The sequence below is a fragment of the Micromonospora musae genome, from assembly GCF_003626545.1.
Lineage (GTDB): Bacteria > Actinomycetota > Actinomycetes > Mycobacteriales > Micromonosporaceae > Micromonospora > Micromonospora musae.
Genome location: NZ_RAZS01000006.1, coordinates 401,355 through 458,282 on the forward strand (window position 1 = coordinate 401,355; position 56,928 = coordinate 458,282).

Genomic DNA, 56,928 nt, shown 5'->3' on the forward strand with positions numbered 1-56,928 from the left:
GATGTCCAGCCGGGGTCACCTCGGCGGGCTGGCGGCGGCCACCCCGCAGGCGGTGCGGGTGCTGGAGGGCGCCGGCTGCGACGTGGTGCTGGTGGAGACGGTCGGTGTCGGGCAGGCCGAGGTGGAGGTCGCCTCGCTCGCCGACAGCACACTGGTGCTGCTCGCCCCCGGGATGGGGGACGCGATCCAGGCCGTGAAGGCGGGCATCCTGGAGATCGCCGACGTCTTCGTGGTGAACAAGGCCGACCGGGACGGCGCCGACGCGACGTACCGCGACATCCAGGGCATGATCGCCCTCGGCGAGCGAGCCGCGGGACAGTGGCGACCGGTGGTGACCCGCGCGGTCGCCGCGCGGGGCGAGGGGATCGACGACATCGCCGCCGCGATCGACAAGCACCGGGACTGGCTGGTCGAGCACGGCGAGCTGCGCCGCCGGCAGGAGGCGCGGGCCGCCGCCGAGGTCGAGGCGATCGCGCTCGGTGTGCTCCGCGCCCGGATCGGCTCGCTGCGCGACGGTACGGAGCTGCCGTCGCTCGCGGCGAAGGTGGCCGAGGGGGCGATCGACCCGTACGCGGCCGCCGACGAGCTGCTGGCGCAGCTCGGGGCCTGACCTCAGCCGCGGCGCCGGCCGTGTACCGGGCGACTCCGGGCCCGGCACGAGGTACTCAGGGCTGACGGCGCCCGCCGACGCGGGACCGGCGGCGATGACAGGCGCCGGTCCCGCGTCGACGGGTCGCTACGGCCGGTCTAGCCGCAGTGGTCCCACTTGCTGGTCCACGAGGTGCCGCGGCTGAGCCCGCCGAACTTGACGCACTGTCCACCGGCCTGACCCCGCACCGGCCCGGCGTAGTACAGGTAGGGGTCCTCGTCGAAGCCGCCCCGGCCGTCCTCGATGTGCAGGTAGGCGCCGACCTTGGTCGCCGTGCCCCGATCCGCGGTCTTGACGGTGACCACGCAGTTCCAGCCGCCGCTGGACTTGTAGAGCAGGTAGACGGTGGCGCCGGGCAGCCCGTGACTGTCGATGACGTAGTACCCGGAGCCGCAGAGGGCGCTGGGCGACTCGGCCGCCTGGGCCGGCACGGCCGTGCCGAGCAGCGCACCGAGCGACAGGGCGACAGTCGTGGCGAGACTCAACAACCTCTTGCGCATCAAACAGACCTCACTCGTGCAGCGGAGTGGCCGTCCATCTCGGACGCTCGGGACGGCAGCGTAGTGGCTCGATGTCCACAGTTGTGCGCGGGACTCCACGGGTACGTTCGGCCGGTCGTGGCCCGCCGCCTGGGCCTCGGCTCGCTCGGGCGAGCCTGACGAAACAGACCCTAGTAGGCTCGCAGCGCACGGCCGGGAGCGAGGCTCCCGCGGAGCGGGCCGCCGAGCCGGTCGGTCCACAATGCGTCGGGACCAGGGGAGATGTGATCATGACGGACGCGGTGGAGAACGCCGGTGGAGTGCAGCCCGATGCGGGCGCGGCCCGAGGCGGCACGTCGGTCTCCGACGAGGTCGTGGAGAAGATCGCGGCGGCCGCCGCTCGTTCGGTGACCGGAGTCGCCGATCTCGGCGGCGACGTGGCCCGGTTCTTCAACAGCGTCCTGGACAAGGTCGGCATGGACGAGGTGGGCGACGCCCGCCGGGGCGTCTCCGCCGACGTGAAGGGCACCTCGGCGGTCATCAACGTGGTCCTGGTGATCGACGCCGGGCAGGTCGTGGCCGACGTGACCGAGGCGGTGCGGGCCGCGGTGATCGAAGCGGTGGAGAAGTACGGCCTGACGGTCACCCAGGTCAACGTCACGGTGGACGACATCGAGCTCAACCAGCCGGGAGCGGCCGGCGCCTGAGGCACCGGGGCCCGGCGGCCGCGTTGGCCGCCGGGTTACCCGCTGGTTCGGGGCGACTTAGCGATCGTTCAGGCGTGACCTCTAGACTCGACGTGTAGGTCGAGGACCCGAGGAGGAGCCGCGGATGAACGCCGACGAGATCGCTGCTGGCCGGGCGCGCTGGCAGGCCCGATACGACGCCGCGCGCAAGCGGGACGCGGACTTCACCACCCTCTCCGGCATGACCGTCGACCCGGTCTACGGGCCCCCGGAGGGGGTCGACCAGCCGGGCTTCGAGCGGATCGGTTGGCCGGGGGAGTACCCGTACACCCGAGGGCTCCACCCGACCGGTTACCGGGGGCGGACCTGGACCATCCGGCAGTTCGCCGGCTTCGGCAACGCGCAGCAGACCAACGAGCGGTACAAGATGATCCTCGGCGCGGGCGGCGGCGGCCTCTCGGTCGCCTTCGACATGCCGACGCTGATGGGCCGCGACTCCGACGACCCGCAGGCGCTGGGCGAGGTCGGGCACTGCGGCGTGGCTGTCGACACCGCCGCCGACATGGAGGTCCTCTTCGGCGACATCGACCTGGCCGGCGTCACCACCTCGATGACCATCTCCGGCCCGGCCGTGCCGGTCTTCTGCATGTACCTGGTCGCCGCCGAGCGGCAGGGCGCCGACCTGTCCACGCTCGACGGCACGCTGCAGACCGACATCTTCAAGGAGTACATCGCGCAGAAGGAGTGGCTCTTCGACCCGGAGCCGCACCTGCGCCTGATCGGCGACCTGATGGAGTACTGCGCCCGGGAGATCCCGCGCTACAAGCCGCTCTCGGTCTCCGGCTACCACATCCGCGAGGCCGGGTCGACCGCCGCGCAGGAGCTGGCGTACACGCTCGCCGACGGCTTCGGCTACGTCGAGCTCGGGCTCTCCCGGGGGCTGGACGTGAACGTCTTCGCCCCGGGGCTGAGCTTCTTCTTCGACTCGCACGTCGACTTCTTCGAGGAGATCGCCAAGTTCCGGGCCGCCCGGCGGATCTGGGCCCGCTGGATGCGCGACGTGTACGGCGCCACCAGCGAGAAGGCCCTCTGGCTCCGCTTCCACACCCAGACCGCCGGGGTGTCGCTGACCGCCCAGCAGCCGGTGAACAACGTGGTACGCACCGCCGTGGAGGCCCTCGCCGCGGTGCTCGGCGGCACGAACTCGCTGCACACCAACGCGCTGGACGAGACCCTCGCGCTCCCGACCGACGAGTCCGCCGAGATCGCCCTGCGTACCCAGCAGGTGTTGATGGAGGAGACCGGGGTCACCAACGTGGCGGACCCGCTCGGCGGCTCCTGGTACGTCGAGGCGCTCACCGACAAGATCGAGGCCGAGGCGGAGGAGATCTTCGCCCGGATCCGCCAGCTCGGCGGTGAGGGCCCGCACCAGATCGGCCCGATGACCTCCGGCATCCTGCGCGGCATCGAGGACGGCTGGTTCACCGGCCACATCGCCGAGTCCGCCTTCGTCTACCAGCAGGCGCTGGAGAAGGGCGACAAGAAGATCGTCGGGGTCAACTGCCACACCAGCACGGTCGCCAAGGACCTGGAGATCCTGCGCATCTCGCACGAGGTCGAGCTGGAGCAGCGCCGGGTGCTGGCCGAGCGGAAGGCCGGCCGGGACGACGCCGCGGTCAAGGCCGCAGTGAACCGGATGGTCGAGGTCAGCCGCACCGGGGAGAACATGATCCCGGCGATGCTCGACGCGGTCCGGGCCGAGGCGACGCTCGGCGAGATCTGCGACGCCCTGCGCGCCGAGTGGGGCACCTACCGCGAGCCCGCCCGCTTCTGACCCGTCCGACGGACACGGCCTCACCCACACCGCGCCGCGGCTACCCGCGGCGCGGTGCGGTCTGTGCCCGTACGGGTGGGATGAGCAGGGTGAGAACTGCAACTGTCGCCGTCGCGGTTGATCTGAGTTCGGCGACGTCCGTGCCAAACTAGATAACCATGAGCGACCCACGGATCACCTCGTCGATCTTCACTCGCGGCGCGGTCGACCTCAGCGCCCTCCGCGCCCCCGCCCCCACCTCCGCGCCCGTCCAGGCGGGCCCGCCCGCCGGTGCCCCCGGTGGCGCCGTCGGCGGTGCCACCGTCATCGACGTCACGGAGGCGACATTCCAGTCCGAGGTGCTGGAGCGGTCGCTCACCACCCCCGTGGTGATCGACTTCTGGGCCGAGTGGTGTGAGCCGTGCAAGCAGCTCTCGCCGGTGCTCGAACGGCTGGCGGTCGAGGGCGGCGGCGCCTGGGTGCTCGCCAAGATCGACGTGGACGCCAACCCCCGCCTCGCCCAGATGTTCCGGGTGCAGGGCATCCCGATGGTCTACGCCGTGGTCGGCGGCCAACCGGTCGACGCCTTCTCCGGTGTGGTGCCGGAGGCGCAGCTCAAGCAGTGGATCCAGGCAGTTCTCAAGGCCGGCGGGGTAGCCCTCACCGAGCCGGCCGACCCGCGCCTCGACGAGGCCGACGACGCCCTGATGACCGGTGACCTGGACGCCGCCGAGCACGCGTACCGCAAGATCCTCGCCGACTTCCCGGCCGACGCCGCGGCCGAGGCCGGCCTGGCCCAGGTGGGCCTGGCCCGTCGGGTCGGCGGCGCCGACCCGCAGGGCGCGCTCGCGGCGGCCGCGGCGAACCCCGACGACGTCGACGCGCAGCTGCTCGCCGCCGACATCGAGGTGATCAGCGGCCTCGCCGAGCAGGCCTACAAGCGCCTGGTGGACACGGTCCGCCGCACCGCCGGTGACGACCGGGAGAAGGTACGCCAGCACCTGATCGGCCTGTTCAGCATCGCCGGCCCGGACGACCCGGCGGTCGCCACCGCCCGGCGCGCCCTGGCCAGCGCTCTGTTCTGAGCAGCGGAACGGTTCCGAGTACGTAGCAGAGCAGTGCGGGCCGGCAGACCGGCCGGCCCGCCCGACCTCCGAGGACGGGAGCCCATGATGCGCCGGATCGCCGTCCTCGACGCGCCGACAAACCTCGGCCTACGCCCGCCGACGCCCAGCTCGGTCCCGGGCTGCGCCAAGGCGCCCGGTGCACTGCGCGATCAGGGCCTGCTGGCCCGGCTACGGGCGCGGGACGCCGGTCACCTCACCCCACCCCGCTACGACCCGGGCGACTGGCGTCCCGGCGACGGCGTCTGCCACGCCCGGGAGATCTCCGCGTACTCGGTGGCGCTCGCCGACCGGATCGGCGCGATCATCGACCGCAGCGAGTTCCCGCTGGTGCTGGGCGGTGACTGCTCGGTGCTGCTCGGCTCCGCGCTGGCCATGCACCGTCTCGGTGAGGCGGTCGGCGGGCGGATCGGGCTGATCTTCGTCGACGGCCACTCGGACTTCCGGCACCCCGGCAACGCCTCGTACGTCGGCGCGGCGGCCGGCGAGGACCTCGCCCTGGTCACCGGCCGTGGACAGGCCGACCTGGCGGCGATCGAGGGGCGCCGGCCCTACTTCCGCGACATCGACGTGGTGGTGCTGGGCATCCGTGCGCAGGACGAGTACCGCCTCGACCTCCAGGCCGCAGGCATCCTGACCCGCCCCGTGCCGGCGCTGCGCGCCGAGGGCGCGGCGCGGACCGCCCAGTGGGCGCACGAGCAGCTCGCCGAGTGCGCCGGCTACTGGGTGCACATCGACGTGGACGTCCTCGACCCGGCGGTCATGCCGGCGGTCGACGCGCCCGACCCCGGCGGCATCGCCTTCGCGGAGCTGGAGATCCTGCTCGCCGGGCTGGTGGACACCCCGCACTGCCTGGGCGTGGAGCTGACCGTCTTCGACCCCGACTACGACCCCGACGGTGCGTACGCCGCCGAGATCGTGAACACGGTGGTGGCCGGGTTGACCCCGGTGACCTCCCCGGGGGCCGTACCGCCCCGGCTGCTGCCGGGCCCGCCGGACACCCCGGCACCCGCCCCGCGCCGCGGCACCCGGCGGCCGTCCGTCTCCGCGACGGCGTCCTCGGCCACGACGGCTGCCCGCGGTCCCGTCCCGTCCGGTCTGGCCTCTCCGGGCGCCCTGCCTCCCGCCGTCGCGGTCCGAGGTTCGGCGGAGGAGCCCGCCGGCCCGCTCGGCCCGGATTCGCTGGGCTCGGGTTCGCTGGGCTCGGGTTCGCTCGGGCCGGGTTCGCTGGGCTCGGGTTCGCTGGGCTCGGGTTCGCTCGGGCCGGGTTCGCTCGGCCCGGGGCTCGTCGCGCCGCCCGCCTCGGCCGGGCTGCTCACCTCGTCCGCGCCGGAGCCGACCGGGCCGCCCACCTCGTCCGGGCCGCAACCCGGCGCATCGCCCGCCTCGGCCGGGTTCGAGCCGGTCGGGCCGCCTGCCTCGGCCGGGCCCGGGCGGCTCCGCCGGCCGGAGGTCACGGCCGAGCGGAACGGGGCGGAGGACGACCGTCCGGCACCGGCCGAGGAGAGGCCGCGCCCAGCTGCCGGCCTCGCCTGACCGAGCGACTGACTGATCCACTCGGGTTCATTGAAGTCGGGCTGTCCGGCCCGGCCGGACACCCCGACTTCATGGATGTCGAGTCGATCACGCCCTGGCCCCGGCCTGGTCACCGGCCCTGGCCCCGGCCTGGTCACCGGCCCTGGCCCCGGCCTGGTCACCGGCCCCGGCCTGGTCACCGGCCCTGGCCCCGGCCTGGTCACCGGCCCTGGCCCCGGCCTGGTCACCGGCCCTGGCCACCGGCCCAGGCCCTGGCCTGGTCACCGGCCCAGGCCCTGGCCTGGTCACCGGCCCAGGCCCTGGCCTGGTCACCGGCCCAGGCCCTGGCCTGGTCACCGGCCCAGGCCCTGGCCTGGTCACCGGCCCAGGCCCTGGCCTGGCCACCGGCCCCGGCCCCGGCCCCGGCCCCGGCCTGGCCACCGGCCCCGGCCCCGGCCTGGCCACCGGTCTCGGCCTGGCCACCGGCCCTGGCTCGGCCCGGGCCCTGGCCCCGGCTTGGCCCTGGCCCCGGCTTGGCCCAGGCCCCGGCTTGGCCCAGGCCCCGGCCTGACCCCGGTCCCGGTCCCGGACTGACCCGGCCACCGGCCCCGGCCAACGGCCCGGCGGGCTCGGCGAGCCGGGTCGGTCGTCAGCGGGGTAGGGCGCGGAGGAAGCGTTCGGCGATCGGTACGGCGGAGGCGGTGCTCGCGCCGCCCTTCTCGACGAAGACGGCGAACGCCACGTCCCCCTGCCAGCCGACGAACCAGGCGTGGGTGTGCGCCGGGTTGTTGTCGTACTCGGCGGTGCCGGTCTTGCCGTGCACCGGCTGGCCCGGTACGTCCTTCAGCGTGCTCGCGGTGCCCACGGTGACGACTTCCCGCATCATGGCCCGTAGCGCCTGCACCGACTCGGGCTTCAGCGGCTGACCGAGCGGGGCCGCCTTGGCGGGGGCCGGATCCAGCAGCAGCTTGGGCTGGGCGAAGTGGCCGCGGGCGACGGCGGCGGTGGCGGCCGCCAGGGCCAGTGGGCTGACCAGCGTGGTGCCTTGGCCGAACGAGGCGGCGGCCTGTTCGGCGGGGGACCCGTTCGCCGAGACCTTGCCGGTGAACGCGTCGACCCCGAGGTCCCACTGCCCCTCCAGGCCCAACGACCGGCCGGCGACCGCCAGACCGTCGCCGCCCAGCTTCGGGGCCAACGCCGCGAACGCGGTGTTGCAGGACTTCGCGAAGTCGGTGCGGAAGGGCACCGCGCCCAACGCGAAGTTGTCCGAGTTCTTGAACGACCGGCCGTCCACCGTGAAGGTCTTGTCGCACTTCACGGTGGTCTCCGGCGTGACCGCGCCGCGGTCGAGCAGGCCCAGGGCGCTGACCATCTTGAAGGTCGAGCCGGGCGGGACCTGGGCGTCGAAGGCGAGGTTCTCTCCGGCCGGGCCGGGACCGTTCGCCGCCGCGAGCACCGCGCCGTCGCTGATCCGTACGGCCACCAGGGCGGAGCGTTGCGGCTGTGCGCGCAGCGCCCCGTCGGCCGCGTTCTGCACGGCCACGTCGAGGGTCGTCTTCAGCGGCTGGCCCGGCTGGGGCTCGTGGTGGAAGACCTCCTTGCCGGTCGGCACCAGCGTGCCGTCCTCGCCGGGACGCTTGATGATCACGGTGAAGCCGGGTCGCCCGCGCAGCCGGTCGTCGTACCGGCCCTGCAACCCGCCGTGCCCGACGAGGTCACCGGCGAGGTACTTCTCGGGGTGGGCGGCCAGGTCGTCGGCCTGTGCCGGGTCCACCGAGCCGAGCAGCGCCCGGGCGAACTCCCGGGTGGGGGCGAGGTCCGCCTTGTCGGACTGGAACTTCGTGCCGGGCAGGTCGTAGATGCGCGACTTGATCTGCCGGTACGCCTCGTCCCGCAGCGTCACCACCTCGACGAACGCGCCGGGATCGGCCTCGGAGAGGCGCTTGGGCAGGTCGGCGAGGTCGACCGCCGGCACGATCACCGGCCGGATGGCCCGGAACGCGCTGTCGAGCTTCTTGACCAGCCCCGGCACGTCGCTGACCTGGTTGGGCTGCACGCCGACCCGGACGATCGGTCGCGGTGCCACGATCGGTCGTCCGGCGGCGTCCAGCACGCCCGCGCGGGCGCCGGTGTCGCGGCGCAGCCCGAGCCGGTCGCCCTTGGTGAGCTGCTCCTGCACGAGCTGCGGCTCCCAGATCACCTGCCACTGGCCGTCGTCGCCGTGCGCCAGCCGCACCTGACGGTCGTACGCCCAGCGGGTGTCGCCCTGGAGCGTCCACTCGATCCGGATTCCGGCGGTGGCGGTGTCTGCGGTGATCTTGGCGTCGCCCTGCCGGCGCAGCGTGGGCGGGGTGGCGGCCAGCTCGCCGGAGAGCTCCTTGATCTCCTTGACCACCTCGTCGGCGGGGACCTTGGCGCCGGTCGCGTCGACGAAGCCCACGGTCTGCAGGTCGCCGGAGCGCCAACCGGACAGGAAGGCGTCGACGCTGCGTTCCGGGCCGTCCTCGCCGGAGCACGCGGTGAGCGCGCCGACGCCGATCAGGCTGGCGGCCACGGCGACGAGAAGCCGGTTGGGGCGGGTGCGACGGGTGTGACGTGGGTACGACAGGGGCATGCGTCAGGTCCCTCCGCGGTCGGGTCGCCCCACGCTAGTACGTGAACGGCGGACCCACTGTCCGGGACGGGCCGCGACGTGGGGAAAGACTGGGCGGGGGCAGTGTGATGAACATCGCGCGAAGGGGTACACGGCAGGCGGCCAACCTCGGACCCGCAAGGGGCGAATGGACAAAGTCCAGATCCGGACGTCCGGCCCGTGGTCCGCCCGCGAAGGGGTGAACCCGTAGGGCCTAGGCTGGGCGGCAGAGTGACCCACAATGCGGTGGGTCGTCGAGGGGAGTGGCACCGATGGACCGGCGTCCGGCGATCAAACCGGAATCCGACCTCCGGCTGAACGACACCGGCGGGAACGACGACAGCTTCGATTCGGCGACCGACGGGGACGGCTACGGCCGGCTCGACACGGGCGTCACCGGGCTGACCGGGTCGAGCATCGACACCATCTACGAGCTCGGCCTGCCGACGGAGGCGCTGGCCGACGACGTGGAGGACGCCGAGCTCGACGAACCCGTACCCAACGCGGAGCGTCTGGTGGCCCAGGCGGTCGCGCTCGCGGGGGACGACCAGGACGCGGCGACGCTGGTCAGCCGTTTCTGGCGGTTCGCGCCGGACGAGGAGCTGATCGGCTTCACCGCCGAGGAGATGCTCGACGCGGCGCGCGCGCACCGGGACCTGGCGCAGCAGCGGGTGCCCGGCGAGCTGAAGCTGCGCATCCACGAGCCGGACGCCGAGCAGCACCACACCGTGGTCGAGATCGTCGTCGACGACATGCCCTTCCTGGTCGACTCGGTGACGGCGCTGCTCAACTCGCACCATCTCGACGTCCACCTGCTGGTCCACCCGCTGGTCGTGGTGCGCCGGGAGCCACTGGGTCGGCTGGCTGAGGTCTCCGCGGACGTCGAGCCGGACGACGCGATCGCCGGCGACCTGGTCGAGAGCTGGATGCGGATCGAGATCGATCCGGTCCGGGACGCCGCCGAGCGGGACCGGATCCGCCGGGAGCTGCAGCGGGTCCTCACCGACGTCCGCGAGGCGGTGGAGGACTGGCCCAAGATGCGGCAGCGGGCCCTGGCGCTCGCCGACGAGTTGGCCGCCGCCCGCACCAGTGACAACCGGCCGCCGGTGCCGGAGAAGGACATCACCGACTCGGTCGAGCTGCTGCGGTGGCTCGCCCACGACCACTTCACCTTCCTCGGCTACCGCGAGTACCGGCTGGTCGACACCCCCCAGGGCGGTCAGGCGCTGGAGGCGGTGCTCGGCACCGGGCTCGGCATCCTGCGGCAGGACGCGCCGGAGGCGCGGGCGCTGTCGTCGATGACGCCCGAAGCCCACGAGAAGGTGCTGGAGAAGCGCCTCCTGATCATCACGAAGGCGAACTCGCGGGCCACCGTGCACCGGTCGGCGTACCTGGACTACATCGGCTTCAAGATCTTCGACGAGGCCGGCCAGGTGGTCGGGGAGCGGCGCTTCCTGGGCCTCTTCTCGACGGCCGCGTACCGCACCAGCGTGCGGGAGCTGCCGGTGGTCCGCCGCAAGGTCGCCGAGGTGCTCGAACGCTCGGGCCTCAGCCGGCGCAGCCACTCCGGCAAGGACCTGCTCCAGATCCTGGAGACCTACCCGCGCGACGAGCTCTTCCAGATCAAGACCGACGACCTCTACCACGCGGTGATCGGTGTCCTGCGGATGGCCGGACGCCGGCAGCTGCGGGTGTTCCTGCGCAAGGACGCCTACGGGCGGTTCATCTCCTGCCTGATCTACCTGCCGCGGGACCGGTTCACCACCCAGAACCGGCTGCGCATGCAGGACATCCTGCTGCGCGAGCTGAACGGCGTGGGGGTGGACTACACCACCCGGGTCACCGAGTCGATGCTCGCCCGGGTGCACTTCATCGTCCGCACCGACCCGACGAACCCGCCCGGCGACATCGACGCCGACCTGCTCGCCGAGGAACTCGCCGACGCGACCCGGCTCTGGGACGACGACTACCGGCTGGTGCTGGAGCGCAAGCTCGGCGACGAGCAGGCCAAGCACCTCTTCGCCCGGTACGCCGACGCGTTCCCGGAGGGCTACAAGGACGGCCACACGCCGTACGAGGCGATGAAGGACCTGGCCAAGCTGGAGCTGCTCGAGGAGCCCGGCCAGCTGGAGATGCACCTGTTCCGCAAGCAGTCCGCCCCGCGGGCGGGGGCGCGGGCCGGCGCGGACCAGGACGAGTCGATGGACGTCCGGTTCAAGGTCTACCGGTACGGCGAGCCGATGATGCTCTCCGCCGTGCTGCCGGTGTTGCACTCGCTCGGCGTACGGGTGATCGACGAGCATCCGTACGAGGTGGACCGGATCGACGGCCGGATCTGGCTGTACGACTTCGGGTTGCAGCTGCCCGAGGCCCACCAGGAGCTGGCCGAGGTGCGCCCTCACGTGGAGAACGCCTTCGCGGCGGCGTGGCGGGGCGAGGCCGAGGTGGACCGCTTCAACGAGCTGGTGCTGCGCGCCGGGTTGACCTGGCGGCAGGTGGTGGTGCTCCGGGCCTACGCGAAGTACCTGCGGCAGGCCGGCACGGTCTTCTCGCAGGACTACATGGAGCAGACCTTCATCGCGTACCCGCGCATCGCCGAGCTGCTGGTCCAGCTCTTCGAGACCCGTTTCGCGCCCGGCGAACCCGACACCGGGCAGCGCCAGGAGCGCAGCGCCGAGCTGGTGGAGAGCATCCGTACGGCGCTCGACGAGGTGGCCAGCCTCGACCAGGACCGGATCCTGCGCTCGTACCTGACGCTGATCCAGGCGACCCTGCGGACCAGCTTCTACCAGCGGCGCACCGACGGGCGGCCCAAGTCGTACGTGGCGTTCAAGCTCGACCCGCAGGCCCTTCCGGACCTGCCGGCGCCCCGGCCGAAGTTCGAGATCTTCGTGTACTCGCCCCGGTTCGAGGGTGTCCACCTGCGCTTCGGCTCGGTGGCCCGCGGTGGTCTGCGCTGGTCCGACCGGCGGGAGGACTTCCGCACCGAGGTGCTGGGCCTGGTCAAGGCGCAGATGGTGAAGAACACCGTCATCGTGCCGGTCGGCGCCAAGGGCGGCTTCGTGCTCAAGCAGAAGCCGGGGGACCGGGACGAGGCGGTCGCCTGCTACAAGGAGTTCATCTCCGGGCTGCTCGACGTGACCGACAACATCGTCGGCGGGCAGATCGTGCCGCCGGAGGACGTGGTCCGGCACGACGGCGACGACCCGTACATGGTGGTCGCGGCGGACAAGGGCACCGCCACCTTCTCCGACATCGCCAACGAGATCTCCACGGCGCACAACTTCTGGCTCGGTGACGCGTTCGCCTCCGGTGGCTCGGCCGGATACGACCACAAGAAGATGGGCATCACCGCCCGGGGCGCCTGGGAGTCCGTGAAGCGGCACTTCCGGGAGCTGGGGCACGACACCCAGAGCGAGGACTTCACCGTGGTCGGCGTCGGCGACATGTCCGGCGACGTCTTCGGTAACGGAATGCTCCTCTCGGAGCACATCCGGTTGGTGGCCGCCTTCGACCACCGGCACATCATCCTCGACCCGGAACCGGACGCGGCCACGTCGTACGCCGAGCGGAAGCGGCTCTTCGACCTGCCCCGCTCGTCGTGGGAGGACTACAACGCGGAGTTGATCTCGGCGGGGGGCGGCATCTACCCGCGTACCGCCAAGTCCATCCCGATCTCGCCGCAGATCCGGGTGCGGCTCGGCCTGGACGACGGCGTGAACCAGCTCTCGCCGCAGGAGCTGATGCGGGCGATCCTGACCGCGCCGGTGGACCTGCTCTGGAACGGCGGCATCGGCACGTACGTCAAGGCCTCCAGCCAGACCGACGCGGAGGTGGGCGACAAGTCCAACGACGCGATCCGGGTCGACGGCAGGAGCCTGCGCTGCCGGGTCGTCGGTGAGGGCGGCAACCTGGGCTTCACCCAGCTCGGCCGGATCGAGTACGCCTTGACCGGTGGTCGCATCTACACCGACTTCATCGACAACGCGGCCGGCGTGGACACCTCCGACCACGAGGTGAACATCAAGATCCTGCTCAACACCGCGGTCGCCGACGAGGAGCTGACCACGGCGGCGCGGGACGAGCTGCTCGCCGAGATGACCGACGAGGTCGCGGAGCTGGTGCTGCGGGACAACTACGACCAGGCCCGGGCGATCAACAACGCCCAGGCGCAGGCCGCGTCCCTGCTGCCGGTGCACCGGCGGATGATCAACGACCTGGAGCGCTCGGGTGCGCTCGACCGGTCGCTGGAGGCGTTGCCACCGGACGAGGAGCTCGCGGTCCGGGTGGAGTCCGGACTGACCGCTCCGGAGTTCGCGGTGCTGCTCGCGTACGTCAAGATCGTCCTCGAGCGGGACATCCTCGCCGACGGGCTCGCCGACGAGGAGTGGACGACCGACGTCCTGGTCAACTACTTCCCGACGCCGATGCGCGAGCGGTTCGCCGACCGGATGGCCCGGCACCGGCTCCGCCGGGACATCGTGACCACGGTGCTGGTGAACGAGGCGATCAACCGGGGCGGCATCTCGTTCGTGTTCCGGGTGACGGAGGAGACGGCGGCCTCGGCGGCCGACGTGATCCGGGCGTACGTGGTGGTCCGTGAGGTCTTCGGGCTGGGGGAGCTCTGGGACGCGGTCGAGGCCCTGGACAACAAGGTCTCGCCGGAGTTGCAGACCAGCGTCTACCTGGACACCCGCCGGCTGCTCGACCGGGCGGTGCGGTGGCTGGTCACCAACCGTCGCTCGCCGATCGACGTACCGGCGGAGATCCGCCGGCTCCGCGACGGCGTGGCGCGGCTGCTGCCCGGCCTGGAGAGCCTCTTCTACGGCAGCGAGCGGGAGGCCATCACGGCCCACATCGACTCGATGACGGAGCGGGGCCTGCCGCGCGAGCTGGCCGAGCAGGCGACCCGGCTGATGTACAGCTTCGGCCTGCTGGACGTGGTGGAGACGGCGGCGAACCGGCGACGGGACGTCGGCGAGGTGGCTCCGGTCTACTTCGTGCTCTCCGACCTCTTCCGGGTGGACTCGCTGCTGTCGAAGATCTCCCTGCTGCCGCGGGAGGACCGGTGGCAGACGCTGGCCCGGATGGCGCTGCGCTACGACCTGTACGCCGCGCTGGCCGCGCTCACCGCCGAGGTGCTCGACTCGACGCCGGACGACCTGTCGCCGCAGGAGCGGGTGCAGCAGTGGGAGAAGTCGAACTCGACCTCCATCCACCGGACCCGGCGGGCGATGGGCGAGTTCGACGAGTCCCGGGCGGATCTCGCCGCGCTGTCAGTGCTGCTGCGCCAGATCCGCACCCTGGTGCGGACCTCCGCCGCGGCCTGACCGGGGACCGCACGTGATCCGGCCGGTCGGGGCATCCCGACCGGCCGGATCCTGCCCTCTCCTCAGCCGACCAGGCTGGCGAAGACGATCACGTTGTTCAGGTAGCTGCGTGCGGTCTCGTCGAACTGGCCGCCGCAGGTGACCACCCGTAGTCCGGGCCGTTCGCTCGGCCCGTAGACCAACTCGGTCGGGAACTGGTCCTTCGGGTACGACTTGACCGAGTCGACGCGGAACGTGGCCGGCCGCCCGTCCGACCGGTTGACCGTGACCGTGTCACCGGGTTGCATCGCGCCCAGGTCGAAGAAGACCGCGGGGCCCATCGCGGCCGAGTCCACGTGACCGACGATGACCGCGTTGCCGACCTCGCCGGGGCTCGGCCCCGGCTCGTACCAGCCCGCGCGGTCGGCCTGCTCCAGCGGAGGCACCTGTACCGTTCCGTCCGGGTTGGTCCCGAGCGACATGATCTGTGCGTCCACCCCGATCCGGGGGATCGCGATGGTGGTGGGCGTCGCGCGGGGAAGTCCGGTGGGCGCTGGGTCCCCCTCGGCCGGCTGGTCCGCCTCGGCCAGTTGGCTCGGCTCGGGGCCGGCCTGGGCCAGGGGCTGGGGCGGGCGGGGCGCGGAGGCGGTCGTCATAGAGGCGCCGATCATGCCGACGCCGGCCATGGCGAGCAGGACGACGACAACGGTGCCGGCGGCACGCCACGGTTTCCCGTGACGGCCGCCGGCCCTTGTCGCCGTCGCGTCAGGCGACCGACTCATCGGTCCGCCGACGACGCATCAGCACGATCCCGCCCAGGGCGGCGGCGCCGAGCAGGCTCGCACCCCCGGCGGCCAGGTTCATGTCGGTGCCGCCGGCCACGCCGCCGTCACCACCGTCGACCCCACCGCGCGGCAGGACGACCAGCTCGCCCTCGCCGCAGGAGCCCTTCAGCTCGTAGCGGCCGGGCTTGGCGTCCTTGTCGACCTTGGCCTCGCCGTAGTAGACGAAGTCACGCTTGTGCTCCCAGCCCTTGTCGCCGCCTTCGCGGGACTCCTCGCCGTTCCAGCCGCTCTCGCTGCCGCCGTTCTCCCACGAGCGCTTCTCTTCGTGGTCGCGGGACTCCTCGTCCTTCTTCGAGTCCGAGCCGTACTCCGACCCGTTCTCCGAGCCGTACTCGCTGCCGCCGTTCTCCCACGAGCCGTTCTCCTCGTGGCTGCGGGACTCCTCGTCCTTCTTGTCGTCCTTCTTCTTGTCGTCCTTCTTGTCGCCGTGCTCCTCGCGGCCCGCGTCCTGGCCGTGCTCGTAGCCGTTCCAGTCCTTGCGGTCCTCGTTCTTGCGGTCTTCGTCCTTGCGGTCCTCGTGCTTGCGGTCCTCTTCCTTCTTGGGGTCGTCGGCGGCCGCGCCCTGACCACCGTTCGCCGAAGTCCGCTCGCCGTTCTGCCAGTCGCCGCCGTTCTCGCTGCCTTCGTAGTCACGACCCGAGTCGTCCCGAGCCTCGTGCTCACGACCCTTGTCGTCCTTGCCCTTGTCGTCCTTGCCGTGCTCGTCCTTGCCGTGCTCGTCCTTGCCGTGCTCGTCCTTGCCGTGCTCGTCCTTGCCGTGCTCGTCCTTGCCCTTGTCGTCCTTGCCGTGCTCGTCCTTGCCGTTCTGGTCCTTGCCGTGCTCGTCCTTGTCGTCCTTGCCGTGCTCGTCCTTGCGGTTGTCGTCCTTGCCGTGCTCGTCGCCCCGGTCCTCGCGCCGGTCGTCCTTCACGGGCTTGAGGTCGACCTTGCCGGTGACCTTCGACCACACGAAGGCGTGCTCCTGCTTCTCGGAGCAGATCTCGAGGAGCTTGACCTCTTCGCCGGCCTTCACGACGTGCGGCTTGGCCAGGACCTTCCCGTCCCGGTCCTTGCCGTCGTGGTGCCCGTCCGCGAGCGCGACTCCGGGGGTGAAAACCAGGAGGGACGCCCCACCGAGGGCGGCGCCCGCGACGATCTTCCCGAGCATCTTCTTAGCCATGACCTGCGTCACTCCATCCCTGTTGTCCTGAACTCGGCGCACCCGAGCTGAGACTGACGTTAGACCGTTTCATGACTTATGAAGGGAAAGATTCGTGTTTCTACGTTTATGCGGTGTAAGCACTTGGCGGGTGGTACGCGGCTTTCGCTCCCAGCGGTGTCACTCGGGAGGGTTGGTGCCGTGCTGTCCGCGCCTGCGCTCTCCCCACGGCTTGGGCGGGCCTGGGTGATTTGGCCAGGTCCGAATTCGGGCACGGCGCACGACAAGGCCCCTGCCCGACCGCATCTCGCGTCGGGCAGGGGCCTCCTGCTGTCTGCCGAAGGTCAGGGCACGGTGCGCTCCACGGCGGCCTGGCCCAGCTCGTCGAGGTCCCGGCGGGCCCGTTCGAGGTTCTCCGGGGTGAGGTCCTGCCCCCGGGCCATCACCAGGTCCTCCGGGTCCCAGGGCTGTTCCCCGCCGGTACGGATGTTGTCGCCGCCCGCGCCGGTGCCGGTCCCGGTCGCTCCGGTGCCCGCCGCGTACGGGTCGCCGAGCAGGTCCTCCGTCGAGGCCTCCGGCCCGGTGAGGTCACCCGGTTGGGCGAAGGACGGGTTGTCCCGATCCGCCCCGCCGCCCGTCCGGAGCTGCGGGACGGTGCTGTCGTCGTCCACCGCCGCGGCCATCTCCGGGCTCTCCTCCAGCGGCGGTTGGCGGTCACGATCGCTCATGCTGCTGCCCTCCTGTCCCGAGGCGCCTCTCACGCGTTGCCTGATCCGATCGCGTACCCCGCGGGCGGCCCGTCATGCCCGGTGCGCCGCGGGGTGTTCGCGCCGGCCCGCTGGAACGAACCCGAGCCAGGCCCGGACTCGGCTGGTCAGGACCGGGCCGTGGAGTCGGCCCCGGGGTCGTCCGGCTGGCCGGCCACCCGCTCCCGCTCCCCGGTGGCGGGCGGCTCGGCGGGGCGCAGCCACTGCCAGAGCAGCATGAGCAGGCCGAAGGCGAGCATCGCGAGACCCGCCCAGAGGTTGATCCGGACGCCCTCCGCCTTGTCGAGCTCGGCCCGGCCGTCGAAGACGCCCATCAGGGTGACGATCACTCCGTACACCGCGAAGAGACCACCGATCACCCGGCGGATGTCGAACAGGCGCGCGGCGGCCGAGCGGCGCGCCTCCGTCTCGTCCTCACCGGCCAGCGGATCGCGAGCCGGCTCGCTGCGGTTCTCCATGGCGCCAACACCTTTCCTAGAAGACCGGGATGTAGAGGACGACGGCCAGGGCCAGGGCGATCACGCCGAGCAGCAGCGGGGAGCGGTACCAGGCGGCGTCCCCGGCCAGCACGTCCCCCTTCAGGTCGACGCCGCCCGTGCCGTAGACCAGCCCGCGCAGGTCCTCGTCGCGCTTCGGCCTGGTCAGCGGAGTGAGGATCGCGGCGACCACGGCCACCGTGCCGAAGGCGAGGCCCGCCCCCCAGAAGCTCTCCTCCAGGTCCGAGTTGAAGTGGATCACTCCGGCCCGGTACAGCAGATAGGTCCCGACCGCCACCACGGTGCCGGAGAGCAGCGACCAGAAGCCGGCCAGCGCGGTCATCCGCTTCCAGAACATCCCGATGATGAAGGTGCCGAAGAGCGGGGCGTTGAAGACCGAGAAGAGGGCCTGGATGTAGTTCATGATGTTGCTGAACCCGGCCGCGATGAAGGCGGTGCCGATGCCGATCACGACGGCCCCGATGGTGGCGTACCGGCCGATCCGGAGGTAGTAGTCGTCCGGCCGGTCGCGGCGGACGTAGGCCTGCCAGATGTCGTACGTGAACACGGTGTTGAAGCCGCTCACGTTGGCCGCCATCCCGGCCATGAACGAGGCGAGCAAGCCGGTGACCGCCACCCCCAGCACGCCGTTGGGGAGCAGGTCCCGCATCAACAGCGGGATCGCGTTGTTGTACTGCAGGTCGCCGCTCGACGCGCCCAGGCCCTTCACGGTCACCAGGGCGATCAGACCGGGGATCACGGTGACGACCGGGATCAGCAGCTTCGGGTACGCGGCGATGATCGGCGTACGCCGGGCCGCGCTCATGTTCTTCGCCGACAGCGCGCGCTGCACCTCGGCGAAGTTGGTCGTCCAGTAGCCGAACGAGAGCACGAAACCGAGCCCGAAGACGATGCCGAGCCAGTGCGCCCCGAGCGGATTGGCCGAGCTGCCGGTCTCCTGCCAGGCGTGCAACCCCGCCGCACCGAGCTTCGAGTCGCGGACCGCGTCCATCAGGCCGGAGACGCCGCCGACCTTCACCAGACCGATCACGGTGACCGGGATGAGCCCGGCCAGGATCACGAAGAACTGGAGCACCTCGTTGTAGATCGCGCCGGAGAGGCCGCCGATGGTGATGTAGGCCAGCACGATCGCGGCGCCGACGATGACGGCCACCCAGAGCGGCCAGCCGAGCAGCGCCTGCATGACCAGCGCCAGCGCGTAGAGGTTCACCCCGGCGATCAGCACCTGGGCGACCGCGAAGCTGATCGCGTTCAGCAGGTGGGTCGGGCGGTTGAAGCGCAGCCGCAGGTACTCGGGCACGCTACGAACCCGGGAGCCGTAGTAGAAGGGCATCATCACGATGCCCAGGAAGACCATCGCCGGCACGGCACCGACCCAGTAGTAGTGGAGCGTCATCACGCCGTACTGAGCGCCGTTGGCGGCCATACCGATGATCTCCAAGGCCCCGAGGTTGGCGGAGACGAAGGCCAGGCCGGTCACCCAGGCGGGCAGTGACCGGCCGGAGAGGAAGAAGTCGACGCTCGTGCGGATCGCCCGGCGGGCGGCGAAGCCGACGCCGAGCACCGTGACGAAGTAGAGCGCCAGGAGGACGTAGTCCAAGGCGTTCATGTCGAGCCGAAGTCCGCCGCCGTCCATCCGCGTCACCTCTCGTCCCACCGGTCGCGTCTCGCGGGCGGCCTACTACCCGAGGCCACCGGAGTCCACGCCTGGATCGGAGGTTCACCGGCCGGGAAACACGAAAGCGCCCCGGCCGATGGCCGGGGCGCCCTCGTGGACGGTCAACGACCGAGCACGCGGTCCAGGAAGTCCCGGTAGCGACGGACCGCCATCCGTAGCTCCTCGGTGTCCGCGGAGCCGTCCCCCTGCCAACTGCCGAGGCTGCTCTTCTGCGCCGCCAGCGCCGCGGAGAGCGCCTCGATGGCCTCCTCGACGAGCGCCTCGGCGTGGCCGGCCGCGGCCCGTGGGTCGTCCACGAAGCGCAGCTGGACGTCCCGCCAGCGATCGCGGAACCCCTGCGCGGTCAGCGCGTCGAAGAGGCTCGCCGGCTCGGCGGCCACGGTGGAGCCGGCCGGTCGGGCGGTTCCCGCCGAGGCGAGGGTGCCGGACCGGCCGGCCGGGGCGGAGCCCGGCATCTCGTGCCCCGTGGAGCGGGTGGGATCGGCGTCGGGCGAGACCGCGTCCGGGTCGACCGCCCCGGGGACGGGGCTGCCGTAGCCGGCCGCGTCGACCGTTCCCGCGTCGGGGTCGCCGCCGGACGCGGTCAGGTCCGCCCGTCGCTCCGGACCGCCCTCGACCGCGCCGGGTGGCACGACGGTGCGCGTCGCCGACGGGTCCGTCCGGACCGCCCCGGACGCGGCCGACGCGGTGACCGAGGTGCCCCGGCGGTGCAGTTCGGCCGTCGGATCGGCCCGCGGGCCCTCGCGGGTGCCCTCCTCGGCGCCGTCGCCCGGTCGCGCCGTCCGCTCCTCCCGGGCGTCCGGCTCGTCCTCCGGACGTGGGCTGGCGAGTGCGGACGCGGCGACGGCGCCGGCCACCGTGGGGGCGCCGAGGGCGGTCGGCACCGGCCCCGGCTCGTGGAAGCCGCCCTCACCGGCGTCCCGCTGCGCCGTTCGGGCGACCCGGGTGTCGTCGTCGGCGTCGGTCCGCCCGGTCCGGGCGTCGTCGCCGGTCACCGACGGATCGTCGAACGTGCCCCGGTCGTCCAGCGCGTCCTCCGGCACCTCCGTCCGCCCACCACCGTCGCCGCCGGGCGGCACGGGTACCGGGGCGGACCGGACGGCCTCGGGCTGGTCGTTGCTCACCTGCTGCTTGTCCTGGCGCATCGCGGTGCCTCCTCAGCGGTTGGTGGCGTCGTGGGCCTGCTCCGGGCGGCGCTGCGCCGGGGGCTCCGCCTCTGACGCGCGGGGCTCGGGGTGCTCCTCCGGCCGGCGCTGCTCCGGTGGCCGGGGATGCACCGGCTCCTCGCCGAGCAGGTCGGCGAAGAGCGAGCGGTAGTGCACGACGGCCTGCCGCAGCTCCTCGGTGTCGGCCTCGCCCCGGCTGTTGCGCAGGTGGATCTCGTGCGCGTCCCGGTAGTGGGTGAGCGTGCGGGCGTGCTCGACGGAGAGATGGGCGATCTGGTCGGAGAAGTCACCGGTGGGGTACCCGGGCTCGGCGATCAGCCGGGTGACCAGTTCGTCCGCGTCGCCGACGGCGTCGGCCGGGGAGTCGACGAAGCGGACCTGGAGCTCCTCCCAGGCGGCGGTGTAGCGGGCCCGGGACTCCGGGGTGAGCGGGGTGAGCGCCAACTCCGAGTGCCGGCGTTCCCGCTCGCGCAACTCCCGCTCGGCGGCCGCGCGGCTGTCCCGTTCGGCGACCACCCGGTCGTACTCCGGGCCGAACCGGTTGCGCAACGACCGCCGGCGCGCCGACGAGCGAGCGGCGACGGCGATCGCCACGAGCACCAGTACGGCGACGAGGATGACGATTATCTGCGTGGGCGACATGGCTCCTCCTTCGTCACCCGGTATTCCCTCGCCTCACCGATCGCCAATCCCGATCCGCCGTACTTTCCTGGGCGATCCCTGCGCTCCGCCGCGCCGGTACGCCCTCGCTGCGCGGCTTGTCCGGTTTCCGACCTGGAAGTTGCCGATTCCACGGCGACTCCCGGACCGGGGCGGCGGCCGGTGGGGCCGCTCGCCGCACCCGACCTCGTCGAGACCGTGGAGTCGCCGGATCGCGGAGCGCCGGGGGAGCAGCCCTGGGCCAGCGGCGAACCGGGGTCGACGAGGCGGGGTCGACGAGGACCCGGTCCTGGCGTGGCCGGCGTCCGGTCGTGCGGCTCCGACGATCGCCGGTCACCACCGGTCGACCCGCGCCCGCCCGGCTCCACATCGGAGCGTTGTGGTGACCGCAACGGGCGGTAGTGCATCTTGCCGCGATTACGTATCCTGCCCAAGGCGCCCGTGCCGGTGCCCGGCGCCAGGTGCCGGGAGGCTGCCCGGTGGGAGCGCTGCCCGGCCGTCGCCGGCGCTCCTCCTGCCACACCGCCCGGGCGAGGTCCGATGAGAACGCGCGACTGGCCGATCCGCTCGAAGCTGACGGCGCTGGTCGTCGTGCCGGTGACGGCACTGCTGGCACTTTGGATCTTCGCGACCACGCTGACCTTCGGGCCGGCGCTCGACCTGCTCTCCGCCCGTACGTTCCGCTACGACCTGGGCCGCCCCGGCGACGCAGCCGTCGCCGAGCTGCAACGGGAGCGCCGCCTCACCGTCGAGCAGCTCGCCGGCACCAGGCCGCTGCCCGCCCTCGCCGAGCAGCGGGAACGCACCGACCGGGCGCTCGCCGAGCTGCGCCGCCGGGTCACGGGCGAGGAGCTGCGGGACGCCGCGGACGCGTCTCTCCAGGCCCGGATCGACCAACTCGTCACCGCCCTGGACGCGCTCCCCGCCGGCCGGGGCTTCATCGACCAGCGGAGACTGGACCGGGCCGGCGCCTTCGGGCTCTACAACGGGATGATCGGATCGGCCTTCCAGGCGTTCGCCGCCACCGCGACGCTGCCCGAGCCGGAACTCAACCGGGAGTCCCGCGCGTTGACCGAGCTCGGCCGGTCCCGGGAACTGCTCGCGCAGGCCGACGCCCTGCTCAGCGGGGTGGTGACCGCCGGGCGGTACGCCGAGGGGGAGCACGCCCGGCTGGTGCAGATCATCGGCAACCACCGCTTCCTCACCGAGGACGCGGTGGCCGACCTGCCCGCCGCGGAGCGGGCCGCCTACCAACGGCTGACCGAGCAGCCGGCCTTCGCGCGACTACGGGTGATGCAGGACCGCCTGGTCGCCGGAGATTCCCGGACGGTGCCGTCGGTCGACCCGGCCGGCTGGCAGGCCAGCTACGACGAGGTGCAGCAGCAGCTGCGGGAGTACGAGCTGGACGCCGCCGACGGGCTCGCCGACCGCTCGGTGCCGAACGCGATCCGGATCCTCGTCCGGCTCGCCGTCGCCGGGGTGCTCGGGCTGGTCGCCGTCGTCGCCTCGGTGCTGGTCGCGGTGCGGGTCGGCCGGACGCTGGCCCGCCGGCTCAGCGGCGTACGGACCGCGGCCCTGGAGTTGGCCGAAGCGCGACTGCCGGAGGTGGTGACCCGGCTACGGCGGGGCGAACAGGTCGACGTGGCCCGCGAGGCACCCCCGTTGGAGTACGGCGACGACGAGATCGGCCAGGTCGGCCGGGCGTTCAACGAGGTGCAACGCACCGCCATCCGGGCGGCTGTCGACGAGGTCACCCTGCGACGTGGACTCAACGAGGTCTTCCTGAACATCGCCCGGCGCAGCCAGAGCCTGGTGCACCGGCAGCTCGCCCTGCTCGACCGGATGGAGCGGGGCACCGAGGACCCGGACGAGCTGGCCGAGCTCTTCCAGGTGGACCACATCGCCACCCGACTGCGCCGGCACGCCGAGGACCTGGTCATCCTGGCCGGGGCCGCCCCCGGCCGGGGCTGGCGCAATCCGGTCGCGGTCGTGGACCTCGTCCGTGGCGCGATCTCCGAGGTCGAGGCGTACGACCGGGTGGACATCGTGGACGTGCAGCCGGCCGGAGTGCTCGGGCGGGCGGTCGGCGACGTGATCCACCTGCTCGCCGAGCTGATCGAGAACGCCACCGCCTTCTCCCCGCCGGCCACCCGGGTCAGCGTCAACGGTCAGCGGGTGGCCAACGGGTACGCCCTGGAGGTCACCGACCGCGGTCTGGGTATGTCCGACGCCGCGCTGGAGGACGCGGGCCGGCGGCTCGCCCGCTCGCCCGAGTTCGACCCCGCCGAGAGCGCCCGGCTCGGCCTCTTCGTGGTGGCGCGGCTGGCCGCCCGGCACGCCGTACGGGTCAACCTGCGCCGGTCGGAGGCGGGCGGGATCACGGCCGTCGTGCTCATCCCGGCGGAGCTGGTCACCGACGAACCGGCCCCGGGCGTGGGGGACGTCGTCGGCCGGGTGCCCGAGCGTCGCCTGACCGCCGCCCGAAGTGGCGCGGCGCCCCGGCCACGGGTGGCCACGAGCCGCCGCGCCTCCACACCGGTGCCGACGACCGCCGGCTCCGATGCGGTGGCCGAGCAGCTCGCGCCGCCATTGCCCGTCGAGGCGCCGCCCTCGACGGAAGCAGGGGAGACCTCCCCGAGCGACCTGGACGGCCTGCCCCGACGGGTCCGCCGACGGCCCCCGCCCGCCCCCTCGGCGCACCCGGCCGACGACACACCGACGCCGCGTCCGCCCGAGGAGGTGCGCCGGGTGATGGCGGCGTTGCAGGCGGGCACCGCCCGTGGACGCGCCGCGGCGTCGACCGGCCCGGCGCCTGGCATCGGCCCCGACGTGGCCCGTGGGCGCGTGGTGGCGTCGACCGGCCCGGCGCCCGGCACCAGCCCCGACCCGGCCCCGCCGTCCGGCACTCCGATGGCCGGCGGAGAACCGACCGATCCTGAGAGGGACGCCTAGTGCAGCAACCGACGAAGCAGAGCGCCGATCTCGACTGGCTGCTCGACGAGCTGGTGCAACGGGTACCGGCCGCCCGCGAGGCGGTGGTGCTGTCGGCGGACGGGCTGCTCCTCGGCTCCACCGCCGATCTGGACCGGGCCGATGCCGAGCACCTGTGCGCCCTGGCCGCCGGATTCGCCAGCCTGGCCCGCGGCGCGAGCCGGCACGTCGACGGCGGGCCGGTGCGGCAGACCGTGGTGGAGATGGAGTCGGCGTACCTCTTCGTCACCGCCGCCGGGCAGGGCGCCTGCCTCGCCGTCGTCAGCGACGCCGATGCGGACATGGGTCTGGTGGCGTACGAGATGGCGATGCTGGTGATCCGGGTGGGTGAGTACCTCACCGCCCCGGCCCGGCCGTCCGCGGGTGCCGTCGATGCTGGCTGAGCCGCCGCGGCCGCACCACGAGTGGCTGGACGACGCCGCAGGCCCGGTCGTCCGCCCCTACACGCTCACCGGCGGCCGGGTCCGTTCCGCCGCCGACGGGTTCGACCTGGTCGCGTTCATTTTGGCGGGGCCGCAGGCGAACGCGGCCGACCCGCAGCTCGCGCCGGAGCACCGACGACTCGTCGAGCTGACCCACCGGCCGGTGCCGGTGGCGGAGCTGGCGGCCGAGTTGGATCTCGCGGTCGGCGTCGTCCGGGTGCTCCTCGGCGACCTGCTCGCGCGCGGCCTGATCGCGGTGCACGAGCCGCTCACCGCCTCCTCCATTCCCGACGACGACATTCTCAAGGCGGTGGTCAGTGGACTCCGTGCGCTTTGACCGGACGGGCGCCGGTACCCGGGTGCCCCTGGCGCTGAAGATCCTCATCGCCGGTGGGTTCGGCGCCGGCAAGACGACGCTGGTGAGCGCGTTGAGCGAGGTCCGGCCCCTGCAGACCGAGGAGATCCTGACCGGCGCCGGGGCCGACACCGACGACATCTCCGGCGTGGAGGGGAAATCCACCACCACTGTCGCGATGGACTTCGGCCGGATCACCATCAACGAGGACCTCCAGCTCTACCTGTTCGGCACCCCGGGACAGGACCGCTTCTGGTTCCTCTGGGACGAGCTGGCCTTCGGGGCGCTCGGCGCGGTGGTGCTGGCCGACACCCGTCGGCTGTCCGACTGCTTCCCCTCGATCGACTACTTCGAGCAGCGGGGCATCCCGTTCGTCGTGGGGGTGAACTGCTTCGACGGCGCTCGCCAGTACGACCTGGCGACCGTACGTCGCGCACTGGACCTCGACCCGGAGGTGCCCGTGCTGCTCTGCGACGCGCGGGATCGGCAGTCCGGCAAGCTGGTGCTGATCGGCCTGGTCGAGCACGTCGCCCGGCAGCGGGGCGAGCCGGTGCCGGTGGCCTGAGCCTCGCCATTCGCACCGCCGGACGTCGGCCGTCGAAAGCCCGCGGCCGCCCGGCGGCCGTCGAAAGCCCGCGGCCGGAGGTCGGCCGTCGAAGCCTGCTGTTCGGCTGTCCATCGGGAAAGAAATCACGCACCGATGGCTGACCGGGCGGCGACGGGGGAAGTCTCTGGTTGGATCTGACGGAGGCGTCGGCGGAGGGCGGATCAGGTGAACGGTCGGGTTGAGGTCGTCCACATCGGGTGCTACACGGCGGAGAGCGGCGGGCGCGGAATCGGGGTCATGACGGCCCGCCGTGATCCGGCGTCCGGCACGTTGACGCTGCTGGACACCGTCGCGCCGACCGCCTCGCCGTCGTTCCTGGCCCGCCACCCGACCCGGCCCGTGCTGTACGCCGTCAACGAGCTGGCCGACGGGGCGGTCAGTGCGTGGCGGGTGGGTCCGGCCGGGGAGTTGACGCCGCTGGCCAGCCGGGCCACCGGTGGTGCCGAGCCGTGCCACCTGGCCGTGCTCCCGGGCGGTGGTCACCTCGTGGCCGCCAACTACGGCGGCGGCAGCGTCACGGTCTTTCCGCTCGACTCCGCCGGGGTGCCCGGCGAGCGCACCGATCTGGTGGCGCACGAGGGGCACGGTCCGGATCCGCAGCGGCAGGAGCGGGCGCACGCGCACATGGTCTCCCCGGGGCCCGCCGACGGCCCGCTGCTCGCGGTCGACCTCGGAACGGACTCGGTCTACCGGTACGACCTGGACCCCGCCTCGGGCCGGCTGACGCCTCGGGGCGCGCGGCTGCGCACCACGCCCGGCGCGGGCCCTCGACACCTGACCCGCCATCCGGACGGGCGGCGCGTTCACCTGGTGGGCGAGTTGGACGCGACGGTCACCACGTACGAGTTGACGGCCGACGGGTCGCTGCGGGAGCTCAGCCGGGTGAACGCGAGCGGCCGGCCCGGGCACGTGCAGCCGTCGGAGATCGCGGTACGGCCGGACGGGAACTTCCTCTACGTGGCCAATCGTGGCGTCGGCACCGTCGCCGTCTTCGATCTGCGGGGCGACCGGCCGGACCTGGTGGCCGAGGTGGAGACCGGCGGGGAGTGGCCCCGTCACTTCGCGCTGATCGGGGAGCACCTCTACGTGGCCGACGAGCGAGCGCACATGATTCGCACCTTCCGGGTCGACGCGTCGACGGGGGCGCTCGAGCCGGTCGATGAGCCGTTGCCGGTGCCGAGCCCGACGTGTGTGCTGCCCTGAGTCGGGGCGTACGGCGACCGGATCGGCCACACCGCGAGGCCGGTTGGTAACCCTCAGTTCCTAAACGTTGATCAACTGTTTCTCCTCCGTAACTTTCGTCCGAACGGTCATGGCAGTTCAGCCGCTGGGTACGCAAGATTGTCTGCGTGTCTGCAGGCCGCCATCGCATGCGTTCGAAGATTTCCGGAGTCGCCGCCGCCGCATCGGCGACGGCGCTCGTCGTTGTTGCGGCGGGCACCTGGTTCGGTTACCGGGAGTTGATACAACCCGCGTGTTCGGGTCAGATCCAGCTCTCGGTGGCCGTGTCGGCGGAGCTGGCCCCCGCGGTCGACGCCGCCGCCTCACAGTGGGTCGAGGACGGCGCGGCGGTGGGCGGCACCTGTATCGCCGTCAACGTCAGCGCCAGTGAGCCGGTCGACGTCGCGGCGGTGGTCGCCGCCAAGCACGGCGCGGTCCTGGCCGGCGTGGGCCAGGCCAGCGGCACGGCCGTGGCGCCGGACGTCTGGATTCCGGACTCGTCCACCTGGCTGGTCCGGCTCAAGAAGGAGGCGACCGCCTTCGCGCCGACCAACGGCGCGTCGATCGCGCGCAGCCCGGTGGTCGTCGCGATGCCCCAACCGATCGCCATGCGGCTCGACTGGCCGAACGCGAAGCTGAAGTGGACCGACCTGCTCAAGCAGGTGAACAGCAGCAAGCCGCTCTCCACCGGCATCGTCGAGCCCACCCGTGACAGCGCCGGGCTCTCCGGCCTGCTGTCGTTGACCGCGGCCGCGGGCGGCGCGGGCGGCGACCAGGAGACGACTGTCGGCGCGCTACGCGCGTTGGCCACGGGTCGCTCCGCCCTCCGCACCGACCTGCTCGAGCGGTTCCCGAAGTCGACCGATCCGGCGGCGATCGCGAGCGGCCTCGGCGCCGCTGCCCTCTCCGAAGAGGACGTGATCGCCTACAACAAGACGAAGCCGCCGGTCCCGCTGGCCGCGCTCTACCTGGAACCGGCGCCGGCGCCGCTGGACTATCCGTTCGCCGTGCTGCCCGGCGTCGAGCCGGACAAGGCTTCGGCGGCCCGGGTGCTCTTCGAGCTGCTGACCACCGGCGACTTCCGGGACCGGCTGGCCGCGCGCGGGCTGCGGGCGCCGGACGGCAACTGGGGCGCGGGGTTCGAGGCGCCGCAGGGCGCTCCCAGCCCGGCCGGAACGCCGGCCGCGCCGAACGGTGGCGGCACGGCGGCCGGCGGGCTGGACGGCGACTCGATCGACCGGGTCGTCTCCAGCTGGTCCATCGCCACCCAGACCGGCCGGATGCTCGCCGTCATCGACGTCTCCGGCTCGATGAAGGCGGAGGTGCCGGCCGCCAACAACCGCAGCCGCGAGGAGGTCACGGTCGAGGCGGCCCGTCGCGGGCTCGGTCTCTTCGACAACTCGTGGCAGATCGGGCTCTGGACCTTCTCCACCAACCTGGTCGGAACCCGGGACTACAAGGAGTTGGTGGGCATCGCGCCGCTCTCCGGCAACCGGGGCAGGTTGGAGTCGGCGCTGAGCACCATCCGACCGTCCGACGGTGACACCGGCCTCTACGACACCATCCTCGCGGCCTACAAGCGGGTGCAGGGCGACTGGCAGGCGGGCCGGGTGAACTCGGTGGTGCTCTTCACCGACGGCAAGAACGATGACAAGTCCGGCATCTCCCAGGCGAAGCTCCTCGCCGACCTGAAGGGCCTCGCCGACCCGGATCGGCCGGTGCAGGTCATCCTGATCGGCATCGGCGACGGCGTGAGCAAGGCGGAGCTGGACTCGATCACGAAGGTGACCGGTGGCGGAAGCTTCGTCGCCAAGAACCCGACCGAGATCGGGGGCATCTTCCTGAAGGCCATCGCGCTGCGGCCACCGGCGCCGCGCTGACCCGCCGGACAGCCTCGGGGCCCGTCGTACCGCTCGATCGGTACGGCGGGCCCTCTTCCATCCGCGCCCACGGCCAGGAAAAGTGACGGCAATACGTCGCAAGCAATCGGCCACCATGGTTGTCAGGGAGGATGTCGACGTGCCCCGGCATCGTCGGCCCCCGCCCGGCCCGATAGTCGACCCGGGGCCGTCCTGAGCGAAGTGGGAGGGCTGGTGACCTCGGCTACGCTGTTGACCCCTGCCAGGACGCCGTGGACTCCGGAGGGCACCACGCCCGGAGCCGCGACCCGCATCGACGAACGGGCCTACGTCCGTGCCCTCGTCGTGCTGGACAGCGTCGTTCTGACCGTCGCTCTGCTGGTCGGCTACCTCGCCCGCTTCGGCGACGAGGTGCCGAGCGGTTCGAAGGTCCCCTACGTGCTGGTGGCGCCCGGGCTGGTGCTCGTCTGGCTGGTCTCGCTCAAGGCGTTGGGCTGCTACGACGACCGGGTGATCGGCTACGGCGCGGACGAGTACCGCCGGGTGAGCACCGCGAGCCTGCGCCTGGCCGGTGGGATCGCCATCGTCGGCTACGTGGCCGACGTGGGCGTGTCCCGGGGCTTCCTGGCGATCTCGTTCGCGGTCGGCACCCTCGGCCTGGAAGTGGCCCGGTTCGCCGCCCGCAAGCGGCTGCACCGGGCGCGTTCGCACGGCGGCGGCTGGTCCCGCAAGGTGCTGGTGGTCGGCGACACCGCCCACGTGCTGGAGCTGGTGCAGACCCTGCGGCGTGAGCCGTACGCCGGCTACCACGTGGTCGGCGCCTGCATCCCGGACGCGCTGCTCGCCCCGGTGCCGCAGCGGCTCGGTGACGTGCCGGTGGTCGGGTCGTTCCGGGGCATTCCCGAGGCCGCCACCGCGATCGGCGCGGACACTGTCGCCGTCACCGCGTCGGGTGAGCTGACCGCCGCGCGGCTGCGCCGGCTCGGCTGGCAGCTAGAGGGCACCGGCGTCGACCTCGTCGTCGCTCCGGCGCTGACCGACGTGGCCGGCCCCCGCATCCACACCCGTCCGGTCGCCGGGCTGCCGCTGATCCACGTCGAGGCGCCCGAGTTCCGGGGCACGCGCAAGCTGGTGAAGGGGTTCGTCGACCGGGCCGCCGCCGGCGTCGCGTTGACGCTGCTGCTGCCGGTGCTCTCGGTCATCGCCCTCGCCATCCGGCTGGACAGCCGCGGGCCGGTCTTCTTCCGGCAGACCCGGGTCGGCCGCGGCGGGCACGAGTTCGGGGTGTGGAAGTTCCGCACGATGGTGGTCAACGCGGACGCCCTGCTGACCGAGCTGACCGCCCGCAACGAGACCGACGGCCTGATGTTCAAGATGCGCGACGATCCCCGGGTCACCCGGGTGGGGCGGCTGCTGCGCAAGTGGTCGCTGGACGAGCTGCCGCAGCTGGTCAACGTCCTGCTCGGCCAGATGAGTCTGGTCGGCCCCCGACCGCCGTTGCCGTCCGAGGTGGCCCGCTACGACGGGGACGTGGCCCGGCGACTGCTGGTCAAGCCGGGCATGACCGGGCTCTGGCAGGTCAGTGGACGGTCCGACCTGAGCTGGGAGGACGGCATCCGCCTCGACCTCTACTACGTGGAGAACTGGTCGCTCGCGGCCGACCTCACGATCCTCTGGAAGACCTTCGGCGCGGTGGTCAACGGCCGCGGGGCGTACTGAGCGGGCGGGGTCAGGATCGCCTGCCCGTCCAGTCCACGCAGACCACGACGGCGTCGTCGATCAGGTCGCCGGCCACGAACGCGCGCAGGTCGCCGAGGAGCGAGCGGACGGCGTCCAGTGGCTCCATCGGCCCGGTACGGCGCAGGAAACGCTCCAGCGCCGTCTCGCCGTAGTGGGCGTGCTTCCCGACCGCGTCGATCACCCCGTCGCTGAGCACGAAGAGCCGCTCCCCCCGGTGCAGCGGGAACCGCTGCTCGCGGTAGTCGGTCGCCTCGAACATGCCGAGGGGGAACTGCGCCTCCAGCTGCTGCTCGACCACCTCGCCGTCGCGGACGCGCATCAGCTGGGGCGATCCGGCGTCGACGGCGCTCATCACCCCGCTCTCCAGGTCGAGCTCCAGCAGCAGGGCGGAGAGGTACTGGTCTCCCCGGTACAGGTCGTAGATCGCCTGGTCGGCGAGGGCGGCCTGATCGGCCAGCGCGAGCCGGGCCCGGCGGGCGTTACGCAGCGCGCTGGTGGCCAGCGCGGTCAGCATCGACGCCGCGACCCCCTCACCCATCCCGTTGATGATCGCCACCCAGAGCCGCTGCCCGTCGTCGGACCAGTCGAAGCTGTCTCCTCGCACCGCGTACGCCGGCTCCAGCTGCCCGGCGAGGCGGAACGCGGCCCGGGTGCGGCTGCGCCCCGGCAGCAGCTCCCACTGCATCTCGGCGGCGAGGGTCAGGCGTCGGCTGCGTCGGGCGGTGCGGTAGACGTCGGTGCCGGCGGAGACGGCGGCCAGCTCGTGGCCGAGCGCGGTGGCGATCCGGGCGAGCTCCTCCCGTACGGCCGGCTCGTCGGGCACCGGAGCCAGTCGCAGGACGCCGCGCCGCTCACCTCGCATGCTCACCGGAAAGTACCCGGTCGGGCCGTCCAGCACCGGCTCCTGGTGGTCGAAGCAGCGCCAGGCGGGGTGCCCGGGGCTGGTGATCCCCGCCCCCTCGCCGAGCGGCAGCAGGACCGCGAGCCGGTAGTCGACCTGGAGCAGCTCGGCGGCGGTGATCCCGTACGTCTCGGCGAGAACGCCCGCGACGGCGTCGACCAGCCGGTGGGCCGGCGCGTCGGTAAGCGCCTCTCGTGCCCGATTGACCGGTTTACTCATTCCCCGCTCCTCGTTCGGCGGCCCGATCCGCCGGTTCGGCGGAGTACTCTCGGGCCACCATGGCCGAACTGCACGAACCACCGGACTCCGCGCCGAGTATGGCTGCCGCACTGGATGCTGCGGCGGGTGCCCTACTCACCGTATGGGAAGCGGCGCGGGAGCGGACGACCAGCCGCGTGTCCGGCGCGCAGTTGCGTGCGGTGATGGTGGTCGAGCAGCACGACGGGATCAATCTCCGCCGGCTCGCGAGCCGGCTCGACATGCTGCTCAGCTCGGCCAGCCGGCTCTGCGACCGGCTCGTGGCCGCCGGGATGCTGGAGCGCGAGCCGGGGCGGCTCGACCGTCGGGAGATCGCGCTGCACCTCACCCCGGAGGCCCGCCGCCTCCTCACCGAGCTGCGGGAGGACCGGCGGGAGCAGCTCGCCCGCATCCTCTCCGGGATGACCGCGGAGAGCCGGGAGGCGCTGCTGCACGGGATGCGGGAGTTCGACGAGACCGCCCGCCGGCAGGAGGCCGAGTCCGCCCCGGTGGAGCCGGTGCCGGTCCGGCCGGACGGGTTCGACGGCGACGCCGCGACCCTGCCCGCGCCCCGCGACTGGTCGGACGGATCACCGGTGGCCCGTACGGCCTGACCCGCGGCCGCCTGCCCGGGATCGGCCGGGTCCACCCGGGACGGGTCGCTCAGCCGGTGCGCGCCAGCCAGCCCGCCGGCCGCGCGATGATCCGGCGCACCACCGAGCCGGCCGCCCCCACCGCCGCGGCGTCGGCGCCGAGGGCCGCCGGTCGGACGGTGACCGGTGACCAGGCGGCGGTGAGCACCCGGCGGGAGATCTCGTCGAGCACCGGTGGGCGCAGCCACGGGGTGAGCGGGGCGTAGCCGCCGCCGAGCACCACGGTGTCCAGGTCGAGCAGGTTCACCACGGAGGCGACCGCGATGCCGAGCGCGGTGCCGGCCTCGTGCAGCGCGCCCAGCGCGTCCGCCGAGCCGGCGGTGGCGAGTTCGGCCAGCCGGAGGGGGGCCGTGTCGGCCGGCAGGTCGGCCCGGTCCAGGCCGGCGGCGGCGAGGATCGCCTCCTGCCCGGCGTACTGCTCCAGGCAGCCCCGGCCGCCGCAGCGGCAGCTGCGCCCCTGCGAGTGGACGGGGATGTGCCCGATCTCGCCGCTCCAGCCGCGGGCGCCGCGGAAGAGGTCGCCGTCGAGCACGATCCCGGCGCCGATGCCGACCTCGCCGGAGATGTGCAGGAAGCTGCTCGGCCCGTCGGTGTCGGCGTGCAGCTCGCCGAGCGCGGAGAGGTTCGCCTCGTTGTCGACCACGATCAGGGGTACGCCGTCGACCCGTTCGGTCAGCGGGGGGAGTCCGGCGAGCAGCGTCGGCACCGGCACGTCCCGCCAGCCGAGGTTGGGCGCCAGCCGGACCGTGCCGGCGTCGTCGACCAGGCCGGGCACGCCGAGCGCCGCTCCGGCCAGGGTGAGTCCCTGCGCGGCGGCCTCGGCCCGGGCCTGCCCGGCCAGCTCGACGAGTCGGTGGAGCGCGTCGGTGGGGGAGACCGGCCGCAGGTCGGCGCGGCGCACGGTGTGGTGCCGTACCCGCCCGGCGAGGTCGACCACGCAGACGGCGAGGTAGTCGACGTTGATCTCCAGCCCGAGCCCGGCGGGACCGTTGCCGGCCAGCACGAGCCCACGGGCCGGTCGGCCCGCACCGGTACGCGGGGCCGGTTCGGCCTCGGTCACCAGCCGGCCGGTGATCAGGTCCTCGACGACGGCGGAGACGGTGGCCCGGGTGAGGCCGGTCTCGGCGGCGAGGTCGGCCCGGGACGGCGGGCGCTCGGCGGCGGCGATCCGGCCGAGCACCACGGCGAGGTTGAGCTCGCGCAGGCTGCCCTGGCGGACCGCGCCGCCGGGGCCGGGGGTAGGCGTCACCCCTTGACAGTGCCACAGGTCAGCCAAATAATTCAATCGCTGAACAAATAGCCGACCCCACCCCTCGGAGGCTGCCATGGCACCCCGTCCCACCCCCGCCGACAAGTTCTCCTTCGGGCTCTGGACCGTGGGCTGGCAGGCCCGGGACCCGTTCGGCGACGCCACCCGCCCCGAGCTGGACGCGGTCGAGGCGGTGCACCGGCTCGCCGAGCTCGGCGCGTACGGCATCACGTTCCACGACGACGACCTGATCCCGTTCGGCGCCGACGCCGCCACCCGCGACCAGCACATCGCCCGGTTCCGCAAGGCCCTCGACGAGACCGGCATGGTCGTCCCGATGGTCACCACCAACCTCTTCACCCACCCGGTCTTCAAGGACGGCGGCTTCACCAGCAACGACCGTGACGTCCGCCGGTACGCGCTGCGCAAGGTGCTGCGCAACGTCGACCTCGCCGCCGACCTCGGCGCGAAGACCTTCGTGATGTGGGGCGGCCGCGAGGGCGCCGAGTACGACGTCGCCAAGGACGTCCGCGCCGCGCTGGAGCGCTACCGCGAGGCCGTCGACCTGCTCACCCAGTACGTCATCGACCGCGGGTACGACCTGCGCTTCGCGCTCGAGCCCAAGCCGAACGAGCCGCGCGGCGACATCCTGCTCCCCACGGTCGGGCACGCGCTCGCCTTCATCTCCACTCTGGCCCATCCGGAGCTGGTCGGCCTCAACCCCGAGGTGGGCCACGAGCAGATGGCCGGGCTGAACTACGCCCACGGCATCGCCCAGGCCCTCTGGCAGGGCAAGCTCTTCCACCTCGACCTCAACGGCCAGCGCGGCATCAAGTACGACCAGGACCTGGTCTTCGGCCACGGCGACCTGATGAACGCGTTCGCCCTGGTCGACCTGCTGGAGAACGGCGGCCCCGGGGGCGGGCCCGCGTACGACGGCCCCCGGCACTTCGACTACAAGCCCTCCCGCACCGAGGACATCGCCGGGGTCTGGGCGTCGGCCGAGGCGAACATGGCGACCTACCTGCTGCTCAAGGAGCGGGCCGCGGCGTTCCGCGCCGACCCCGAGGTGGCCGAGGCGCTGGCCGCCAGCAAGGTGGCGGAGCTGGCCACCCCGACCCTGAACGACGGGGAGGGCTACGCCGAGCTGCTCGACGACCGCTCGGCGTTCGAGGAGTTCGACGTGGATGCCGCCGCCACCCGCGGGTTCGGCTTCGTCCGGCTCAACCAGCTCGCCGTCGAGCACCTGCTCGGCGCGCGCTGAGGCGGTCGCCATGCCGCTCGTAGCGGGGGTGGACTCGTCCACCCAGTCCTGCAAGGTCGTGATCCGGGACGCGGAGAGCGGCGCACTGGTCCGCCAGGGCCGCGCCCCGCACCCGGACGGCACCGAGGTCGACCCGGCCGCGTGGTGGACGGCGCTACGGGCGGCGGTCGCCGCCGCCGGTGGGCTGGACGACGTCGCGGCCGTCTCGGTCGGCGGCCAGCAGCACGGCATGGTCGCCCTGGACGAGGCCGGCCAGGTCGTCCGACCGGCGCTGCTCTGGAACGACACCCGCTCGGCCGACGCGGCCGACGAGCTGGTCGACGAGGCCGGCGGCGGTGAGGTCGGCCGCCGGTTCTGGGCCGACGCGGCGGGCAGCGTGCCGGTCGCCAGCTTCACGGTCACCAAGCTGCGCTGGCTGGCCCGGCACGAGCCGGAGCAGGCGGCCCGGGTCGCCGCCGTCTGCCTGCCGCACGACTGGCTCACCTGGCGGCTGGCCGGGTCGCCCGGCCTCACCGGCCTGCGCACCGACCGCGGCGACGCCAGCGGCACCGGCTACTGGTCGCCGGCGACCGGGAAGTACCGGTTCGACCTGCTGGAGCAGGCCTTCGGCCGGCGCCTCCAGGTGCCGACCGTGCTCGGCCCGGCCGAGGTCGCGGGTGAGCTGCACCCGGGCGCGCTCGCGGCCGACGGCACGCCGGCCGGGCCGGCCGGCGGCGGCGTGCTGCTGGGGCCGGGCACCGGCGACAACGCCGCGGCGGCGCTCGGCGTGGGCGCCGGCCCCGGTGACGTGGTCGTCTCGATCGGCACCTCGGGCACCGTGTTCAGCGTCGCCTCGGGACCATCCGCCGATCCCACCGGCATCGTGGCCGGCTTCGCCGACGCCACCGGCCGTTACCTGCCGCTGGTCTGCACGCTCAACGCGGCGCGGGTGCTGGACGCCGCCGCGTCGATGCTGCGGGTCGACCTGGACGAGCTGGCCGAACTGGCTCTCGCCGCGCCGGCCGGGGCGGACGGGCTGGTCATGGTGCCGTACCTGGAGGGGGAGCGGACGCCGAACCGGCCCACCGCCACCGGCGCCGTGCACGGGCTGACCCTGCGCAACTCGACCCCGGCCCACCTCGCCCGGGCCGCCGTGGAGGGGATGCTCGCCGCGCTCGCCGACGGGCTGGACGCCCTCGTCGCCCAGGGCGCCGAGGTCCGCCGGGTGATCCTGGTCGGCGGCGGCGCCCGCTCGATCGCGGTGCGGAAGATCGCGCCGCAGGTGTTCGGCTGCCCCGTGGTCGTGCCCCCGCCCGGCGAGTACGTCGCCGACGGCGCCGCGCGCCAGGCCGCGTGGGTCGCGCTGGGCGGCGACGGGCCGCCCGCGTGGCGCCTCGACGGCACCGAGGAGTACGCCGCCGAGCCGGTCCCCGCGATCCGGGAGCGGTACGCCGCCGCCCGCGACCACGTCATCGAGCGCTGACGGAAGCCCGGGGCGGGCCGCCACACCTCCCGCCCCGGGCTCCTGTTTCGCCCGCCGCGGCCGGTGAGACAGCACCCGTCACGGCGGGCCTTCACCCGCTCGTGACCTCGGGCTGCTTGGCTGCGACGCATGACCTTGAGCCGGGGCGGGATGACGCGTGCCTGGGGCGGCACGCCCCTGCACCGCGGTTACAGCGTCGTGGTCTTCGTGCTGCTCGCCTCGCTGGACAATGTGGCGATCGGGCTGGTCCCGCCGTTGTACGGCCCGATCGCCGACGGCTTCGAGGTGCCACAGCGGCTGCTCGGCCTGGTCACCGCCGCGACGTTCGTGGTGAGCGCGGCGGCGGCGGTCGGCTGGGCGTACGTCGGCGACCGGGCGAACCGCAAACCGCTGCTCATGGCCGGGACGCTGATCTGGGCGGTGGGCACCGGAGGCAGTGCCCTCGCCGGTGACTACCTGACCTTCCTTATCGCGCAGGTGGTCGCGGCGGTCGGCCTGGGCGCGGTCGGCTCCGTCGGGTTCTCCGTGGTCACGGACCTCATCTCACCCCGCCGCCGGGGACTGGTGATGAGCTTCTGGGGGCTGTCCCAGGGGGTCGGCACGCTGGCCGGAACCCTCGTCGCCGGGCTGCTCGGCAGCGTGGACTGGCGTCGGCCGTTCCTGCTGCTCGCCGTCGTCGGCCTGGCGGCCACGGTGCTGTACCTGTTCACGTACGACATCCGGCGCGGCCAGAGCGAACCGGAGCTGGTCGACGCGCTCGCCGCGGGGGCGGAGTACGACTACCGGATCAGCCGGGCCGACCTGCCGCGGATCCTCGCCCGGCGGACGAACCGGTGGCTGGTCCTGCAGGGGTTGACCGCGCAGGCCGCGTTCGGCTCCCTGGTGTGGCTGCCGGTGCTCTTCGCCGAGCGGGCCGAGGCCCAGGGCCTCTCGGGCGCCACCGCCGTGGTCGTGGGCAGCGTCTTCGCCACGCTGTTCCAGCTCGGCGGCGTCTTCTCGATCGTGGGCGGGCTGGTCGGCGACGCGGTGCAGCGGCGTACGCCCCGGGGGCGTGGCCTGGTCGCCGCGGTCGGTGTCCTCGCGGCGGTGCCGCTCTACCTGGTGTTGTTCTTCGTGCCGATGCGTATCGACGTGCCGGACGGCGCGAGCACCGGCGCGGTGGTGGCGGCGGTGCTGGCCAGCGTGGTCACCGAGCCGACGGTCGGGCTCAGCCTGCTGACCGCCCTCTTCGCGCTCGCCCTCACCTCGGCCAACTCGCCGAACTGGTTCGCGCTCATCGCCGACGTCAACCCGCCGGAGCACCGGGGCACGGTCTACAGCCTCGGCAACCTGGTCAACGGGGTCGGCCGGGCGGCGGGCAACGGGCTGGTCGGCGTCTCCTTCCCGGTGCTCCAGGCGGCCTTCCCGCCGCCGCTGAACTACGCCGTCGGGCTCGCCGCGTTCCAGCTCTTCTTCGTGCCGACCGGCGTCATGTACTGGCTCGCGGCACGCCACTCGCCGGCCGACATCGTGGCCGTACGCGCCCTGCTGCACGAGCGCGCCGAGCGGCTGGAGTGAACGAGCGCGCCGGGTTGAAAGCGCACGCCGAGCGGGTGGAGTGAACGAGGCCCCGGTCGACGCCGGGCGTCGACCGGGGCCTCGCGTCGGCGGCTCAGGCCCGGAACCAGACCGTCACGTCGGTCGGCACCGCCCCGTCGTAGGTCAGCGGCTCGCTCGCGTGCAGCACCTCGGCGCTCGCCGGCAGGGGAACCGCCGCCGCGCCGAAGTTGGTGAGCACGGTGAGGTCGCCGTTGTCGAAGGTCAGCACCGTGTCGCCGGACTCCCGCCAGCGCAGCGTGCCCTGGCCCAGCCCGTGCTCGCGGCGCAGCCGCAGCGCGGTCCGGTACGTCTCGTACGTCGACCCGGGCACTTCCCGCTGCCGGTCCAGGGCGTACTCGGCCCAGATCGCCGGCTGCGGCAGCCAGCTCGCGTCCGTCGGCCCGAAGCCGTACGAGGGCGCGTCGGCCTCCCACGGGATCGGCACCCGGCAGCCGTCGCGGCCACGCTGGGTGTGCCCGCTGCGGGCCCAGGTCGGGTCCTGCCGGGCCTCGTCGGGCATCGTGGTGTGCTCCGGCAGCCCCAGCTCCTCGCCCTGGTACAGGTAGGCCGAGCCGGGCAGGGCGAGCATCAGCAGGGTGGCCGCCCGGGCCCGGCGCAGGCCGAGCGCGGCGTCCGGCTGCGGGTCGCCGATGCCGATGCCGTTGGGGCGCGGCGTGCCGACGGGCAGGCCGAGCCGGGAGGCGTGCCGCACCACGTCGTGGTTGGAGAGCACCCAGGTCGTCGGCGCCCCCACCGAGTCGGTCGCCTCCAGCGAGCGGGTGATCACCGCGTACTGGGCGGGCGCCGTCCAGGCGGCGAGGAGGTACTCGAAGTTGAACGCCTGGTGCATCTCGTCCGGTCGCACGTAGCGGGCCAGCCGCTCGGCCGGCTCCACCCACGCCTCGGCGACGAGGACCCGCTCACCCGGGTAGCCGTCCAGCACCCGACGCCAGTCGCGGTAGATCTCGTGCACCCCGTCCTGGTCCCACATCGGCGGGCGGGGCCGGTCCGCCTCGTTGCCGGAGAGGATCTCCTGCGGCTCCTGCCAGTCGGCCAGGTCCGCCTGCTTGATGAGGCCGTGCGCCACGTCGACCCGGAAGCCGTCCACCCCCCGGTCGAGCCAGAACCGCAGGACGTCGAGGAACTCGGCGCGTACCTCGGGGGTGTCCCAGTTCAGGTCGGGCTGGCCGGTGTCGAAGAGGTGCAGGTACCACTGGCCGGGCCGGCCGTCCGGGTCGACCACGCGGGTCCACGCCGGTCCGCCGAAGACGCTCTGCCAGTCGTTCGGCGGCTGCTCGCCGTCCGGGCCCCGGCCGTCGCGGAAGACGTACCGGTGCCGCTCCGGGCTGCCCGCTCCGGTCGCGAGCGCGGCGGTGAACCAGGGGTGCGCCGAGGAGGTGTGGTTGGGCACCAGGTCGACGATCACCCGCAGGTTGCGTGCGTGCGCCTCGGCGATCAGCTTGTCCGCGTCCGGCAACCGGCCGAAGAGGGGGTCCACGTCGCGGTAGTCGGCCACGTCGTACCCGGCGTCCGCCTGCGGCGAGGGGTAGAACGGGGAGAGCCAGACCGCGTCGACGCCCAGCTCGACGAGGTGGTCGAGGCGGGCGGTGATACCGGGCAGGTCCCCGATCCCGTCCCCGTCGCCGTCGGCGAAGGAGCGCGGATAGATCTGGTAGATGACCGCTTCGGTCCACCAGCCGGTGATCGGGCCGCCGGAGGGGTCTTCCTTGCTCACGTTGCTGTTCAGGGCCTTCTCCCGTGTGTCGTACGTGTGCTGCGTGGGCCCCGGCGTCGCTGCCGGGCGGGTCCGTTCAGTGTGCCCGGGGTGGTGCTGTCGACTCACGCACCACCAGCCGAGTGGGCAGGATCACCGGCGGGTTCTGCGGGTTCGACGTCCCGGCCGGGCCGGAGGCGGTCAGTGGCCGGCCGTCGACCGCGGCGAGGGCGTGCCCGCCGAGGGGGTCGAGCAGGATGCGGGCGGCGAGCCGGCCCTGCTCGGCCGCCGGCTGGGCCACGGTGCTGAGGCCGAGCACGCCGGCCAGGTCGTGGTCGTCGATGCCGATCACGCTGACGTCCTGCGGTACGCGCAGCCCCGCGTCGCGCAGCGCCGCCAGCGCGCCCATCGCCATCTCGTCGCAGGCCGCCACGATCGCGGTGGGCGGTTCGCCCCGGGCCAGCAGTTCGGCGGTGGCCCGGGTACCGCCGGCGATGCTGAACTGGGACTCCACGTCCAGGCTCGGGTCGGGCCGTAGCCCGGCCGCCCGCAGCGCCGCCTGGAAGCCGCGCCGCCGCTCGGCGTGGGCGGTGAAGGCCAACTCGTCGTGGGGGTAGCCGGAGATGTGCGCGATTCGACGGTGACCGAGGTCGAGCAGGTGCCGGGTCGCGGTCCGCGCCGTGTTCAGGTCGTCGATCCGTACGCAGGGCCACCCCGGTACCGGCGTGCCCGAGCTGATCGTCACGCCGGGCACGTCCAGTGCGGTGAGCGCGCTGACGTCGGCGGCGAAGAGCGGGGTGGCCACCAGCATGATGGCGTCCGCGCGCTTGTGCAGGTTGGCTGTGCGCAGCACCCGCTGCCGGGACTGCTCGCGGCCACCGAGGTTGTAGAGCAGCAGGTCGTACCCGGACTCGTGGAGGAACTTCTCGACCGCCTCCACGACGGTGGCGAAGAACCAGCGGGTGATCTGCGGGACCACCACGGCGATCGTTCCGGTCCGGCCGCCGGCGAGGCGGGACGCGCTCGGCGAGACGGCGTACTGCAGCTTCTCGGCAGCGGCGAGCACCCGGTGGCGCGTCGCGGGCGAGACCGTCGGCAGGCCGCGCAGGGCCCGGGAGACGGTCGCCGTGGAGACGCCGGCCAGCCGGGCGACATCATCGATCGTGGTCACGGTTACCCCAGCTCCGTGGCCGCGTCCGCCGCCGCCCACGAGCGCGGGCGGCGGCGGACGACGTGCCTCAGCCCTTCACGCTGCCGGCGAGGAGCCCTCGCACGAAGAAGCGCTGCAGGGACAGGAACACGATCAACGGTACGACGATCGACACGAACGCACCGGCGGTGAGTCGCTGCCACTCGTTGCCGCGCGTTCCGGCCATCTCGGCCAGCCGCACGGTGAGCGGGGCGGTCTCGTCCCCGCCCCCGGCGAAGATGAGCGCGACCAGCAGGTCGTTCCAGACCCAGAGGAACTGGAAGATGCCGAACGCGGCCAGCGCCGGGGTGATCAGCGGCAGCACGATGGTGCGGAAGATCTTCGGGTGGCTGGCGCCGTCGACCCTGGCCGCCTCCATCAGGTCACCCGGCAGCTGCGAGATGAAGTTGTGCAGCAGGAAGACGGCGAACGGGAGCGCGAAGCAGGTGTGCGCGAACCACACCTGGGCGAACTTCTGTTCGTCGACCAGGTCCCAGGCCGGCAGCACCTGGACACCGGCGACGGTGACGCCGGTGGAGAAGAACTTCAGCAGCGGCACGAGGGCCATCTGCAGCGGCACGATCTGCAGCGCGAAGATCGCGATGTAGAGCCAGTCCCGCCCCCGGAAGTTGATCCAGGCGAGCGCGTACGCGGCCAGGGCCGCGAAGGCGAGCGGGAAGAGCACCGACGGGATGGTGATCGCCAGCGAGTTGATGAAGTAGCTGGCGAGCTGGCCGGAGGAGGAGGAGCGTCCGAAGAGGACCTCCTGGTAGTTCTCCATGGTGAACTGCGGGTTGGTGAAGAACGTCCACCAACCGGTGGTCTTGATCTGGTCCTCCGGCCGGAACGAGGAGATGAAGAGGCCGAAGGTCGGAACGGTCCAGACCAGCGCGATGATGATCGACACCAGGGTGGCGGTACGGCTGTTCAGCCGCTTGCGGACCCGGCCGGCGACGGACTTCGGCCCGTCGGTCTGCTGGGTGCCGGCGGCGATCGTGGGCGTGGCGGTGGTCATCTCAGCCCTCCCGCTGCTGACGGAGGTTGCGGATCTGGTAGATCACGATCGGGATCACCAGGACGAAGAGGAAGACCGCGAGCGCGGAGCCCTGCCCGTTCTCGCCGTAGCGGAACGCCTGGTTGTACATCTCGTTCGCGATGACGCTGGTGTCGTAGTTGCCGTTCGTCGCGGTCCGGACGATGTCGAAGACCTTGAGCGTGGCGATCGACAGGGTCACCACCACCACGATCAGCGCGGGGCGGATGCTCGGCATGGTGATCCGCCAGAACATCTGCCACGGGCTGACCCCGTCGAGCCGGGCTGCCTCGACGATGTCGGCGGGGATGGCCTTGATGGCGGCGGAGAGCACCACCATGGCGAAACCGGCCTGGATCCAGATCATGATGACGATCAGCAGCAGGGTGTTCAGCGGTGACTCGAGCAGCCACTGCTTGGGCTCGCCGCCGAGGCTGACCACGATCTGGTTGAGCAGACCGATCTGCTCCTGATCGTCGCCCCGGTACGCGTAGACGAACTTCCAGATGATGCTGGCGCCGACGAAGGAGATCGCCATCGGCAGGAAGATCAGTGATTTGGCGACCGCCTCGAAGCGGGCCTTGTCCACCAGGACGGCGTAGATCAGGCCGAACGCGGTGGCCACGAGTGGGACGAGGAGCACCCAGATCAGGCTGTTGATCAGCACTCGGACGATGGAGTTCTCGGAGAACATCCAGCCGTAGTTGCGCAGCCCCACCCAGTGCGTGCTGCCCGAGTCCATGAAGGAGAGCAGGGTGGTGCGGATGGCCGGGATGACCAGCCCGATGGTGAGCAGGAGCAGCGCCGGCAGCAGGAAGAAGAGGGCCACGGCGCCCTCCCGCTGTTTGCGGCGGCGGGGAAGCGGGGCACCGCTGACGGAGGCGGCGACGAGCCGCGCCTCCCGGCGGCGGGTGAACCAGGCCGGCACCACGTCGAGAAGCAGGAGCAGACCACCCACCACCGCGACGAAAGCGATCAGCCCGTACATCAGCATGAGGAACTTCGGCTGTTCCTCCGCGAAGTCGAACTCCATCGACCCTCCCAGGTCCTTGTCCGACGATGGGCCGGCCCGCGTCGTGCGGGCCGGCCCATCGGCTCAGATCACTTCCAGCTGCTCTCGATGCCCTGGAGCACCGACGCGGTGTCCTTACCGTTGATCCACTCGACCATGCCCTTCCAGAAGGTGCCCGCGCCGACGGCGGCCGGCATCAGGTCCGACCCGTCGAAGCGGAAGACCCCGCTCTTGTCCTGCAGGATCTCGACGGAGAGCTTGTCGATCGGGCTGGCGACGTTGGCGATGTCCAGCTTGTTGTTCGCCGTCACCCAGTTGCCGAGCTTCGCGCGGCTGTTGACGTACTCGCCGGAGGCAAGGTAGGTCTGCACCGCCTGGACCTCGGGGCGGTCGGCGTAGGCGACGACGAACTCGCCGGCGCCCAGCACGGGCTTGCCCTTGGCCGGGTCGATGGCCGGGAAGTAGAACGCGAAGGCGTCGCCGTCCTCGGCCACCTTGGTGCCGTCGGGGAACTGGTTGGCGTAGAAGGACGCCTGCCGGTGCAGCGCGCACTTGCCGGTGGTGATGGGCAGGCCGGCCTCACCGAAGGCGGTGGTGCCGATGCTCTTCACGCCGCCGAAGCCGCCGTTCATGTACTTCTCGTTCTTCAGGATGCTGCCGGCCCGGTCGACCGCGTCGGCGATCTTCGGGTCGTTGAACGGGATGCTGTGCGTGGTCCACTGGTCGTAGACCTCGGGGCCCTGCGTGCGCAGCAGCACGTCCTCGATCCAGTCGGTGGCCGGCCAGCCGGTGGCGTCACCGGACTCGATGCCGGCACACCACGGCTTCATGCCGGTGGCCGCGATGGTGTCGCTGAGCTTGATCAGCTCGTCCCAGGTGGTCGGGACGGTCCAGCCCTTCTCTTTGAAGAGCTTCGGCGAGTACCAGACGAAGGACTTCACGTTGGCGCCGAGCGGCACGCCGTAGAGGTTGCCGTCGACGGTGCCGTACTTCAGCCAGTCGGCGGGCAGGTTCTGCTCGGCCATCGCCTTGGTGTCGGCGCCGAGGGACTTCAGCTTGCCGGCGTCGGCGAACCGCTTGACCAGGCCCGGCTGGGGGACGAACGCCAGGTCGGGCGCGTTGCCGCCGTCGACCCGGACGGGGAGCTGCGCCTCGAACTCGGCGTTGCCCTCGTAGTCGATCTCGATGCCGGTGCACTTGGTGAACTGCTCCCAAGACTGCTCCAGCAGGTCGGCCTCGGCGTCGCGGATGGACGCGTAGATGGAGACCTTCTTGCCGTCGTTGCCCTGGTACTTGTCGTACGCGGCGCACTCCGGCGCGTCCGCGTTGCTGCTTCCCTTGTCGTCGCCGGTGCCGCAGGCGCTGGCGCTGAGCGCCAGCCCCAGTACGCCGGCGATGACGAAGGCCTGGCGTGGTCTGGCAAAGACCGCCATGCCGTCCTCCTTTCTTGCCGGCGCGGTTGCGTGAACCGGCGCCGGTCCGATGGGCGTCACAACATGTAAGCGCTTGCATGGCGCGCGGTCCACCCCCTGTCAGACACGACCGAGTAACGATCCGGAAACCTTCCGAACGCATATGGGCACGCTCCCATAGCCGAATTCCAGCCTCTTTCGATCGCTGTCGATATCTGTCAGGCTGTATGTGTTCCATTGAAGGATTTCGACATAGGAGGAGCTGGATGCGTAAGCGGTGGTTCAGCCTGGTGGCGGCCGGTCTGTTGGTCGCGGGCACCCTGGTGCCGGCGACCCCGGCGATGGCCGCCCCGACCTTCAAGGTGCCCTTCCCGTGCGGTCAGGTCTGGTCCGGCCAGACGCGCACCAACCACAGCCCGGCGAACGCAGTCGACTTCAACCGCACCGACGATCTCGGTGACCCGGTGGTCGCCAGCGCGCCCGGCACCGTCGACCGGGTGACCGACCTCGGCGGCACGAGTTACGGCAAGTACGTACGGATCAGTCATCCCGGCGGATATCACACGTACTACGCCCACCTGAACGGGTTCAACGTCTCCGTCGGCCAGTCGGTGGGCTACGGAAGGGTGATCGGCTATGTCGGCAGCACCGGCGGCTCGACCGGCCCACACCTGCACTACGAGCAGCGCCTCAACGGCGGCGACATCCAGGTCCGGTTCAACGGCACGCTCGCCCTCTACTGGGGGACGAGGAACTACACCAGCGACAACGGCTGTTCGTCCGGCGGCACCGCCACCGGCACGGTCAACACCAGCGGCACCCCGCTGACCGTCCGCTCCGGGCCCGGCACCGGCCACTCCGCCGTCGGCACGGTCGCCGACGGCGCCCAGGTGACCATCCAGTGCCAGACCACGGGCACCACGGTCACCGGCACCTACGGCACCAGCTCCATCTGGGACCGGATCGGCTCCGGCCGGTTCATCTCCGACGCGTACGTCTACACCGGGCACGACGGGTTCATCCCGGGCGTGCCCCGCTGCTGAGCTGACCGGTGTGCCCGGCCGAACCCGGCCGGGCACACCGGGCGCGGGTCACCGCGGGGCAGGCGGCGGCGCGCAGCCGCGGCCACGGCCCGCGAAGTTCAGGGGTTCAGCCGCCAGATGGCGAAATTGAGGGCGGCCGCGTAGCTGACCCAGGCCCAGTAGGGGAGCAGGAGCAGCGTCGCCGCCCGGGACACGCGGGCGAAGAGCGCGACGGTCACCGCGATCGCCAGCCACAGGACGACGATCTCGGCGAAGGCCGACCCGTAGCGACCGGCGCCGAAGAAGATCGGTGTCCAGGCCGCGTTGAGCGCGAGCTGCGCGACCCACGCCCAGAAGGCGGCACCGATGCCGACGCGCCGCCAGACCAGCCAGCCGGCCAGCGCGATCAGCGCGTAGAGCAGGCTCCACACCGGGCCGAAGAGCCAACCGGGCGGGGCCCACACCGGCCGGTCCAGTGCGGCGTACTCGGCCCCGGTGCCCCGCACCCCCAGCGCACCGATCGCCGCGGCCACCGCGACCGCCGCGCCGAAGCCGAGCAGCGCCCACCACGAGCGGGCGCCGGTGTGCCCGCGTGACGTCTCCATGGTCGTCCCTTCGCGCTGCGTCGGCGACCGGCCCGGGTCCGGACGCTACGGCGCCGGGGCCGCCGCGAACGGTGCTCCTGTCGGGAGGACGGAGAACCGGCCACGACGACCCCGGCGGGTCCAATGGTGGGGCGGTGTGTGAGGTCAATTGAAGATGCTGACACCGCCCGGGCCCACGAGCAGTCCGACGATGATGAGGACGATGCCCCAGAGGATCTGCCGGCGGAACAGCGCCAGGATGCCGGCAACGACCAGTACGACCGCGAGAATCCAAAGAATCAGCTCCATGGCGAATCAGGTACCCGAGGCCGTCAAACGCGAAACCTCACCCTGATCAAGGTCGTCGCCCACGTGGAAGACGCTGTACGCCTGCTTGATCACCGGGTGCGCGACGTTGCGGACGCGTACCCCGCCCGGGGTGGTGCCGCGCTCGCTGCCGGCGTGCGCGTGCCCGTGCAGGGCGAGCGCGGTCGGCGCCGAGTCGATCGCCTGGCCGAGCTGGTACGCGCCGAGGAAGGGGTAGATCTCCAGCGGCTCACCGGCGAGCGTGTCCGGCACCGGCGCGTAGTGGGTGAGCGCGACCAGCAGGTCGCAGTCCAGGCTCTTGAGCGCGTGGGCCAGCCGGTCCGCGCTGTCGGTGGTGGTGCGGACGAACGCCTTCATCTCCGGCTCGCCGAAGTCGCTGGCGCAGCGGCCGGCGAAGCCGCCACCGAAGCCCTTCACGCCGGCCACCCCGAGCCGGCCGCCGACGCAGTCGAGCACCACGCCGTCGCCCTCGAGGACGGTGATGCCCGCGTCCTCCAGCACCTTGATCACCTGCGGCACCTGGTCGCACTGGTGGTCGTGGTTGCCCAGCACGGTGATCACCGGCACGCCCAGGCCACCGAACTCCCGGGCCACGCAACGCGCCTCCGCCTCGGTGCCGTGCCGGGTCAGGTCACCGGCGAGCAGCAGCGCGTCGGCGCAGTCGGGCAGCTCCTCCAGGGCCGGCCGGAACCGGCCCACCACGTCCTCGTCGAGGTGCACGTCACCGACGGCAGCGATCCTTATCACCACGGAACCCTCCTCAGGGCAGTTGCTCGATCTGCGTCGGCGCCTCGGTTCGGATCACCCCGATCTCGCTGGTGACCGGCAGATCCGGGAACCGTTCCGCGACGCGGCGGAGGATCTCCTCGCGCCGGTGGGAGCTCTCCACCTCGCCGTAGAGCACGAGGCCGGTCTCCCGGCGCACGACGGTGATGCCCTGCTCGGCGACGGACGGGTCCTCGGCCAGCAGCCGGTGGATCTCCGCCTCCAGGTACTCGTCCGGTGGCCCGATGCCGGTGTCACGGTGTTGGGTCACGATCTCCCCTTCTCTGCCGGGGTGCCGACGTACGGCACCACCTCCAGCCGGTCCAGCAGCACCAGGAACGCCTCGGCGTACGGCGAGTGCTGCGTCTCCTTCCGTACCCGATCCCAGTCGATCTGCTCCCGCAGCGAGCGGGCCAGCGGCAGGCCGCGGGCGAAGTCGCAGTAGTGCTGCGAGAAGCTGAGCAGCTTGTGCACCATGAGTTGGGTGGCGGAGAGCACCGGCATGTGGATCGCGTCGACGGGCCGTACCACGGTGTCCGCGAACGTCTCCTCGGTCACCGGCGTCTCGATCGGCCGGTGGATCAGGTCCACCATCCGCTCGTCGTCGTAGACCTTCACCAGCCAGTCCTCCGGCGGGTACTCGGCGGTGAAGCCCGCCTCCACGAGCGCCGTCATCGCCGAGTCGACGTCGACCTCGCGGATCAGGAAGTCGACGTCGTGGTCGCTGGAGTGACCACCGTGCGCGTACACGGCGAAGCTGCCGCCGAGGGCGAAGGGAATCTCGGACTGCTTGAGCACGGCGGCGACCTTCTTGAGGGTGTGCAGAAGACTCTCGTCCCCGCGCTCGGCCATCTGGCTTCTCCCGTCGGTCGTAACAGGCGGTTGATTCCGACTTCGGTACCCGGCATTCGGGTCACCCACACCTGCCCCGGTGGCGGTCGGGCGTGAAACGGGAGCAACCGGTAGATAACGCCGCAGTCGAGAGCGCGGGTCCGATAGCCTGTGCAAGGTGGTCAGATCACTGCGGGCGCGCCGGCGCCGACGCCGGTTGCGCAGCGTCGCCCTGATCGGCATCGACGGCTCGGGCAAGACCACCCAGGCGCACCAACTCGCCGACGCGCTCGTCGCGGCCGGGCGTCCCGCCACCTACCACCGCAACGCCGGCGGTCGTCGCTGGCTGGGCCGGATCGCCCAGCGGCTGGGCCGCCCGGACGCGCAGCGGCTGGTCGGGCGGGACGGACTGCTCGCCGTGGAGTCCGTGCTGCGCTGGCTCGCCATCGCCCTCGCCCTGATCAGCTGCCTGGTCACCGGCCGGACGGCGGTGATGGACCGCTACTCCGCCTGCCAGTACGCGAGCATCCGGGCGCACGGCGGGCACCGGTGGGAGCGGCTGGCCCGGGCCGGCTACCGGGTCTTCCCGCAGCCGCAGGTGACCTTCCTGCTCTCGCTCGATCCGGCCGAGGCGTACCGGCGGATCGAGCGGCGCGGCACCGACCACGAGACGTTGGGCTGGCTCACCGCCGCGGACACCGCCTACCGGGCGCTGCCGGAGTACCCGACCTTCATCCTGGTGGACGCCGGCCGGCCGGCCGACGAGGTGTCGAAGCAGATCCGCCACCACCTCGCGGACTGGTTCGGCGCCGACGAGGCCGCAGCCGGTCTCCCGCTCACCACCGGCGAGCGGGAGAACCAGCCGGAGTCACTGAAGTCGGCGTGACCAACCGGTGGGACGCGGCGGCGAACCGCCACGGCCCCGCCCGTGCCCCGACACCGGCTCAGGCGCGGCCGTAGACCGGCACCGCCGCGCCGCTCGTCGGCGCGGACTCGTCGGAGGCGAGGAACCGGATCACCGTGGCGATCTCGGCCGGGGCGACCCAGCGCGAGTGGTCGGCGTCCGGCTGGGCGGCCCGGTTGGCGGGCGTGTCGATGACGCTCGGCAGCACCGTGTTGCACCGCACCCCGAAACGCCGGTACTCCACCGCCACCGCGTTCGCGAAGGCGAGGACCGCCGCCTTGGCGGTGGCGTAGCCGGCCGCGCCGGAGAACGGGCTGAGCGCGGCGCGGGCGGAGACGCAGACCACGGAGCCGCCGCCGGCGGCCACCAGGTGCGGCAGGGCCTCGCGGGTGACCAGGTGGGTGGGGCGCAGGTTGGCGGTGAGCATCCGCTCGAACTCCTCGACCGGCGTCTCGTGCACCAGCCCGCCGCTGGCGTACCCGCCGACCAGGTTGACCACCGCGCGCAGCGGCGCATCCGGGTCGTCGGCGGCCGCCCGTACCGCCCGGGCCACGTCGTCGGGATCGCTGACGTCCGCGACCAGCCGGTGCACGCCGTCGGCCGCCGGTTCCGCGGTGGTTCGACCGCCCCGCACCGGTACGACCACCCGCCAGCCCGCCTCGGCGAAGGCGGTGGTGACCGCCCGGCCCAGGCCGCCTGATCCGCCGGTGACGAGCACACTCTGTCCTGCCATGGGGCACACGCTAGCGCCGCCGGGAATCGCCCGTCGCGCGGGTGCGCGGGCCGACGCCGCCGACTCGTCCGATCCCGGACTGCCGAACCGGATGCCGTGTGACGCCGTACGGTTGGAGTGGATCGGATGCCCGTGTCAGCGGCGACCGTCGCGGGACGGCGGTCCCGGCCCGGCGGCTGACGCGTCGTCGCGGCGAGGGTGGCACGCTGTCCCGGATGGTGGGCCGCGGTCGGTGGTCCGTCCCTCAACACGCGGGAGTCATGGTTGACGCTCACGCCTCATGAAAGTAAGTTTCATCCGTGGCGAAGAGTCCGAAGATTTCTGCGAGTCACGAGCCCGGTGGGCTGATCGTCCACATCAGTGGCTTGCTCCCGTCGCTGTCGCCGGCCGAACAGCGGGTTGCCCGACTGGTCGTGGCCGACCCCGCGGACGCCGCGCGCCGGACCATCACGGACCTCGCCACCGCAGCCGAGACCTCCGAGGCGACAGTCATCCGGTTCTGCCGCTCCGTCGGCATGGACGGCTACCCGCAGCTGCGCATCCGGCTCGCCGCCGAGGCCGCCCGCCGGATCGAGCCGCCCGACGCCCGGGTGGTCGGCGGTGACATCCCACCCGGCGCCGACCTGGCCCAGATCATCGCGACGATCGCCTTCAACGACGCGCGTGCCGTCGAGGAGACCGCCGAGCAGCTCGACCCGGCCGTCTGCGAGCGGGTGGTCGACGCGATCGCGGGCGCCGGCCGGATCGACGTCTACGGCGCCGGCGCCAGCGGCTTCGTGGCCTCCGACTTCCAGCAGAAGCTGCACCGGATCGGCCGCACCGCCTTCTACTTCCCCGACGTGCACACCGCGCTGACCTCGGCCGCGTTGCTGGGCCGGGGCGACGTGGCCCTCGGCATCTCGCACACCGGCACCACCTCCGACGTCATCGAGGTGCTGGAGCAGGCCCGCGCCCGGGGCGCCGCCACGGTCGCGCTGACGAACTTCCCGCGTTCGCCGATCACCGAGGTCGCCGACTACGTGCTCACCACGGCGGCTCGGGAGACCACGTACCGGTCCGGGGCGATGGCGAGCCGGCTGGCCCAGCTCACCGTGGTCGACTGCCTCTTCGTCGGGGTGGCCGCCCGCAACCGGGCGCGCGCCAAGAAGGCCCTGGAGGCGACCGCCGAGGCCGTCCAGTCCCACCGGGTGGGCGGCGGACGGAGGCGGGCGTGACCACGGGCGCCGTGGAGCCGGATGAGGTGTCGACGCCCGCCCCGGACGCCCGCCCGGTCGTGCGGGTGGGCGCTCCCACCGAACGCCGCAATCCGCTCAGCGCCGATCTGGACCTGATGTCCACCCGGGACGTGCTGGCGGTCATCAACGAGGCGGATCGGCTGGTGCCGGCCGCCGTCGCCGAGGTGCTCGACGAGATCGCCGCCGCGGTCGACCTGGCCGTGACGGCGCTGCGCGGCGGGCACCGGGTGCACTACTTCGGTGCCGGCACCTCGGGCCGCCTCGGCGTGTTGGACGCCGCCGAACTGGCCCCCACCTTCAACTCGCCCCGGGACTGGGTCTGCGCCCACCTCGCCGGTGGGCCGCAGGCCGTGTGGCGGGCCGTGGAGAACGCCGAGGACGACGACCGGGGCGGAGCGGCCGAAGCGGCCGACTGCGTACGCGCCGGTGACCTGGTGGTCGGTCTGGCCGCCAGCGGCCGCACCCCGTACGTCCTGGGGGCGCTCGCCGCGTCCCGCGCCAAGGGCGCCTCGACGGTGCTGCTCTGCGCCAATCCGGAGGCGGAGGCCGCTCGGTCGGTGGACGTCTTCATCGGGGTGGATACCGGACCGGAGGTGGTGACCGGATCGACCCGGATGAAGGCGGGCACCGCGCAGAAGCTGGTGCTGAACGCGTTCTCCACCGCCGTCATGGTCCGGCTCGGCCGGGTCTACTCAAACCTCATGATCGACATGGTGGCCACCAACGCCAAGCTCCGGGGCCGGATGATCTCGATCCTGATCGAGGCCACCGGCTGCTCCGAGGAGGTCTCCCGACGGGCCCTCAACGAGGCCGACGGTGACCTGAAGACCGCTCTCGTCTCGCTCGTCTCCGGTGCCGGGGTGCCGGCCGCCCGGGCCGCCCTGACCCGCGCCGACGACCAGGTACGCGGAGCGCTCGCCCTGCTCGCCTCCTGACCCGACGTCGAACGGTAGCCGTCACCTCACCCGGAGCAAGGATCGCGCCGGGGATGATCCGGGCCGGAGGGCGCCCCGGGGGTGTTTGTTCGAACTGGTCGCGGGCCCGTCCGGCGAGTGGGCATAGAACCCGGCCACGGATTGTTCACCGAGGCGCGGGGTAATACCAAGTACGTGGATGAACCGCCCCGTCCACCGGTGCGTATTCGGCAGTGACCAGGATCGCACCCCTGGTGGTGACCCGGGTCGCTGTCCCCCTCCTATCCGCAGTGCTGCCATATCAGGGGCGACGGTGAGCGGTCGTGCCACCGGCCCGTACGTGGTGCCCAAGGCGAGCCACCCGGCGGGGTGCTGACAGCAAACATGGATCGCGCTTTCAGCTACTACTCAGGCATTCGTGACAGTTTCGACTCACGACATGGAATCCCCGACACGTCTCAACTGTTGTGTAGGTGTCACCACCGACGGGCACAGCGGTACGCGGGGGAGGGCTGATGGACGTGGGGATGGCAAGGAACCGGGCAACCGGCGCGAGCGAGGGGACCGTGGGCAACGTGGACAAGAACATCGGCATGCGAACCGACGAGGTCGCCGAGGAGCGTGACCTGGTCGGCGTCTACCTGCACGAGATCTCCCGGACGCCACTGCTGGACGCCGCCAAGGAGGTCGATCTCTCCAAGGCGATCGAGGCCGGCCTCTACGCCGAGCACCTGCTCGACGAGGACCGCGTCCCCGACGGCGTCGCCCGTGAGGACCTGGAGCGGCTGGTCGTCGAGGGGGAGCGGGCGAAGGACCTCTTCATCCGCGCGAACCTCCGACTGGTCGTGTCGATCGCCCGCCGGTACGTCCGGTCGGGGATGCCCATGCTGGATCTGATCCAGGAGGGCAACACCGGTCTGGTCCGGGCGGTCGAGAAGTTCGACTACGAGCGGGGCTACAAGTTCTCCACCTACGCCACCTGGTGGATCCGCCAGGCGATCAGCCGGGCCATCGCCCAGCAGGAGCGCACCGTCCGACTGCCGGTGCACCTGGTGGAGGACGTCAACCGGATGCGCAACGTGGCCCGGCAGCTCACCCGTGAGCTGGGCAGCGACCCGGAGCCGGAGCAGATCGCGGCGGCCCTCGGCGTGACCGTCGAGCGGGTCAACGAGCTGGTGCGCTGGTCGCAGGACACCGTGTCGCTGGACACGCCGGTCGGCGACGACGGGGACACCAACCTCGGTGACCTGGTGGCCGACAGCGACGCCCCGTCGCCGGAGGACATCGTCCTGACCGGGCTGGAGCGGCAGCGGATCGAGGGTCTGCTCAACCACCTCGATGACCGTTCGGCCGGCATCATGCGGGCCCGCTACGGGCTGGAGGACGGCCGCGAGCACTCGCTCACCGAGGTCGCCTCGCGGTTCTCGCTCTCCCGTGAGCGGATCCGGCAGCTGGAGATCCAGGCCCTCGGCCGGCTCCGTGAGCTGGCCCGGGCGGAGGGGCTCCAGGCGGCCTGAGACACCGACGAAGACGGCGAACGGCCGGCGTCCGATAGGGGGACGCCGGCCGTTCGCCGTCAGGTGGGATCAGCGCACCCGGCCGTACCCCTGGATGGGCATCATGTTCATGCCCCGCTTGAGCACGTTGCGACCGGCGCTCGGCGCGTCGATCACCTGGCCGTCGCCGACGTAGAGGGCGACGTGCCCGAGCCCGCGGTAGAACACCAGGTCACCCGGGCGCAGCTCGCCGCGGCCGACGTGGGATACCGCACCCCACTGCATCCGGGCGTTGTGCGGTAGCGACTTCCCGGCCGCCCGCCAGGCCGCCGAGGTCAGCCCCGAGCAGTCGTAGCCGTTGGGGCCGGAGCCGCCCCAGACGTACGGCTTCCCGATGGCGCCGTACGCGTACCGCACGGCGGCGCCGGCCTGACCGGAGACGGCGGGCGCCTGGTGGTCGGCGGCGGGCTTCGCCGCCGGCGCCTCGGTCGCCCGTCCGTACGCCGTGCGGCGCAGGTCGTAGAGGCGGTCGAGGTCCCGCTCGATGCGGGACTTGGTGCCGGCCAACGCGCGTGCCTGGGCGTCCTGCCGTTGGAGCACCTTGTTCAGGCGGGTCTTCTCGTCGACCAGTTGGCGCTGGCTCTCGGTGAAGCCGGAGATCCGCGCCTGGCGTTGCCGGGTCAGGTGCTCGATCGTGCCGAGCCGGTCGAGCATCGCCGCCGAGCCGCCGGGGCGCAGCAGCGCGTCCGCGGTCTGCAGGGCGCCGGTCTTGTACGCGGTCGCGGCGATCTGCGCGACGTCGGCCCGGCCCTGCTCGGTCTGCCGTTCCAGCGGGCCGATGCGGGCCTGTAATCGGTCCACCGCGGCCTTGTTGGTCTTGATGTCCTCACGGAGCTTGTTGTACGACTCGACGACCCGTTCCAGTTCCGTCGAGGAGCGCTCGATCTGGCGGTTGAGGTCGGCGGGGGAGGGCTCTGCCCGGGCCGCCGTGGCCGGTGCGACCAGCGCGGCCGACAGGCCGACGACTGCCAGTGTGCGCAGCAGTTTTCTCAGGGATGACAAGAGCGGAAGGCTCCTCTCCCACGGCCACCGGCGGGTGCTGACGCCCCCGGTGGCACCGGACCGGGGCCCTCCGGATGGTGGGCACTGGGCCGGGCCGGCTCGCTCAACCTAACCCGGGACGGGAGTGATCCGCAGTGGAAGTCGGGACGTCTGTTGGCAAAGTGGTAGCAAGTGCCACCTGCGGCAGGTGACCCACTGTGATCATTAACGAGGCGGTCGCGCCTGGGGCGCGCCAGGGATGCGGCTTTTGCCCAGACAATGAACTTCGTCGTTCTGGACGTATGCCGCCGGAATGCGACGACCCATAACCGATAAAGACGGAAATGGATTCCCATTCCTGACCATGTACCGCTCCGGCCTGCCGACGAGGCCCGGCAAAACCCGATCTGAGCTGGCAGGACGGCAACACAATGAAGCCGTAGCCGGGATTCCCGTCAAGCGGCATTGAAGGTGTGAGGCCGGGACGGGCCGACCCGACGGACGCCGCGGGAGGAAGCCGTGAATCCTGAAGGCGCGACCACACGAGCACCGGGATCACCGAGGGTGACCGGCGCCCGGAAGACCCTGCTCTACGCCCGCCCCGGCATCGTCGTGACGATCGACAGGTTCACCGTCGGCCGCAACACCTACCGGGTCGCCCACCTCACCCACCTGCGCAGCACCCGCGGCCCGCACGACCGGATCGCCGTACGGGCGGTGGCGACCAGCGGGGCGATGATCGGTGGAGTCGGCCTGCTGCTCGGCTTCACCGGCGGGCTGCAACGGCTCACCGCGGGCGCGTACCTCATCTTCGGCGCCGTGCTGCTGGTGCCGGCGCTGCTGGCGACCGTCGGTGACCGCTGGCGGCCCCCGGCGTACGAGCTGTGGGGCGTGTACCAGGGCGAGGAGGTGCTGCTGTTCAGCGCCGACGACGAGCGGCAGTTCGGCCAGGTCACCCGGGCCCTGCTGCGGGCCCGGGAGATGAACCGGTACGGCGGGTGGAACGAGCCGCTCGCCTCGGCCGATCCGTGGCGGCCGAGCCGTTGACCGGGGCACCGGTCGCTCAGCCGGCGATCGGCTCCGGGGTGCGCTCGGCCGGGCGGTGCAGCCAGGCGGTCGCCCGGCGCTCGGCGTAGAAGGAGACGAACGGCACCGTGCCGGCCAGCATCACGCCGAGCATCCGCTTCATCGGCCAGTTCGCGCGGCGGGACAGGTCGAAGGTGGCCACCAGGTAGATCATGTAGAGGAAACCGTGCGCCGGGCCGACTGTCTCCACCACGACCGGGCTGTCGAACAGGTACTTCAGCGGCATACCGATCACGACCAGCACGATCAGCACCACGCCCACGATCCAGGCGATCGCGCGGTACCGGGTAAGGGCTCCGCCCACCTCTGTCCGTCCTTCCGAACCCGGCTCAGCCGGGATAGTCACCGGGCCGAGCGCCCGGGTTGGCGTTCAACCATGACAGGTAGCGGTTGTACGCGGCCAGGTCGGCGTCGTCCTCCACGCCGTTCACGACCGCCGGGACGCGGGTCACCCGGACCGGCCGGCGTACCACCGGTCGCGTCGTCGAACCGCTCTCGCCGACGACCGGCTCGACCTCGGCGACCGGCTCGACACGCTGCTCCGGCTCGTCACCGCGCACGGTGTGTCGCGCCTCACGCCACCACACGAAGACCACGAACCCCGCGAAGATCGGCCACTCGAAGGCGTACGCCCAGCTGAGGGTGTTGCCCCCGGCGGCCCGGCTGATCTGCCACCAGCCCAGCGCGAGGAACGCGACGACCAGGACGACCATGGCCGTGTGGCGTGCGATCCACACCGGGGTCCAGAGCCGCTTCATGGCATCGAGGGTACCGGCCCGTCCGGCGCTCTCCGACGAGGTGTCGTAGTTGTCATGGGTCCGGGACGTTTGGTGCCACCCGGCGTGGGCAACCGTTTAGACGCCAGCCCAGACGAGACCAGGGGGCCAGATGAGACAGGAAGGCTACCCGCCGGGCGGTGGAGCCAGCCCGGAGGAGCGGGTCATCGAGTGGAGCGGCGACCACCTCGCCGACCCCACCACGCTCGGCCCCGACCTCGACGGTGAGCTGGGTGTCGACCCCGCGGAACTGCCCGACGAGGACCTGATCCGCGAGATCCACAGCCTGCACCGGACCCGGCTCGACACGCTGCGGCACGCGGCCGATTCGGCGCTCGCCCACCACCTGCGCCGGACCGCCGAGCTGGAGACCGAGTACCTGGCGCGGTACCCGAGCCGGGAGATCGACCCGAGCCGGCTGCGGGACGAGTGATGGCGCACGCCGAGCGCGGCATGTCCGCGCCGCCCGAAGTCGTCTTCAACACCGCGACCGACCCGGACCGGGCAGCAGCGTGGTTGCCCCCGTTCCTGCGCGCCGACGGCGCACCGACCCCCGAGATCCGCGGCGAGGAACTCCGCGCCCGGTGGCGGATCGCCTCACCGACCGAACTGACGGCGGAGATCCGGGTGGACCCGGAGAACGCCGGCGGCGCGCGGATCCGGTTCGACCTCTCCGGCGGGTCCGGCGGACAGGACGCCGACCGGCTGGCCGCCGAGGCGCTGGACAGCCTGGCCCGCGAGGTGGCCGACAACCTTCAGGCGGGCTGACGCCCGCGGAGCACCCCGCCGGCCGCCAGGGCCGGAACCGTCGGCGATCCGGTCGGCGGAGCGCAGCAGGCGAGATCGAGGAGGCCGGGTGACCCCCTACGGCTTGAGGAAGAAGGCGACGCGGCTGCGCCAGGCGTACGCGCCGCACGAGCACCGCCCACTCGGCGGCTACCTGGCGGCGATGGGCGCGTACGCCGGGGTGACCGGGGCCGTCGCGGGTCTGGTCCGGGCGACCGGTCGGCCGGTGCCCGAACGTCCCGCGCCGGCCGACGTGGTGCTGCTGAGCATCGCCACGCACAAACTGAGCCGGTTGCTGTCGAAGGACGCGGTCACCAGCCCGCTGCGCGCCCCGTTCACCCGCTACGACCGGCCCATCGGCAGCGGCGAGGTGATGGAACAGGTACGCGACTCGGGCAGCTCCACCCGGCACGCCATCGGCGAGCTGCTCAGCTGCCCGTTCTGCCTCGCGGTCTGGGTCGCCACCGGACTGACCGGTGGCCTGGTGCTCATGCCGCGGCTCACCCGCCTGGTGGCCACGGCGCTGACCGCGGTGGCCGCGTCCGACTTCCTGCAGATGGGGTACGCGGTC

50 protein-coding genes and 1 pseudogene (2 of these 51 running past the window's edge) are annotated in these 56,928 nt (G+C 72.3%); 26 read left to right on the plus strand and 25 right to left on the minus strand.

Annotated elements, in window-relative coordinates; translation table 11 throughout:
- On the plus strand, positions 1-610 hold the 3' portion of the coding sequence (gene meaB / locus D7147_RS19215; protein ID WP_233563241.1) for a methylmalonyl Co-A mutase-associated GTPase MeaB. It extends 326 nt beyond the left edge of the window; only the last 610 of its 936 coding nucleotides appear in the window; the start codon falls outside the window, past its left edge; the stop codon is at positions 608-610.
- Positions 611-747: 137 nt separating this feature from the next.
- On the opposite strand, the gene D7147_RS19220 is transcribed toward meaB, so the two are convergent.
- On the minus strand, positions 748-1,149 hold the full coding sequence (locus D7147_RS19220) for an acetyltransferase (RefSeq protein ID WP_147434643.1): 402 nt from the start codon (positions 1,147-1,149) through the stop codon (positions 748-750).
- Between the two features lie 269 nt (positions 1,150-1,418).
- Here D7147_RS19220 and D7147_RS19225 point away from each other — a divergent pair, with 269 nt between their 5' ends.
- The 4 genes and pseudogenes from D7147_RS19225 to D7147_RS19240 form a co-directional block, all read left to right on the plus strand.
- Entirely contained in the window at positions 1,419-1,835 is a 417-nt protein-coding gene (locus D7147_RS19225) for an Asp23/Gls24 family envelope stress response protein (protein ID WP_120679904.1), read from the plus strand.
- Positions 1,836-1,959: 124 nt separating this feature from the next.
- Complete coding sequence (locus D7147_RS19230; RefSeq protein ID WP_120679554.1) at positions 1,960-3,648, plus strand: acyl-CoA mutase large subunit family protein; 1,689 nt, start codon at positions 1,960-1,962, stop codon at positions 3,646-3,648.
- Positions 3,649-3,806: 158 nt separating this feature from the next.
- On the plus strand, positions 3,807-4,712 hold the full coding sequence (locus tag D7147_RS19235; protein ID WP_120679556.1) for a tetratricopeptide repeat protein: 906 nt from the start codon (positions 3,807-3,809) through the stop codon (positions 4,710-4,712).
- A gap of 84 nt (positions 4,713-4,796) precedes the next feature.
- A pseudogene (locus D7147_RS19240) lies at positions 4,797-5,736 on the plus strand (arginase family protein); the annotation flags it as partial.
- A 1,179-nt stretch (positions 5,737-6,915) separates the two neighbouring features.
- On the opposite strand, the gene D7147_RS19250 reads toward D7147_RS19240, so the two are convergent.
- Positions 6,916-8,880 carry a penicillin-binding transpeptidase domain-containing protein gene (locus D7147_RS19250; protein WP_120679560.1) on the minus strand — a complete coding sequence of 655 codons (1,965 nt, stop codon included), beginning with the start codon at positions 8,878-8,880 and terminating at the stop codon, positions 6,916-6,918.
- A gap of 290 nt (positions 8,881-9,170) precedes the next feature.
- On the opposite strand from D7147_RS19250, the gene D7147_RS19255 reads away from it, so the two are divergent.
- A complete protein-coding gene (locus D7147_RS19255) occupies positions 9,171-14,228 on the plus strand; it encodes an NAD-glutamate dehydrogenase (RefSeq protein ID WP_120679562.1) in 5,058 nt (1,685 codons plus the stop codon).
- Between the two features lie 62 nt (positions 14,229-14,290).
- Here the strand turns inward: D7147_RS19255 and D7147_RS19260 are convergent, their stop codons facing one another.
- The 7 genes from D7147_RS19260 to D7147_RS19290 form a co-directional block, all read right to left on the minus strand.
- A complete protein-coding gene (locus D7147_RS19260; RefSeq protein ID WP_120679564.1) occupies positions 14,291-14,989 on the minus strand; it encodes a class F sortase in 699 nt (232 codons plus the stop codon).
- Positions 14,973-16,211 (minus strand): putative sodium/potassium/calcium exchanger, encoded by a 1,239-nt coding sequence (locus D7147_RS19265; protein WP_120679905.1) that lies wholly within the window; start codon positions 16,209-16,211, stop codon positions 14,973-14,975. The genes D7147_RS19260 and D7147_RS19265 overlap by 17 nt, the downstream gene beginning before the upstream one ends.
- A gap of 323 nt (positions 16,212-16,534) precedes the next feature.
- Positions 16,535-16,918: a hypothetical protein gene (locus D7147_RS19270; protein ID WP_120679566.1), complete on the minus strand. Its 384-nt coding sequence runs from the start codon at positions 16,916-16,918 to the stop codon at positions 16,535-16,537.
- Positions 16,919-17,064: 146 nt separating this feature from the next.
- Positions 17,065-17,415: a hypothetical protein gene (locus D7147_RS19275; RefSeq protein WP_120679568.1), complete on the minus strand. Its 351-nt coding sequence runs from the start codon at positions 17,413-17,415 to the stop codon at positions 17,065-17,067.
- Between the two features lie 16 nt (positions 17,416-17,431).
- Entirely contained in the window at positions 17,432-19,090 is a 1,659-nt protein-coding gene (locus D7147_RS19280) for a sodium:solute symporter family protein (protein ID WP_120679570.1), read from the minus strand.
- A gap of 143 nt (positions 19,091-19,233) precedes the next feature.
- Complete coding sequence (locus tag D7147_RS33720) at positions 19,234-20,277, minus strand: hypothetical protein (RefSeq protein WP_120679572.1); 1,044 nt, start codon at positions 20,275-20,277, stop codon at positions 19,234-19,236.
- Between the two features lie 12 nt (positions 20,278-20,289).
- The gene (locus tag D7147_RS19290; RefSeq protein ID WP_120679574.1) at positions 20,290-20,940 is read right to left on the minus strand and encodes a hypothetical protein; all 651 of its coding nucleotides are present in this window, start codon (positions 20,938-20,940) and stop codon (positions 20,290-20,292) included.
- Positions 20,941-21,498: 558 nt separating this feature from the next.
- Here D7147_RS19290 and D7147_RS19295 point away from each other — a divergent pair.
- From D7147_RS19295 to D7147_RS19325, 7 genes are all read left to right on the plus strand, one after another.
- The gene (locus tag D7147_RS19295) at positions 21,499-23,910 is read left to right on the plus strand and encodes a sensor histidine kinase (protein WP_120679576.1); all 2,412 of its coding nucleotides are present in this window, start codon (positions 21,499-21,501) and stop codon (positions 23,908-23,910) included.
- Positions 23,910-24,332, plus strand: coding sequence for a roadblock/LC7 domain-containing protein (locus D7147_RS19300; protein ID WP_120679578.1), 423 nt, complete (start codon positions 23,910-23,912; stop codon positions 24,330-24,332). Before D7147_RS19295 ends, D7147_RS19300 begins: the two co-directional genes overlap by 1 nt.
- Complete coding sequence (locus D7147_RS19305) at positions 24,322-24,708, plus strand: DUF742 domain-containing protein (protein WP_120679907.1); 387 nt, start codon at positions 24,322-24,324, stop codon at positions 24,706-24,708. Before D7147_RS19300 ends, D7147_RS19305 begins: the two co-directional genes overlap by 11 nt.
- On the plus strand, positions 24,689-25,291 hold the full coding sequence (locus D7147_RS19310) for a GTP-binding protein (protein ID WP_120679580.1): 603 nt from the start codon (positions 24,689-24,691) through the stop codon (positions 25,289-25,291). Before D7147_RS19305 ends, D7147_RS19310 begins: the two co-directional genes overlap by 20 nt.
- Positions 25,292-25,498: 207 nt before the next feature.
- The gene (locus tag D7147_RS19315; protein WP_120679582.1) at positions 25,499-26,536 is read left to right on the plus strand and encodes a lactonase family protein; all 1,038 of its coding nucleotides are present in this window, start codon (positions 25,499-25,501) and stop codon (positions 26,534-26,536) included.
- Positions 26,537-26,682: 146 nt separating this feature from the next.
- Entirely contained in the window at positions 26,683-28,434 is a 1,752-nt protein-coding gene (locus D7147_RS19320) for a substrate-binding domain-containing protein (RefSeq protein ID WP_199716808.1), read from the plus strand.
- Between the two features lie 213 nt (positions 28,435-28,647).
- Positions 28,648-30,132, plus strand: a complete 1,485-nt coding sequence (locus tag D7147_RS19325) for a sugar transferase (protein WP_120679586.1) — start codon at positions 28,648-28,650, stop codon at positions 30,130-30,132.
- Positions 30,133-30,142: 10 nt separating this feature from the next.
- Here the strand turns inward: D7147_RS19325 and D7147_RS19330 are convergent, their stop codons facing one another.
- Positions 30,143-31,273, minus strand: a complete 1,131-nt coding sequence (locus tag D7147_RS19330; protein ID WP_120679588.1) for a PP2C family protein-serine/threonine phosphatase — start codon at positions 31,271-31,273, stop codon at positions 30,143-30,145.
- Between the two features lie 59 nt (positions 31,274-31,332).
- Here D7147_RS19330 and D7147_RS19335 point away from each other — a divergent pair, with 59 nt between their 5' ends.
- Entirely contained in the window at positions 31,333-31,905 is a 573-nt protein-coding gene (locus D7147_RS19335; protein WP_233563219.1) for a MarR family winged helix-turn-helix transcriptional regulator, read from the plus strand.
- 49 nt (positions 31,906-31,954) lie between these two features.
- Here D7147_RS19335 and D7147_RS19340 read toward each other — a convergent pair whose 3' ends face one another.
- The gene (locus D7147_RS19340; protein WP_233563220.1) at positions 31,955-33,193 is read right to left on the minus strand and encodes an ROK family protein; all 1,239 of its coding nucleotides are present in this window, start codon (positions 33,191-33,193) and stop codon (positions 31,955-31,957) included.
- A 76-nt stretch (positions 33,194-33,269) separates the two neighbouring features.
- Between D7147_RS19340 and xylA the strand changes: the two genes are divergently transcribed.
- The 3 genes from xylA to D7147_RS19355 all read left to right on the plus strand — a co-directional run bounded on the left by xylA (position 33,270) and on the right by D7147_RS19355 (position 37,476).
- A complete protein-coding gene (gene xylA, locus D7147_RS19345) occupies positions 33,270-34,457 on the plus strand; it encodes a xylose isomerase (protein WP_120679593.1) in 1,188 nt (395 codons plus the stop codon).
- Between the two features lie 10 nt (positions 34,458-34,467).
- The gene (gene xylB / locus D7147_RS19350) at positions 34,468-35,919 is read left to right on the plus strand and encodes a xylulokinase (protein ID WP_120679595.1); all 1,452 of its coding nucleotides are present in this window, start codon (positions 34,468-34,470) and stop codon (positions 35,917-35,919) included.
- Positions 35,920-36,048: 129 nt separating this feature from the next.
- Positions 36,049-37,476 (plus strand): MFS transporter, encoded by a 1,428-nt coding sequence (locus D7147_RS19355; protein ID WP_120679596.1) that lies wholly within the window; start codon positions 36,049-36,051, stop codon positions 37,474-37,476.
- A gap of 94 nt (positions 37,477-37,570) precedes the next feature.
- Here the strand turns inward: D7147_RS19355 and D7147_RS19360 are convergent, their stop codons facing one another.
- The 5 genes from D7147_RS19360 to D7147_RS19380 all read right to left on the minus strand — a co-directional run bounded on the left by D7147_RS19360 (position 37,571) and on the right by D7147_RS19380 (position 43,878).
- Positions 37,571-39,232 carry a glycoside hydrolase family 13 protein gene (locus D7147_RS19360; RefSeq protein WP_407663367.1) on the minus strand — a complete coding sequence of 554 codons (1,662 nt, stop codon included), beginning with the start codon at positions 39,230-39,232 and terminating at the stop codon, positions 37,571-37,573.
- Positions 39,233-39,308: 76 nt separating this feature from the next.
- Positions 39,309-40,382, minus strand: a complete 1,074-nt coding sequence (locus tag D7147_RS19365) for a LacI family DNA-binding transcriptional regulator (protein ID WP_120679598.1) — start codon at positions 40,380-40,382, stop codon at positions 39,309-39,311.
- A gap of 67 nt (positions 40,383-40,449) precedes the next feature.
- The gene (locus D7147_RS19370) at positions 40,450-41,415 is read right to left on the minus strand and encodes a carbohydrate ABC transporter permease (RefSeq protein ID WP_120679600.1); all 966 of its coding nucleotides are present in this window, start codon (positions 41,413-41,415) and stop codon (positions 40,450-40,452) included.
- A gap of 1 nt (position 41,416) precedes the next feature.
- Complete coding sequence (locus tag D7147_RS19375) at positions 41,417-42,466, minus strand: carbohydrate ABC transporter permease (RefSeq protein WP_120679602.1); 1,050 nt, start codon at positions 42,464-42,466, stop codon at positions 41,417-41,419.
- Between the two features lie 68 nt (positions 42,467-42,534).
- A complete protein-coding gene (locus tag D7147_RS19380) occupies positions 42,535-43,878 on the minus strand; it encodes an ABC transporter substrate-binding protein (RefSeq protein WP_120679604.1) in 1,344 nt (447 codons plus the stop codon).
- A 245-nt stretch (positions 43,879-44,123) separates the two neighbouring features.
- On the opposite strand from D7147_RS19380, the gene D7147_RS19385 reads away from it, so the two are divergent.
- Entirely contained in the window at positions 44,124-44,900 is a 777-nt protein-coding gene (locus tag D7147_RS19385; protein WP_120679606.1) for a M23 family metallopeptidase, read from the plus strand.
- Between the two features lie 98 nt (positions 44,901-44,998).
- On the opposite strand, the gene D7147_RS19390 is transcribed toward D7147_RS19385, so the two are convergent.
- The 5 genes from D7147_RS19390 to D7147_RS19405 all read right to left on the minus strand — a co-directional run bounded on the left by D7147_RS19390 (position 44,999) and on the right by D7147_RS19405 (position 47,407).
- Positions 44,999-45,484, minus strand: coding sequence for a TspO/MBR family protein (locus D7147_RS19390; protein ID WP_120679608.1), 486 nt, complete (start codon positions 45,482-45,484; stop codon positions 44,999-45,001).
- Positions 45,485-45,628: 144 nt separating this feature from the next.
- A complete protein-coding gene (locus D7147_RS32705) occupies positions 45,629-45,772 on the minus strand; it encodes a GPGG-motif small membrane protein (RefSeq protein ID WP_165435832.1) in 144 nt (47 codons plus the stop codon).
- 6 nt (positions 45,773-45,778) lie between these two features.
- The gene (locus tag D7147_RS19395; RefSeq protein WP_120679610.1) at positions 45,779-46,540 is read right to left on the minus strand and encodes a metallophosphoesterase family protein; all 762 of its coding nucleotides are present in this window, start codon (positions 46,538-46,540) and stop codon (positions 45,779-45,781) included.
- Between the two features lie 10 nt (positions 46,541-46,550).
- A complete protein-coding gene (locus D7147_RS19400; protein WP_120679613.1) occupies positions 46,551-46,826 on the minus strand; it encodes a hypothetical protein in 276 nt (91 codons plus the stop codon).
- The gene (locus D7147_RS19405; RefSeq protein ID WP_120679615.1) at positions 46,823-47,407 is read right to left on the minus strand and encodes a nucleotidyltransferase; all 585 of its coding nucleotides are present in this window, start codon (positions 47,405-47,407) and stop codon (positions 46,823-46,825) included. Before D7147_RS19405 ends, D7147_RS19400 begins: the two co-directional genes overlap by 4 nt.
- A 157-nt stretch (positions 47,408-47,564) precedes the next feature.
- On the opposite strand from D7147_RS19405, the gene D7147_RS19410 reads away from it, so the two are divergent.
- The gene (locus D7147_RS19410) at positions 47,565-48,272 is read left to right on the plus strand and encodes a dTMP kinase (protein ID WP_120679617.1); all 708 of its coding nucleotides are present in this window, start codon (positions 47,565-47,567) and stop codon (positions 48,270-48,272) included.
- A gap of 58 nt (positions 48,273-48,330) precedes the next feature.
- Here D7147_RS19410 and D7147_RS19415 read toward each other — a convergent pair whose 3' ends face one another.
- Complete coding sequence (locus tag D7147_RS19415; RefSeq protein ID WP_120679619.1) at positions 48,331-49,023, minus strand: SDR family NAD(P)-dependent oxidoreductase; 693 nt, start codon at positions 49,021-49,023, stop codon at positions 48,331-48,333.
- Between the two features lie 299 nt (positions 49,024-49,322).
- On the opposite strand from D7147_RS19415, the gene D7147_RS19420 reads away from it, so the two are divergent.
- From D7147_RS19420 to D7147_RS19430, 3 genes are all read left to right on the plus strand, one after another.
- Positions 49,323-50,237 carry a MurR/RpiR family transcriptional regulator gene (locus D7147_RS19420; protein ID WP_120679621.1) on the plus strand — a complete coding sequence of 305 codons (915 nt, stop codon included), beginning with the start codon at positions 49,323-49,325 and terminating at the stop codon, positions 50,235-50,237.
- The gene (gene murQ, locus D7147_RS19425) at positions 50,234-51,193 is read left to right on the plus strand and encodes an N-acetylmuramic acid 6-phosphate etherase (protein WP_187398835.1); all 960 of its coding nucleotides are present in this window, start codon (positions 50,234-50,236) and stop codon (positions 51,191-51,193) included. Before D7147_RS19420 ends, murQ begins: the two co-directional genes overlap by 4 nt.
- 506 nt (positions 51,194-51,699) lie before the next feature.
- Positions 51,700-52,689 (plus strand): sigma-70 family RNA polymerase sigma factor, encoded by a 990-nt coding sequence (locus D7147_RS19430; protein ID WP_199716810.1) that lies wholly within the window; start codon positions 51,700-51,702, stop codon positions 52,687-52,689.
- A gap of 69 nt (positions 52,690-52,758) precedes the next feature.
- Here the strand turns inward: D7147_RS19430 and D7147_RS19435 are convergent, their stop codons facing one another.
- On the minus strand, positions 52,759-53,730 hold the full coding sequence (locus tag D7147_RS19435; RefSeq protein ID WP_120679625.1) for a C40 family peptidase: 972 nt from the start codon (positions 53,728-53,730) through the stop codon (positions 52,759-52,761).
- Between the two features lie 543 nt (positions 53,731-54,273).
- On the opposite strand from D7147_RS19435, the gene D7147_RS19440 reads away from it, so the two are divergent.
- Entirely contained in the window at positions 54,274-54,756 is a 483-nt protein-coding gene (locus D7147_RS19440) for a DUF6232 family protein (protein WP_120679626.1), read from the plus strand.
- A 16-nt stretch (positions 54,757-54,772) separates the two neighbouring features.
- On the opposite strand, the gene D7147_RS19445 is transcribed toward D7147_RS19440, so the two are convergent.
- Both D7147_RS19445 and D7147_RS19450 read right to left on the minus strand, forming a co-directional pair.
- Positions 54,773-55,099: a DUF3817 domain-containing protein gene (locus D7147_RS19445; protein WP_120679628.1), complete on the minus strand. Its 327-nt coding sequence runs from the start codon at positions 55,097-55,099 to the stop codon at positions 54,773-54,775.
- A 25-nt stretch (positions 55,100-55,124) separates the two neighbouring features.
- Entirely contained in the window at positions 55,125-55,553 is a 429-nt protein-coding gene (locus D7147_RS19450) for a hypothetical protein (protein ID WP_120679630.1), read from the minus strand.
- Positions 55,554-55,683: 130 nt separating this feature from the next.
- Between D7147_RS19450 and D7147_RS19455 the strand changes: the two genes are divergently transcribed.
- From D7147_RS19455 to D7147_RS19465, 3 genes are all read left to right on the plus strand, one after another.
- Positions 55,684-56,004 carry a DUF6158 family protein gene (locus D7147_RS19455; RefSeq protein WP_120679632.1) on the plus strand — a complete coding sequence of 107 codons (321 nt, stop codon included), beginning with the start codon at positions 55,684-55,686 and terminating at the stop codon, positions 56,002-56,004.
- Positions 56,004-56,339, plus strand: coding sequence for an SRPBCC family protein (locus D7147_RS19460; protein ID WP_120679634.1), 336 nt, complete (start codon positions 56,004-56,006; stop codon positions 56,337-56,339). Before D7147_RS19455 ends, D7147_RS19460 begins: the two co-directional genes overlap by 1 nt.
- Positions 56,340-56,427: 88 nt before the next feature.
- Positions 56,428-56,928: the 5' portion of a DUF1360 domain-containing protein gene (locus D7147_RS19465; protein ID WP_120679636.1), read on the plus strand. Its footprint extends 42 nt past the window's final position; 501 of the gene's 543 nt are visible here — the first part of the coding sequence; it begins with the start codon at positions 56,428-56,430; its stop codon lies off the right edge, out of view.

Bases quoted from the DNA above. Each gene is read 5' to 3' on its own strand.
- D7147_RS19430 (WP_199716810.1), top strand. From the start codon at position 51,700: ATGGCAAGGAACCGGGCAACCGGCGCGAGCGAGGGGACCGTGGGCAAC.
- D7147_RS19295 (WP_120679576.1), top strand. From the start codon at position 21,499: ATGAGAACGCGCGACTGGCCGATCCGCTCGAAGCTGACGGCGCTGGTC.
- D7147_RS19305 (WP_120679907.1), top strand. From the start codon at position 24,322: ATGCTGGCTGAGCCGCCGCGGCCGCACCACGAGTGGCTGGACGACGCC.
- D7147_RS19265 (WP_120679905.1), bottom strand. From the start codon at position 16,211: ATGGCTAAGAAGATGCTCGGGAAGATCGTCGCGGGCGCCGCCCTCGGT.
- D7147_RS19220 (WP_147434643.1), bottom strand. From the start codon at position 1,149: ATGCGCAAGAGGTTGTTGAGTCTCGCCACGACTGTCGCCCTGTCGCTC.
- D7147_RS19270 (WP_120679566.1), bottom strand. From the start codon at position 16,918: ATGAGCGATCGTGACCGCCAACCGCCGCTGGAGGAGAGCCCGGAGATG.
- D7147_RS19250 (WP_120679560.1), bottom strand. From the start codon at position 8,880: ATGCCCCTGTCGTACCCACGTCACACCCGTCGCACCCGCCCCAACCGG.
- D7147_RS19450 (WP_120679630.1), bottom strand. From the start codon at position 55,553: ATGAAGCGGCTCTGGACCCCGGTGTGGATCGCACGCCACACGGCCATG.
- D7147_RS19255 (WP_120679562.1), top strand. From the start codon at position 9,171: ATGGACCGGCGTCCGGCGATCAAACCGGAATCCGACCTCCGGCTGAAC.
- xylA (WP_120679593.1), top strand. From the start codon at position 33,270: ATGGCACCCCGTCCCACCCCCGCCGACAAGTTCTCCTTCGGGCTCTGG.
- D7147_RS19290 (WP_120679574.1), bottom strand. From the start codon at position 20,940: ATGTCGCCCACGCAGATAATCGTCATCCTCGTCGCCGTACTGGTGCTC.
- D7147_RS19370 (WP_120679600.1), bottom strand. From the start codon at position 41,415: ATGACCACCGCCACGCCCACGATCGCCGCCGGCACCCAGCAGACCGAC.
- D7147_RS19260 (WP_120679564.1), bottom strand. From the start codon at position 14,989: ATGAGTCGGTCGCCTGACGCGACGGCGACAAGGGCCGGCGGCCGTCAC.
- D7147_RS19275 (WP_120679568.1), bottom strand. From the start codon at position 17,415: ATGGAGAACCGCAGCGAGCCGGCTCGCGATCCGCTGGCCGGTGAGGAC.
- D7147_RS19390 (WP_120679608.1), bottom strand. From the start codon at position 45,484: ATGGAGACGTCACGCGGGCACACCGGCGCCCGCTCGTGGTGGGCGCTG.
- D7147_RS19385 (WP_120679606.1), top strand. From the start codon at position 44,124: ATGCGTAAGCGGTGGTTCAGCCTGGTGGCGGCCGGTCTGTTGGTCGCG.
- D7147_RS19405 (WP_120679615.1), bottom strand. From the start codon at position 47,407: ATGGCCGAGCGCGGGGACGAGAGTCTTCTGCACACCCTCAAGAAGGTC.
- D7147_RS32705 (WP_165435832.1), bottom strand. From the start codon at position 45,772: ATGGAGCTGATTCTTTGGATTCTCGCGGTCGTACTGGTCGTTGCCGGC.
- D7147_RS19280 (WP_120679570.1), bottom strand. From the start codon at position 19,090: ATGGACGGCGGCGGACTTCGGCTCGACATGAACGCCTTGGACTACGTC.
- D7147_RS19415 (WP_120679619.1), bottom strand. From the start codon at position 49,023: ATGGCAGGACAGAGTGTGCTCGTCACCGGCGGATCAGGCGGCCTGGGC.
- D7147_RS19235 (WP_120679556.1), top strand. From the start codon at position 3,807: ATGAGCGACCCACGGATCACCTCGTCGATCTTCACTCGCGGCGCGGTC.
- D7147_RS19375 (WP_120679602.1), bottom strand. From the start codon at position 42,466: ATGGAGTTCGACTTCGCGGAGGAACAGCCGAAGTTCCTCATGCTGATG.
- D7147_RS19225 (WP_120679904.1), top strand. From the start codon at position 1,419: ATGACGGACGCGGTGGAGAACGCCGGTGGAGTGCAGCCCGATGCGGGC.
- D7147_RS19330 (WP_120679588.1), bottom strand. From the start codon at position 31,273: ATGAGTAAACCGGTCAATCGGGCACGAGAGGCGCTTACCGACGCGCCG.
- D7147_RS33720 (WP_120679572.1), bottom strand. From the start codon at position 20,277: ATGCGCCAGGACAAGCAGCAGGTGAGCAACGACCAGCCCGAGGCCGTC.
- D7147_RS19230 (WP_120679554.1), top strand. From the start codon at position 1,960: ATGAACGCCGACGAGATCGCTGCTGGCCGGGCGCGCTGGCAGGCCCGA.
- D7147_RS19355 (WP_120679596.1), top strand. From the start codon at position 36,049: ATGACCTTGAGCCGGGGCGGGATGACGCGTGCCTGGGGCGGCACGCCC.
- D7147_RS19455 (WP_120679632.1), top strand. From the start codon at position 55,684: ATGAGACAGGAAGGCTACCCGCCGGGCGGTGGAGCCAGCCCGGAGGAG.
- D7147_RS19335 (WP_233563219.1), top strand. From the start codon at position 31,333: ATGGCCGAACTGCACGAACCACCGGACTCCGCGCCGAGTATGGCTGCC.
- D7147_RS19460 (WP_120679634.1), top strand. From the start codon at position 56,004: ATGGCGCACGCCGAGCGCGGCATGTCCGCGCCGCCCGAAGTCGTCTTC.
- D7147_RS19380 (WP_120679604.1), bottom strand. From the start codon at position 43,878: ATGGCGGTCTTTGCCAGACCACGCCAGGCCTTCGTCATCGCCGGCGTA.
- xylB (WP_120679595.1), top strand. From the start codon at position 34,468: ATGCCGCTCGTAGCGGGGGTGGACTCGTCCACCCAGTCCTGCAAGGTC.